The organism is Roseovarius ramblicola (assembly GCF_042430665.1).
GTDB lineage: Bacteria > Pseudomonadota > Alphaproteobacteria > Rhodobacterales > Rhodobacteraceae > Roseovarius > Roseovarius ramblicola.
In genome coordinates this window covers 57,462-113,577 of the sequence record NZ_JBHMEC010000012.1, presented here as the reverse complement: position 1 = coordinate 113,577, position 56,116 = coordinate 57,462, and the positions used below count along the sequence as shown (strand labels likewise).

Sequence of the window (56,116 nt, the reverse complement as noted above, 5' to 3'; positions counted from 1 at the left end):
CCTTGGCCCCCATCACCGCGATCTCGGCGGTCGGCCAGGCATAGTTGAAATCGCCACGCAGATGCTTGGAGGACATCACGTCATAGGCCCCGCCATAGGCCTTGCGGGTGATCACCGTCACCTTGGGCACCGTCGCCTCGCCATAGGCAAAGAGCAGCTTGGCCCCGTGCTTGATGACGCCGCCATATTCCTGCCCCGTGCCGGGCAGGAATCCGGGCACGTCGACCAGCGTCAGGATCGGAATCTCGAAGGCATCGCAGAACCGCACGAAGCGCGCCGCCTTGCGGCTGCTGTCGATATCGAGACAGCCCGCCAGCACCATCGGCTGGTTGGCCACGACACCCACCGTTTGCCCCTCCAGCCGGATGAAGCCGGTGATCATGTTCTTGGCGAATTCGGCCTGTATCTCGTAGAAATCCGCCTCGTCCGCGATCTTGTGGATCAGCTCCTTCATGTCGTAGGGCATGTTGGGATTGGCGGGGATCAGCGTGTCGAGGCTCGCCTCGACGCGGCCCGGTTCGTCGAAGAACGGGCGGACCGGGGCCTTGTCGCGGTTGTTGAGCGGCAGCAGGTCAACCAGCCGCCGTACCTCGGCGAGCGCCTCGACATCGTTGTCGAATGCCGCATCGGCGACGCTCGACTTGCGGGTATGGGTGAGCGCGCCGCCCAGCTCCTCTGCCGTCACCTGCTCGTTGGTCACGGTCTTGACCACGTCGGGACCGGTGACGAACATGTAGGAACTGTCCTTCACCATGAAGATGAAATCGGTCATCGCGGGCGAGTAGACCGCGCCGCCCGCGCAGGGGCCCATGATGACGCTGATCTGCGGGATCACGCCCGACGCCTCGATATTGCGCTGGAAGACCTCGCCATATCCCGCAAGGCTGTCCACGCCTTCCTGGATGCGCGCCCCGCCCGAGTCGTTGATGCCGATCACGGGCGCACCGTTCTGCATGGCCATGTCCATGATCTTGCAGATCTTCTGCGCGTGGGTGGCACTGACCGATCCGCCCAGAACGGTGAAATCCTGGCTGAAGACATAGACCTGACGGCCATTGATCGTGCCCCAGCCGGTCACCACGCCATCGCCGTAGGGGCGGTTCTTCTCCATGCCGAAATCGGTGCAGCGATGCGCCACGAACATGTCGAATTCCTCAAAGCTGCCCTCATCGAGAAGCAGCTCGATCCGCTCGCGCGCGGTGAGTTTGCCGCGCCCGTGCTGCGCGTCGATCCGCGGCTGCCCGCCGCCGAGCCTTGCCTCGGTGCGGCGGGATTCGAGTTCCTGAAGGATGTCTTGCATGGCGGTCCTCTTTCCTCCCTGGCCAACTTTGGCCTCGTGCTGGCCTCGTGCTGGCCTCGTGCTGGCGCGCAGCATACGCAGTCGGGGGCGTGGGACCAACCGGAATCCCGCAAATTTGCAAAGTAGTGCAAATATATTGATGCAAACTCGCAAATTGGCAAATCAAACCCGGCTTTGCGCGCAGCGCAAATGGACATCCCCGTCCCGTCCCTCTAGCGTGCGCCCATGCAGTCCGAGGTCAAGGTCCGGTTTCTGGATCGCACAACCCCACCACATATCGCAACGCTGATCCTGATGGCGGGATTGTCGGCGCTGGCGATGAACATCTTTCTGCCCTCCCTGCCGGGGATGGTGGCGCATTTCGACACCGAGTACCGGGTGATCCAGCTTTCGGTGGCGCTCTATCTCGCCGTAAACGCGGGGCTGCAACTGCTGATCGGCCCGATCTCGGACCGCTGGGGGCGGCGGCCGGTGGTCCTGACGGGGCTGGGGCTGTTCCTCGCCGCCACGCTCGGCTGTATCGCGGCGCCCAATGTCTATGTCTTTCTCACCTTCCGCATGGTGCAGGCCAGCATCGTGGTGGCGATGGTGCTCTCGCGCGCCATCGTGCGCGACATGGTGCCCCAGGACCGCGCCGCCTCGATGATCGGCTACGTGACGATGGGCATGGCGGTGGTGCCGATGATCGGCCCGGCCTTCGGCGGGCTGCTGGACGAGGCGTTCGGCTGGCGGGCCAATTTCTGGGCGCTGTTCGCGCTCGGTGCGGCGCTGTTCTGGCTGTGCCGGCGCGACCTGGGCGAGACCGCGCCGCTCTCGGGGCGCACGCTGGCACAGCAGTTCCGCCATTACCCGGTGCTGCTGACCTCCTACCGGTTCTGGGGCTACGCGGCGGCGGCGGGGCTCAGTTCGGGGTCGTTCTTTGCCTATCTGGGCGGCGCGCCCTTCGTGGGCGACCAGGTGTTCGGGCTGTCGCCGTCGCTGCTGGGGCTGCTGTTCGGGGCCCCGGCCATCGGTTATTTCCTGGGAAATTTCGCGTCGGGGCGGTTCTCCACGCGCGTGGGGGTCAACCGGATGGTGCTGTGGGGGACGCTGTTCAACGCCGGCGGCATCGGGCTCAATCTCGCGCTGTTTCACGCCGGGTTCGGCACGCCGCTCAGCTTCTTCGGGCTGATGACCTTCATGGGGCTGGGCAACGGCATGGTGATCCCCAACGCCACGGCGGGGGCGCTGTCGATCCGGCCCGACCTTGCGGGCACGGCAAGCGGGCTGTCGGGAGCGCTGATGATCGGGCTGGGGGCGGCGCTGTCGGCGCTGGCGGGGCTCTTGCTCACACCCGGGCGCGGGGCGTTTCCGCTGTTGTGGCTGATGTTCGCCACCGGGGTCGCGGGGGTCATCACCATCCGCCTCGTCATGCGCCGCGAGCGGCGGCTGGCGCTGGCGGGGTGAGGCTGGCCCAAGGCGGACACCGGGCCTCTTGCCCCCAACGCGAAATCAGGGCCGAAGACCGCCGCGCCGCTCACACCCGCTCACGTTCCCACCACCGCCTCTGGCCGGACCGCGCCGCCGCCCCCACCTCGTTGCCAAGGACACAGGCCACGAGGAGCCACGCCATGACCCGCCGCAAGACCGATCCGCGCCACCCCCGCCCGCCCTGGCACCGGCGGCCCGTGCCCTGGCGTTTCGACGACTGGACCGCGATCTGAGCGCAAAAGCCACGGGGCCGCGTTTTTTGCCGCATTCACCGGGTTTTGACTTAATCCCGCGGCGCCCAGCCCCATATGGACGGGCAACACGACCCGTGGAGGACATGCCATGATCGACCGCCGTTCCCTCATCGTCACCGGGCTCGCCACGCTGGCGGCTCCGGCGGTCCTGCCCGCGCGCGCCCACGCCGCACAGGCCGCACAGGCCGCCCACGCCGCACAGATCGACCCGAAATTCGTACCGCAGCAGGTGGGCTTCACAATGGCCTACCCGCCGGGGCGGCTGATCGTGCTGCCGCGGGCGCATTTCCTCTATCTCGTCACCGCCCCCGGCGAGGCGCGCCGCTACGGCGTGGGCGTCGGGCGCGCGGGGCTCGCGTTCACCGGCACCGCCACCATCGACGTCAAGAAGAAGTGGCCCACATGGCGGCCCACCGACGAGATGATCGCGCGCGAGCCCGAGGCCTACGAGAAATTCATCGGCAACGACTACGTACAGCCCGGAGGGCCCGAGAATCCGCTCGGCTCGCGGGCGCTCTACCTGTTCCAGAACGGGCGCGACACCTATTACCGCATCCATGGCACCAACCAGCCCGCCTCCGTCGGGCGGTCGGTGTCCAACGGCTGCATCCGCATGGTCAACGCACATGTGCAGGACCTGTACAAGCGCGTGCCCACGGGCACCGTGGTGACCGTGCTGTGATCTTTCGCACCCTGCACGATAGCCCTTGCGTTTCGCGGTGCCTCGCCCCATATTGCACTCGCTAACGTTACGCCTATCGACCACCTGCTCCTCTACGGCTCAGTCACTCGATCTTGCACGACGACGAGCCAGGCTGCCGCACTTCCGCGGGCAGCAAACAATCAGGAGTTCAGGGCATATGGCTACTGGCACAGTGAAATGGTTCAACACCACCAAGGGTTTCGGCTTCATCGCACCTGACGGCGGCGGCAAGGACGTTTTCGTCCACATCTCCGCGGTCGAGCGCGCTGGCCTGACCGGTCTCGCGGACAACCAGAAGGTGACCTTCGAGATCGAATCGGGCCGCGACGGGCGTCAGTCCGCCAGCGACATCGCCCTCGCCTGAGCGGCGCTTCCGCCCTTGGCGAGACGATTGGACCGGGCCCCCTTGCGGGGCCCGTTCTCATTTCGCGGCCTCGATCAGCGCGGCCAGGTGCGGCCCCAGCCCCTCGACGATCCGCACCACGCCCTCCGCGTTGGGATGGATGCCGTCGGGCTGAAAGTAGCGCTGCAACTCCGCCGGATCGCCCTCGCCCAGCCCGGCAAAGAAATCCGGCGCCAAGAGCGTGCCGTGCTTGTCGGCGAGATCGGGATAGATCGCATCGAAGGCGGCCTTGTAATCGGCGCCGTAATTGCCAGGCGCGCTCATCCCCACCAGCAATACCTCGACATCCCGCGCCGCCGCCTCTTCGAGGATGGTATCGAGATTGGCGCGGCTGACCTCCGGGTCGATGCCGCGCAACAGGTCGTTGCCGCCCAGCGCCACCATCATTGCGTCCACCTCCGGCGTCAGGCTCCAGCCCACGCGCGCGGCGCCGCCCGCCGTGGTGTCGCCCGACACGCCGCCGTTGACGATCCCGGCGGCGATGCCGCGCTCGTCCAGCCAGTGGCGAAGCTGCGGCACCAGCCCGTCCTCCGGCGGCAGCCCATAGCCCTGCGTCAGGCTGTCGCCCAGCGCCAGCACGGTTACCGGCGCAGCGTCATCTTCCGCGTGTGCGGGCACGGCCAGCCACAGAATGAGCGAGAGCGCCTTGCCGAGGTGACCGGCTACCCCATATGACACAAAACATCGGCGAAACAGGCGCATCCCCATGAGCACTCCCCTTCTTTCCCTGACCGGTGCCCGGCTTGCGCTCGACGGCAATGCCGGTCCCGTCGAGATACTTCACGGGATCACGCTGGATGTCCACAGCGGCGAGACGGTCGGGCTCGTGGGGCCCTCGGGGTCGGGCAAATCCTCGCTGCTGATGCTGATGGGCGGGCTGGAGCGCGCGACCGGCGGAACCGTGCGCGCCTTCGGCCATGACCTGGGCGACATGAACGAGGACGCGCTGGCGCGGCTCAGGCGCGCGCATGTCGGTGTGGTGTTCCAGTCCTTTCACCTCATCCCCACCATGACCGCGCTGGAAAACGTCGCCACCCCGCTCGAACTCGCCGGTCGTCGCGACGCGCGCGGGCGCGCGATGGAGGAACTGGCCGCCATGGGCCTTGCGGGCCGCGCGGGGCATTACCCATCGCAGCTTTCGGGGGGCGAGCAGCAGCGCGTGGCGCTGGCCCGCGCCGCCGCCCCGCGCCCCGCCCTGATTCTCGCCGACGAGCCGACCGGCAACCTCGACAGCACCACCGGCACCGCGATCGCCGACCTGCTCTTCGGCCTGCGCGACCGCGATGGCGCGACGCTGGTGCTCGTCACCCATGACCCGGACCTAGCCGCCCGCTGCGACCGCGTGATCAGCCTCGGCGACGGGCGCATCGCCCCGGCGGCGGCCGCATGAGCCTGCGCGTCGCGGCCCGGCTGGCGGGACGGGAATTGCGCGGGGGCTTGCGCGGCTTTCGCGTGTTCCTCGGCTGCGTGATCCTCGGGGTGGCGGCGATCGCCGCCGTCGGCACGCTGCGCGAGAGCGTGCAGGCCGGGCTGGCCACGCAAGGAGCCGCGCTTCTGGGGGGCGATGCCGAGATCGAGCTAACCTACAGGTTCGCGTCGCGAACCGCGAGGTTGTGGATGGACGAGGCCGCCACCCGCGTCTCGGAAATCGCCGATTTCCGCTCGATGGCGGTGGCCGGCGACGCCCGCGAACTCACCCAGGTCAAGGCAGTGGACGCGGCCTATCCGCTGGTGGGTGCGGTGGGTCTCGCCCCCGACATGCCGCTGTCGCGCGCGCTCGACGGCACCGACGACTTGCCCGGCGCGGTGATGGAACCGGTGCTGGCCACCCGGCTGGGGATCAAGGTGGGCGATGAATTTCGCCTTGGAGATCAAAGCTTTGCCCTGATGGCCAAGATCACGCGCGAGCCCGATCCGTCGCGCGCGGGCTTTGGCCTCGGGCCGCGCACCATCGTGGCGCGCGCGGCGCTCGACGGCTCGGGGTTGCTGGCGCCGGGCTCGCTCTTCACCTCGCGCTACCGGCTCGACCTGCCCCCGGGCGTCGATCTCGACGCGCTGGCCACCCGCGCCGAGCAGGACCTCGCGCAAAGCGGCGCCCGCTGGACCGACGCCCGCAACGCCAGCCCGAGGGTGGCCGAATTCGTCACCCGGCTGGGCGCGTTCCTGGTGCTGGTGGGGCTGTCGGGCCTCGCCGTGGGGGGCGTCGGCATCTCGGCAGCGCTCAGGGCCTATCTTGCGGGCAAGGTGCAGGTGATCGCCACGCTGCGCACGCTGGGAGCAGACCAGGGCACTGTTTTCCTGACCTATTTCCTCCAGGTGACAGCGCTGGCGATCCTTGGGATCGCGGGCGGCCTGCTGCTCGGGGTGGGGCTGCCGGTGGCGCTGGGGCCGGTGATCGCGGCGCGGCTGCCGGTTCCGGCGGTCTTTGCCGCCTACCCCGCGCCGATGATCGAGGCCACGCTCTATTCGGTGCTGAGCGTGCTCATATTCACCCTCTGGCCACTGGCACGGGCGCGCGACGTGCGCGCCGCCGCCCTCTACCGCGACGCGAGCGGCGGCGGCGCGCACTGGCCGGGCTGGCCCTGGGTGCTGCTCACCGCCGGGCTGTTCGCCGCGCTCGTGGTGGCGGCAGCGCTCTTTTCCGGCAACGCGCCGCTGACACTCTGGACCGCCGCCGGCATCATCGGGGCGCTGGCGCTCTTGTGGCTGGCGGCACAGGGCATCACCCGCGCGGCGCGCGCCCTCCGCCCGCGCCTGACCGGGCGGCCCATGCTCGGCTGGGCGCTGGGCGCGATCGGTGGCCCCGGCAACACGGCGGGGCCGGTGATGCTGGCGCTGGGGCTGGGGCTGTCGGTGCTGGCCGCGGTGGGGCAAATCGACGGCAACCTGCGCCGCGCCATCTCCGCCGACCTTCCCGACCGCGCGCCGTCGTTCTTCTTCGTCGATCTGCAGAAGGGTCAGATGGCCTGGTTCCTCGACCGGCTGGAGGGCGATCCGGGCGTTGCCCGCGTGGATCACGCGCCGATGCTGCGCGGCGTGATCAGCCGCATCAACGACCGCCCCGCGCGCGAGGTGGCGCCGGGGCACTGGGTGGTCGAGGGCGACCGCGCGGTGAGCTATGCCGAGGACCTGCCCGCGCGCACCACCCTCACCGCAGGCGAGTGGTGGGGCGCGGGCTATACCGGGCCGCCGCAACTGAGCTTCGCCGCCGAGGAGGCGGCGGAAATGGGCATCGGGCTGGGCGACGAGATCACCGTAAACATCCTCGGGCGCGACATCACGGCGCCGATCACGTCGCTGCGCGAAGTGGATTTCTCCAGCGTCGGCATGGGCTTCGTCATGCTTATGAACCCATCCGCATTGCAGGGCGCGCCGCACAGCTTCATCGCCACGGTCTATGCCGACAGCGCGGCGACCGAAGAGGCAATCCTGCGCGACGTGACCGACCGCCACCCCAACGTCACCGCGATCAACGTGCGCGACGCGCTGTTGCGGGTGACGGACCTGCTGGCAAGCCTCGCCTCGGCCACGTCATGGGGGGCGTCGGTGACGCTTCTGACCGGGGTCCTCGTGCTGGTCGGCGCGGCGGCCACGGATGCCCGCGCCCGTGCCCGCGAGGCGGCGATCCTCAAGGTGCTGGGGGCCACGCGCGCCCGCATCCTCGGCGGTCTGGCGCTGCGCGCGGCGATTCTCGGGGCGGCGGCTGGGCTCGTCGCGCTGGGCGCGGGGATCGCCGGCGGCTGGGCGGTGAGCCGCTTCGTGATGGACACGCCATTCGCCGTGATCTGGCCCTCGGCGCTGATCACCGTGGCCGGCGGCACGGCGATCACGCTGCTGGCCGGGCTCGGCTTCGCCCTCGGCCCGCTGCGCGCCCGTCCCGCAAGGGTGCTGCGCGCGCGCGAATAGCATCATCCGGCTTCTTCCTGGTCCAAATACTCAATCCGCACGCGAAAGCCAAAGCGTCGCGTTGAAACCGTGGCACCCGGCTGGCAATCAGGCCCGGCATCCACAGGGGAGAGACCATGACCGATTCGCTGCCCATCGCCCTCTCCGCGCCGCTCAGCCCCGCGCAGCAGACCGCGCTGGTCAACCTGGTGCGCCGCGCCGCGCGCACCGAGATCCTGCCCCGGTTCCGCGCGTCCACGCGCATCGCGGCAATGGCCAAGACCGGCCCCCGCGACCTCGTGACCGAGGCCGACCACGCCGCCGAGGCGATGATCGCGCGCGGGCTGCAGCGGCTGTTTCCCCACGCGTTGATCGTGGGCGAGGAGGCGGTCGCCGCCCGGTCCGAACTGCGCGACGAGGTCGGCGAGGCCGAGCTGGCGATCATCATCGACCCGGTGGACGGGACGTGGAATTTCGTCCACGGGCTGCCGCTCTTCGGCGTGATCATCGCGGTCACAAGATTCGGCCGCCCGGTGCTGGGGCTGCTCTACGATCCCATCGCCGACGACTGGCTCATCGCCGACGAGACCGCGCCCGCGCGCCTCGTCGCCGCGAACGGGACCGGGCGCGCGGCCACCACGGCGGTGGGCGGGGCGCTGGGCGATCTCCACGGCTATGTCCACGCCTCGCTAATGGATCAGCCGCGTCAGGAGGCGCTCTATCCCCGGCTTGCCGCGCTGGCGCAGGCCACGGCGCTGCGCTGCTCGTGCCACGAATACCGGCTGCTGGCGCAGGGCGCGGCGGATTTCGTGCTGTCGGACCGGCTCAACCCCTGGGATCACGCGGCAGGCGTGCTGATCTGTCAGCGCGCGGGCGGGGTGGCGCGAATGCTTGACGGGCAGGACTACGGCACGGCCCGGGAGACCGGCGTGCTGCTCTGCGCGGGCAGCGAAGCGACATGGACCGCGCTGCGCGATCACTTCGCCGATCTCGCCTGACACGGGGGCCGCGTGCCTTGAAAATGACACTCATGGTGTCAATACTGACGACGAGCGAGTGACTGGTTTCAGGGCCTTCGATGACATCACGGCAAAAAGACGGCCCCGGAGCGGCGGAAACGGGCCGCTGGACGGCGGCGACGCTGTCGGAGGCGGATCGCGACGAGACCATCGACCGGCTCTACGACGTGGCGCTCGATCCCGAGCGGTTCGAGGCGCTGCTCGACCATTGGGAGAGCACCGTCGCGCCGCTGCGCGCGCATGTCGATCTCAGCGCGCCGCGCCTGCTCGACGACCCGAAGATCGCCGCGCATTTCCGCCGCGCGACCAAATTGCTCGACCGGGTGGCGGCCGGCGAAACCGGGCCCGCCGGGGACGGGCTGGCGGCCATGCTCGCCCCGTTCGAGCGGGTGGCGGCGATGGTGCTCGATGGAAGCGGCGCGGTGCGCGCGGCGAATCCAGCGGCGCGGCAGGTGCTGGGGATCGGCACGCGGGCGGCTCTGGCCGACCTGCCGCTGCACGAGGATGATCGCCCGGCGCTTGCCGCTGCGCTGGCCATGCTGCTCACCGACCGGCGCAAGGATACGGCGATGCTGCGCCTGCGCGGCGACGGACCCGGGCATTTGATGGTGCTGCGGCTGCAACGCTGCACCGCACCGGACGGCACCGATCTGGTGCTCGCCGCGTCCAACGGGCTGCGCCTGCCCGAGGGGTTCTGCGATATCCTGCGGCAGGCGTTCGACCTGACCCGCGCGGAGGGCGACATCCTGTGCCGCCTCGTCGATTGCCGTTCGATCGCCGAGATCGCGGCGGAGCGCGGGCGCTCGCCCGACACGATCCGCGCGCAGATCAAGTCGATCCTCGCCAAGACCGAGACGCACTCACAGGTCGAGCTGGTGCGGCTGGCGCTGTCGATGATCGACATGACATCGGCCACCGTGACATCGGCCACCGCACGGCCCGCAGGACCCGCAGGGCCCGACAGGCAGCACGCCTCCGGGGCCCCGCCCTTCCGCAGCCTGATCGCGCCCGACGGGCGGCGGGTGGCGTGGCGGGTTCTGGGGGCCGAAACGGGCCGTCCGCTGCTCTACCTTCCGCTGGATTTCGGGCTGGTGCGCTGGCCCGCGCGCGCCGAGGCCGAGGCCCGCGCGCGCGGCCTTCGGGTGATCGTGCCGCTGCGCCCCGGCTATGGACCGTCGGACATGGTGGCGCGCAATGCCGACTACGACGCCACGATGCTTGCCGATACCGCGCGCATCCTCGACGCCGAGGGCGTGCCGCGCTGTCCGGTGCTGAGCATCGGCGGCGATCTCTATTACGCGATGCGTCTGGCCCGCCACGATCAGGCGCGCATCACCGGCATCCTCGCCTGCGCGGGGATGCTGCCGCTCACCCGCCGGGCACAGTTCGAGCGGATGGACAAGTGGCACCGCTTCATCCTCGCGGGCGCGAAGTTCACCCCGCATCTGTTGCCGTTCATGGTCAAGGCCGGGTTCATCCTCGCGCGGCGCATCGGCAAGAGCGGGTTCGTCCACGCGGTCTACGGCAAGTCCGGCGCCGATATTGCCACCTTCAGCGACCCCGAGGTGCGCGAGGCGATCGTGAGCGGCTCGGAGGTGGCGCTGTCGGCCACGCATTCGGCACATGAGGCCTTCGCGCGGCAGCTTGTCTGCGGGCAACTGGAGGACTGGACCGCCGATCTGGTGGCACTGAGGGGCGCGTTGCCGGTGATTCTGATGAACGGCGCGCAGGATCCGCAGGTGCCGCGCGCAACCTACGAAGAGTTTCGCCGCGATCACCCCTGGATCGAGTACCACCTGTTCGAGGACGCCGGGCAGCTCCTGTTTTTCAGGCACTGGCGCGCCGCGCTCGACCGGCTGGAGCCGCTTTTGACGGCGGCGGACGCGAAATAGCCCAATCAGGGTATGACAGACTCACCTTCTCGCGCTAATGTTAGATTTCGTGAGGGGTCGGTGAACCTTGTGAGTGGTGGCGCAGCCCCTTCCGATCTGGCCGGAGCCCAAGGGCTCCGGTTATTAAAAAGCAGGTGATTTCCATAACGGGAGGGGCGGCCGGTCTGGCCGTCCCGTTTCTTTTCGGCCCGCCCTATTCCGCGGCTTCGGCATAGTCCCCGAGCGGCGGGCAGGTGCAGACGAGGTGGCGGTCGCCATAGGCGTTGTCCACCCGGTTCACCGGCGGCCAGTACTTGTCCACCCGAAAGGCGCCGGGCGGGAAGCAGCCCTGTTCGCGCGTGTAGGGGCGATCCCAGTCGCGCACGAGATCCTCCATCGTGTGGGGCGCATTCTTGAGCGGGTTGTTGTCGCGGTCCATCCGCCCCTCCTCAATGTCGCGGATCTCCTCGCGGATGGCGAGCATCGCATCGCAGAAGCGGTCAAGTTCGGCGCGGGTCTCGCTCTCGGTGGGCTCGACCATCAGGGTTCCGGCCACCGGCCAGCTCATCGTCGGCGCGTGAAAGCCGCAATCCATCAGGCGCTTGGCGATGTCGTCCACGGTGACGCCCGCGCTGTCGGCGAACGGGCGCACGTCAAGGATGCATTCATGCGCCACGCGGTTGTTGCGGCCCTTGTAGAGCACGTCATAGGCCCCTTCGAGCCGCTTGGCGATATAGTTGGCGTTGAGGATCGCCACCCGTGTCGCCTGCGTCAGCCCCGCGCCGCCCATCATCAGGCAATAGGCCCAGGAGATCGGCAGCAGCGAGGGCGAACCGTAGGGCGCGGCGCTGACCGGTCCCTCGGTGCCCCCTGTCTCGGGATGCCCCGGCAGGTGCGGGACCAGATGCGCCTTGACCCCGATCGGCCCCATGCCCGGCCCGCCGCCACCGTGGGGAATGCAGAAGGTCTTGTGCAGGTTGAGGTGGCTTACGTCACCGCCCAGATCGCCGGGCCGCGACAGGCCCACCATCGCGTTGAGGTTGGCCCCGTCGATATAGACCTGCCCGCCGTGTCTGTGGGTGATCTCGCAGACTTCGCGCACGGTTTCCTCGAACACGCCATGCGTCGAGGGATAGGTGATCATGCAGCCGGCGAGGGTGTCCGAATGCTTTTCGGCCTTGGCGCGGAAATCCTCGACGTCGATATCGCCGTTTTCGGCGGATTTCACCACCACCACGTCCCAGCCCACCATATGCGCGCTCGCCGGGTTGGTGCCGTGCGCGCTCATCGGGATGAGACAGACGCGGCGATGCCCCTCACCTTGCGCGCGGTGCCACGCGGAAATGGTAAGAAGCCCCGCGTATTCACCCTGCGCGCCGGAATTGGGCTGCATGGAAATGGCGGCATAGCCGGTGATCTCGCACAGCTTGGCATTGAGATCGTCGATCATCTCCCGGTAGCCCTCGGCCTGATCGGCGGGGGCGAAGGGGTGCAGCAGAGAGAATTCGCGCCAGCTCACCGGCATCATCTCGGCGGCCGAATTGAGCTTCATCGTGCAGCTTCCCAGCGGGATCATCGCCCGGTCCAATGCCAGATCGCGGTCGGCCAGCCGCCGCATGTAGCGCATCATCTCGGTCTCGGCGCGGTTCATGTGAAAGATCGGGTGGGTGAGGTAATCGCTCTGCCGCGCAAGCGCCTCGGGCAGGCGATACTCGGGCGAGAAATCGCGATCCTCCATCACGATGCCGAAGGCGCGCCAGACCGCCTCGACCGTCGCCCGCCGGGTGCGCTCGTCCAGCGTGATGCCGATGCGCGTGTCGCCCACGCGGCGCAGGTTGACGCCCTCGCGCACCGCCGATTGCAGCACGCCGCGCTGCAACAGCCCGACATCGACGGTGATCGTGTCGAAGAAATCGCCCGGCTCGACATGAAAGCCCGCCGCCTCCAGCCCGCGAGCGAGCCGCACGGTCTTGCGGTGGATGCGCTGCGCGATGGCCTTGAGGCCCTTTGGCCCATGGAACACCGCGTACATCGACGCCATCACCGCCAGCAGCGCCTGCGCGGTGCAGACGTTCGACGTGGCCTTTTCGCGGCGGATATGCTGCTCGCGGGTCTGCAGGCTGAGGCGGTAGGCACGGTTGCCGTGGCTGTCCACGCTCACCCCCACGATGCGGCCCGGCAAAGCGCGTTTATAGGCGTCCCTGGTGGCGATATAGGCAGCATGCGGACCGCCATAGCCCACCGGCACGCCGAACCGCTGGGTCGAGCCCACGGCGATATCGGCCCCCATGGCCCCCGGCTCCTTCAGCAGGGTCAGCGCCAGCGGGTCGGCGATCACGATGCCGATTGCCTTGTGTTCGTGCAGCGCGGCGATCTCATTCGAGAAATCGCGCAGGTGGCCATGCGTGCCGGGATACTGAAAGATCGCGCCGAACACCTTGTCGGCCTGCATCTCCTCCGGCGCGCCGACGATCACCTCGATATCCAGCGGCGCGGCGCGCGTGCGCATCACCGCGATATTCTGCGGGTGGCAGTTCTCGTCCACGAAGAACGCCCGCGCTTTCGATTTCGCCACCCGCTGCGCCATGGTCATCGCCTCTGCCGCCGCCGTCGCCTCGTCCAGCAGCGAGGCATTGGCGATCTCGAGGCCCGTCAGGTCGCTCACCATGGTCTGGAAATTCAGCAGCGCCTCAAGTCGGCCCTGGCTGATCTCGGGCTGATAGGGGGTATAGGCCGTGTACCAGGCGGGATTTTCCAGGATGTTGCGCTGAATCGCCGGCGGCGTGACCGTGCCGTGATAGCCCTGCCCGATGAGCGAGGTGAGCACCTTGTTCCTGGAGGCGGTCCTGCGCATGTGGTGCAGCAATTCGCGCTCGGACTTGGGCTTGCCGAAATCGAGCGGTTTGTCCTGCCGGATGGATTTCGGCACCGTCTCGTCGATGAGCTGATTGAGATCGGCCACCCCCAGCACTTTGAGCATCCCCTCCATTTCCGAGGGCGAGGGGCCGATATGGCGGCGGTTGGCGAAATCGTAGGGCAGGTAGTCGGTCGGCGTGAAGGGCATCGCTTTGTCCTCGCTATACCGGGCGGCGGCGCGCGCGGCCCCGGTTTCTCCTTGGCAAAAATACTCCCGCCGGAGGCGTCCCCGACGGGGGAGGGGCTCAGCCGATGAAGGTGTTATAGGCCCCCTCGTCCATGTACTCGTCCATCTGGCCGGGCTCCGACGGTTTCATCCTGAAGAACCAGGCATCGCCCAGGGGGTCCTCGTTGACCTTGCCGGGCTCGTCCACCAGCGCCTCGTTGACCTCGACGATTTCGCCGTCGATAGGGGCGCGGATGTCGGAGGCGGCCTTGACGCTCTCGATCACCACCACCTCGTCGTCGCGTGCGACCGTCGTGCCCACTTCGGGCAGTTCGACGAACACCACGTCGCCCAGTTGCTCGGCGGCGTGGCCGGTGATGCCGACGGTGACGGTATCGCCCTCGGCCTGGAGCCATTCGTGTTCCTCGGTGAATTTCATCGCTTTTCTCTCCCTGTTGCTCAGCGTTTGAAATTGGCGGGTATGAAAGGCAGCGCGGTGACCGTGGCCGCCATCCGCCTGCCGCGCACCTCGCCCCAGACCGTCGTGCCCGTGTCGGCGAGGGCGCGCGGCACATAGCCCATCGACACCGGGGCCTGAACCGTCGGGCCGAAGGCGCCGGAGGTGACATGGCCCACCGGCTCGCCCGCCTCTTCGTCGGCAAAGATCGGCGTGCCCTCGCGCATCGGCGCGCGCCCCTCGGGGCGCAGGCCGACGCGGGCGCGGGGCGCGCCGTCTGTCAGTTCCCGCAGGATGCGCGCGGCGCCGGGAAAGCCGCCCGCCCGCGCGCCACTGGCGCGGCGCACCTTCTGGATGGCCCATGACAGGCGCGCCTCCACGGGGCTCGTCGTGGTGTCGATGTCGTGGCCGTAGAGGCACAGCCCCGCCTCCAGCCGCAGGCTGTCGCGCGCACCAAGGCCGATGGGCTCCACGTCCTCATGCGCCAGCAGCGCGCGGGCAAGCGGCTCGGCCTGATCCCCGGCCACGGAAATCTCGAACCCGTCCTCGCCGGTATAGCCCGAGCGCGAAATCCACAGCTCGCCATGATCCGATGGCAGGACGGCCACATCCATGAACCGCATCTGCGCCACCCCCGGCAGCATTGCCGCCAGCACGCCCTCGGCGGCGGGCCCTTGCAGCGCCAGCAGCGCACGGTCGGCGACCTCCTCGACCTCGACGCCGGGCAGGTTCGCGCGCATATGGGCGACGTCATCGGCCTTGCACGCGGCGTTGACCACGGCGAACATGTGATCATCGCGATTGGCCAGCATCAGGTCATCGAGGATGCCGCCATCCTCATTGGTGAAGACCCCGTAGCGCTGCCGCATCGCGCCGAGGCCCAGCAGATCGACCGGCACCAGCGCCTCCATCGCGGCGGCGACATGCGGGTAGCCGCCCGGCGCGCGCAGGATCACCTGCCCCATATGGCTCACGTCGAACAGCCCGGCGCGGGCGCGGCAGTGCAGATGTTCCTTCATCACGCCCAGCGGGTACTGCACCGGCATCTCGTAGCCCGCGAAGGGCACCATCCGGGCACCCAGATCGTGGTGCAGCGCGTTGAGCGGCGTGACGTTCAGATCGGACGCATCGGACACGGGCGGCCCTCCTTCGGTTAGCGGGCCGGGGGTGTGACGATCTCACCGGCACCGATACGGCACGCGGCCGCGCTCGGCCCGTGCCACGATGCCCCCTCTGTCCTTTCGCCTGAGATCGCTATCCCTTCGGCGCCCCGCGCGCGGGGTCTCTCCAGAGTGTGTCGGTCGCGCAGGTCCTTGCGCCTGAGAGTTTCCGGGGCGGTTGCTCCTTCGGCACCGGCATGGCCGGTTCTCCCTGTCGCGACTTGGGTGGACGCTAGTATACCGCGCACGCCCGATCAAGCCTGTTTCAGGCAGGTCGGCGTGCAAAAGATCGAGACCAGCGCGTCGTTGCCGCAGACAAGCTCGTCAAGCGTCACCTTGTCGAGCCGGAGGTAGAACGCCTCGACCGCCTCGACCAGCACATGACGAAGCCGACAGGCTTCGGTGAGCGGGCAGGTATTGTCCACATCGGCGAAGCATTCGGCGACCGGCACGTTCTCCTCAAGCTTGCGGAACACCTCGCCCACCGATATCTCGGACATGGGCCGGCCCAGCGTCACCCCCCCGGTGCGCCCGCGCTGCGTGCGCAGAAAGCCCAGTTGACCGAGCCGGTTGACGATCTGTGCAAGGTGGCTTTCAGAGGTGTTGCAGCGCTCGGCGATCTCGGCCTTGGTGACCAGCCGGTCGGGATTGACCGCGCAGAACATCAGCAGCCTGATGGCGATATTGGTGCGTTTCGTGATCCGCATGGGGCTGACCTTCGGTTGCAACTGCCCGAGTTTCGCCAGACTGTCGGCGCGGACCTTGATGCAAATCAAGCGGAGGGAAAAAACCTTGGTTCAACATGCATATTTCTTTGGTTACGGCAGCCTCGTGAACCGTGCGACCCATGGCTTCGACGGCGCGCGCCCCGCGCGCCTGTCGGGGTGGCGGCGGGTGTGGCGGCACACCACGCTGCGGCCGGTGGCCTATCTCACGGTGATGCCCGACGCGGGGGCCGAGATCGACGGGCTGATCGCGCCGGTGCCCGGCGCGGACTGGCCCGCGCTCGACGCGCGCGAGGCCGCCTATGCGCGCGCGCCCGCCGCCCGGCAGGTCCGCCACGACCTGCCCCACACCCCCGAGATCGCCGTCTACACCATCCCCGAGGGCCATCACGGCGCACCCGACGCGGCGCACCCGATCCTGCTGAGCTATATCGACGTGGTGGTGCAGGGATATCTCCGCGAATTCGGCGAGGACGGGGTGGCGCGGTTCTTCGACACCACGCAGGGCTGGGACGCGCCGGTGCTCGACGACCGCGCCGCGCCGCGCTATCCGCGCCACCGGGGGCTGAGCGGGGACGAGCGTGCCCTCACCGACGCGCATCTCGACCGGGTCGGGGTCAGGCGGCTCATTGGTGAGTGAGAGGAGAGTCTTGGCCTATACCTGCCATTCACCTCCCTGACCCCGGCGCGGAATCAAGGCCGAAGGCCGCCGCGCCATCGCATGTCCGCCCCGTCGCACCGAAGGTGCGCCGATACAGTCGGCACGTCTTTGGCGTGACGGACTGGCGATATGGCTCAGCCAGCGCGCCGATTGCATGTTTTGCGGGAATGTAGGGATAAAGCGCACTGAAGACCCGTCGACTCGCCTGCCCGCGGACATGCGATAGCGCGGCTCACTCGAACGCCCCTTCAGGCCATTCCCACCCGTCCGCCAAGCCCGCGCAGCGGCCCCGCGTCAGCCCCGCGCCCTGATCACCTGCAGGAGCGGCAGCACGCGGGCCATGTCGGGGCCGTGCGCCTGCCCGGTCAGCGCCTTGCGCAACGGCATGAACAGGCCCTTGCCCTTGCGCCCCGTGGCCGCCTTGACCTCGGCGGTCCAGGTGCCCCAGGTCCCGGTGTCATGCGGCCCCTCGGGCAGCAGCGCCAGCGCCTGCGCCACGAACTCCCGGTCCTCGTCGTCGATCACCGGCTCCGCGCCGTCGCGGAACATCGCCCACCACGCCTCCAGATCGGCCAGCGTGGTGATGTTCTCGCGCGTGACCTCCCAGAACTGTGGCCCGAGATCATCCGGCACGCCCAGCGCCGCGATCCTGTCGGCCACCTCCTCGTAGGGCTTCGCCGCGACGATCCGGGCGGTGAGCGGGAAAAGGTCGCGCTCGTCGAACTTGGTGGGTGCCGCGCCGAAACGCCCGATGTCGAACCCCTCGATCAGCTCGGCCATATCGCTGCGCAACTCCACCGGATCGGCAGAGCCGAGCCGCGCCATCAGGCTCAGCAGCGCCATCGGCTCCACCCCGCGCGCGCGCAGGTCGCGCAGGCTCAGCGTGCCGAGACGCTTGGACAGCGCCTCGCCCTGCGGTCCGGTCAGCAGCGAATGATGCGCGAATTGCGGGGCCGTGCCGCCAAGCGCCTCGATGATCTGGATCTGCGTCGCGGTGTTGGTCACATGGTCCGAGCCGCGCACCACATGGGTCACACCCATTTCCGTATCATCCACCACCGAGGCCAGCGTATAGAGCACCTGACCGTCGCCCCGAATGAGCACCGGGTCCGAGACCGAAGCGGCGTCGATGGACACCTCGCCGAGGATGCCGTCCTGCCAGATGATCCGCTCGTGATCGAGCCTGAAGCGCCAGACGCCGTTGCCGCGCTCCGCGCGCAGCGCCGCCTGTTCCGCCTCGGACAGGCTCAGCGCGGCGCGGTCATAGACCGGCGGGCGGCCCATGTTGAGCTGCTTCTTGCGCTTGAGGTCAAGCTCCGTGGGCGTCTCGAACGCCTCGTAGAACCGGCCCATTTCGCGCAGCCGCTCCGCCGCCTCGGCATAACGGTCGAGCCGCTTCGACTGCCGCTCCACCCGGTCCCAGTGCAGGCCCAGCCATTCGAGATCGTACTTGATCGCGTCGACATATTCCTCGCGCGAACGCTCCGGGTCGGTATCGTCGATGCGCAGGATGAACGTGCCCCCCGCCTTGGCGGCGATGAGGTAATTCATCAACGCGGTGCGCAGGTTGCCCACATGGATATATCCGGTGGGCGACGGGGCGAAACGGGTGGTGGTCATCGGCGTCTCCTGACTGTGCGGCGGCTTTGTCACAGGGGCGCGAGATTGTCCAGATTGCCGGGCACGCTCATCCGTGGGTGGGCCAGACGTGGTGCTCGTCGTCGATCACGAAGGGGTGCGCGTGCCTGCGCCCGCCATGGGCGCGCAGGTGCGGGTGATCGTCCGGCAGATCGGGATGCGTGTGCTCGGGCGCGTCCGGCAGGTTCGCGGGCCACAGCCGCGCCGCCGCGATCAGCCCCAGCCCGGCGACCGCCGCCAGCAGCATCAGCGCCGGGCCCATGCCCAGCGCCTCTCCCGCCCAGCCGGCCAGCGGATAGGTCCCCAGCCAGCAGGCGTGGCTGAGCGCGAATTGCGCGGCGAACACCGCCGGTCGGTCCTCGGCATGGGCCGAACGCCGCAACAGCCGCCCCGAGGGCGTGAGGACGCTGGAATAGAGAAAGCCGAAGATCGACCAGGTCAGCAGGAAGACGATCCAGCCCGGCAACCCATCCAGCCACAAGACCGCCCCCGCGCCCAGCGCCACCGCCGCGAGGCCCCGCGCGCCCGCCATCATCACCCGCCGGTCCGACAGGTGATCGAGCAGCCGCGGCAACACGAGCGCCGCCGCCATCGACCCCGCGCCAAACGCCGCCATCGCGATCGCGAGGTCGGTCTCGCCGCCGCCCAGACCGGCGCGCACCAGCACCACCGTGTTCACGAGCACGAAGGCCCCGACCGCCGCCGCCGCAAGGTTGAGCGACAGCAGACCCCGCAGCCGCGGCGTCGCGAGATAGATGCGCAGGCCCCGCGACAGCCGCTCGCGGAACGGGCGCGCGGCGGCGGCGCGCCCCAGCGCCGGGATCGCCGATAGCGCCACGAGAAGGGTGGAGACCACAAAGCCCGCAAATGTGCCGACAAACAGCCAGTGATAGCTCAGCACCGCCAGCAACAGCCCCGCCAGCGCCGGACTCAGCAGGTTCTCGAGGTCATAGGCCATGCGCGACAGCGACAGCGCGCGGGTATAGTCGCGCTCCTCTGGCAGAATGTCGGGCAGCACCGCCTGGTAGGCGGGGGTGAAGGTGGCCGAGGCCGCCTGCAGTACGAAAATCAGCACGTAGACCTGCCACAGGTCGGAGACGAACGGCAGGCACAGCGCCACGCCCCCGCGCAGGGCGTCCGCGCCGATCAGCACCGCCTTGCGCGGCAGGCGCTGCGCCCAGGCCTGCGCCAGCGGCGACAGGCCGACATAGGCCACCATCTTGATCGTGTAGGCGGTACCGAGGACCACGCCCGCGCGCGCCCCCGCGAGGTCATAGGCCAGAAGCCCCAGCCCCACGGTCAGAAGCCCGGTACCCAGCAGCGCCACCACCTGTGCGGCGAACAGGCGGGCATAGTTCCGGTTGGCAAGCAGGCTGATCATGGGTCTGACGCTACACCCCCCGCGCCGCGCGGAAAACCGCTCATTTCGAAGCAGGCCGCGCGCCCCGCCCCCTCAATTTTGCGTGAAAGCGATATGCGCTACATCCCGACACGTTACCGTGTCTCAGACTGAACCCGACAGGAGGATACCATGTCCCGCTCGCACAGCTTCTCGCGCCGCTCCATCCTTGCATCCGCCGCCGCCCTTCCGCTCGCGGCCGCCACCGCCCCGGTCGCGCGTGCCGCGGCACCGATGATGGGCGCGGGCACAACGCGGTTCAACCGCGTGACGCTCGGAGATTTCGAGGTCACGACGCTTCTCGCCGCGACCATGCCGCGCCCCGATCCGCATTCCATCTTCGGACTCAACGTCGACAAGGCAACCTTTGACGAGGTGTCCGCCGCGGCCAACATCCCCACAGATCAGGCGCAGTTCTTCTTTACCCCCACGGTGGTCAATACCGGCAGCGAACTGGTCCTCTTCGATACCGGGCTCAACCCCGAGGGCATCACCGGCGCGCTGGCGGCGGCGGGCTACAGCCCCGATCAGGTGGATGTGGTCGTCATCACCCACATGCACGGCGACCATATCGGCGGGCTTATGGGTGAGGGCGGCGCGACCTTCCCCAATGCCCGCTACGTAACGTCGGGCACCGAGTTCGACGCCTGGGCAGCGATGGACAACGCCACCTTCGAGGCGAAAATGCGCCCGCTGGCCGACCGGACCGGGATGATCGGCGACGGTGCGCGCGTCGCCTCAGGCATCACCGCGATGGCCGCGCATGGCCACACGCCCGGCCATACCGCCTTCATGATCGAGAGCGGCGGGCGGCAGGTGCTGCTGGCGGCGGATTTCGCCAACCACTATGTCTGGTCGCTGGGCTATCCCGACTGGGAGGTCAAATTCGACATGGACAAGGCCAGGGCCGCCGAGACCCGCCGCCGCCTGCTCGGGATGCTGGCCGCCGACGGGATACCCTTCGTGGGCTATCACATGCCCTGGCCCGGCATCGGCTATGTCTCGGCCCGGGGCGACGGCTTTGTCTACGAGCCCACGAGCTACCAGTTGATGCTGTAACGTCCGCGCACAGCAGCGGGGCGCGGGGGATATTTACAATCGCCGCGCCCTGCCCGATAGCACGGGCATGGATCGCTCGCCCGCTTCCCTTGACGCCTTCGAACGGCTGGCCCGACAGGCCGTCGATGCGCTGCCGCCGGCGTTCCGGGCCCCGGCGTCAGAGGTGGTGCTGCTGGTCGTGGACTGGCCCCCCGCCCATATTCTCGACGAGATGGGGATCGACGACCCGCGCGACCTCACCGGGCTCTACGAGGGCGTGCCGATGACCGAAAAATCGCAGTTCGACCAGCCGCTCGGCCCCGACACGGTGTGGATCTTCCGCGAGCCGATTCTCGCGGAGTGGCGCGACCGCGGCGACGTGGCGCTGCCCGACCTCGTGGCGCATGTGGTGGTGCACGAGTTTGCCCACCATTTCGGCTGGTCCGACGACGACATCGCCGCCATCGACCGCTGGTGGGAGTGAGTGAGCGGGCGCGCGGGCGTGGCGCGCTACATCCGCCCCGCCGCGCGCAGCCGGTCCAGCCCGGCGCGGATATAGGACGTGCGCAGCGAATGGCCGCCGGGATGCAGGCAGAAATCGAGGATGTCGCCGCCCGCGTTGCGCCAGCCCTCGCAGGTCATGCCGTCGATCCGCGCGGGCTCGGCGGCGCGAAAGCGCCCGAGCCGGCGATACATTTCCAGCGTCTCGTGCACGTCGCCCTGCCACGTCTCGCGGATGGCGCGGCCCGTCAGCGGCACGGTGGGATCGCTCTCGCCGTGGATATGCACGACGCTCGTCGCCGGAGTGGCGCAATGCCCGGGCGGATCCTGCCAGAAGGTGCCGGCCACGGCAACGATCCCCGCGAAGCGATCGGGCATCTCGCAGGCGACGTTCCACATCAGCATGGACCCCGACGAGAACCCCGCTCCCGTCACCCGGCCCCGGTCCAGCGCGAAGCGCCGGGCCACGTCGTCCAGAACCGCCGCGACATAGGCGAATTCCCCGGTCCCGTCGGAACCCGCGTGGCCCGGCGCGTGCGGGATCGACCAGTCCTGATCGCCCGCATCGAGCGCGACCAGCGCGAGCCCCTCCGCCTCGGCCATGCGCCGCAGCGAGCGGTTGCGCATCACCCCCGCCGCCGAGCCGCGATACCCGTGCGCAAAGACAATCGCGCCGACCGGTGCGCGGGCGTCATCGGGCCACTGGATGCGGTACTGCCGGTCGCCGATCCGGCAGTCGCTGTCCGGGCCGCAGGCGGCGGCGCCCTGCGCGGCGACAAGCGCAAGAATCACCTGAAAGAAAAACACAAACCGCATATCGGCCCCCTATTGCTGTCTCGCGATGCTGCACGGCCTGCCATGGCGCGGGCAAGTCACAAACAGGGGGGGTCCGGCCCCGCCTCGCGCAAAGGTGATTGCGAAAACGGCGGACGGAAAGGATTTGCTAACCCTGCGCACGCAAGCTGCGGGCGATTCAGCACAAAGGGCGATCCTCGCATGACACGCTCGGCACTCTGCGCGCTTGTGATTCTCGGCCTGCTCTGCGGGACCGGGGCCGGGGCGCAGTCCCTCAACGAGCTGCGCACGCGGCTTCAGGCAACGCTGCAGCGCAGCCTCGGCCGCTCGATGCTGGGCGGCGCGCTGCCCCATGTCGATCTGCGGACGGGCGATGTCACCCGCTACTACCCGACCGAAAATCACGAGATCATCCTCCAACTGGGCGAGGTTTACGTCATGTGCGCCACCCTCGTCACCGAGGACGGGCGCGAGGCGCCGGTCGATTATTACATCACCCAGGCCGACGGCCGCTTTGGCGTCATCCGGATGGAGATCGACAACCGTGCACCGCTGCAAGCGCTGAGGGACGCGGGCCGCGCGACGCGGCTGGAATGAGCGCGGCCGCCAGGACCGATACCGCCGATCCGCGCAGGCCGACGCTCGGGTTGTACCTGCGGCTCACCGCCGTGATGGTGCCCACCTTCCTCGTCTTTGCCGGGGCCGGGCTGTGGTGGTTGAGCGAGAAGACCCTGCTGCGCAGCGAGGAGGCGATGTCGATGCGCATCGGCAACGCCACCGCGCGCGTGGGCGGCGCGCTGGAACGGTTCAGCGACCAGCCGGGCGGCGACACTGACTGGCGCTCGCCCTACGTCGCCGACCTCATGCAGACATTGCTGGGCGACCCGGCGATCCGCTGCGTCGAGCTGCTCGATCCCGGCAGCGGGCGGCAGCTTGCCGTGGTGCCCCGGGGGCTGGGCTGCCAGGGGGCCGACGGCGCGCTCACCCTGCCCTACGAGGTCTATTCCTGGCCCATCACCGAACTGGTGACGCATTTCGACGAGCGCGAGATCGCCACCGTCAAGCGTTATCAACGCGATTTCCTGCTGCTGCTGCTGGCAGGCGGCATCCTCGTCGCCGCCATCGCCAACTGGGTGTCGTTCCGGGTGATCGTCGGGCGCCCCTTGCGCGCGCTCCTCTCGCGGCTGGACCGCGCCCGCGCCGAGGCGGTTGCCGCCAACGCCGCCAAATCCGATTTCCTCGCCCGGATGAGCCACGAGATCCGCACGCCCATGAACGGTATTCTCGGCATGACCGACCTGCTGTCGGAAACCCCGCTCTCGCCCGAGCAGGAAACCTATGTCACCACCGTGGTGCGCTCGGGCGACGCGCTGCTGACGATCATCAACGACATCCTCGATGTCTCCAGGATCGAGGCGGGCAAGCTCACCCTGGCGCAGGAGCCCTACCGCCTGTGCGAAATCGTCGAGGACGTGGCGCAACTGCTCGCGCCGCTGGCCGCGCGCAAGGGGATCGAGCTTTATGCCCATGTCGCCCCGGACCTGCCCGAGGTGATGATCGGCGATGCCGGGCGGCTGCGGCAGGTGCTCATCAACATCGCCGGCAACGCCGTCAAGTTCACGCTGGAGGGCCATGTCGCCCTCACCGTGGCGCGCGGGCAAGAGGGCAGGATATCGATCTGCGTCCGCGATACCGGCACCGGCATCCCCGAGGATCGGCAGGACCGGGTCTTCGAGGCATTCGAGCAGGCGGGCGGCGGCGGCGCGCATCCCGGCGGCACCGGTCTCGGCCTCGCGGTGAGCCGGCAGCTCGTGCACCTCATGGGCGGCGGCATCGCGCTCTCCTCGCGGCCCGGGGCCGGCTCGTGCTTTGCCATCACCCTGCCGCTGGTGCCCGGCGGCGACGCGGGCGGTGCCGGGCGGCGCGACACGCTCGCCGCGCCGGGGCACGCCGCACCGCTGGTCTGGCTGCTCGATCCATTGCCCGGGCGGCGCGCGGGCATCGCGGCGCTGCTCGCCCGCCACGGCGCGCGGGTGGCCTGCGGCACGGGGCCCGGCGACATCGCCGCCGATGCGCCCCCCGACCTCGTGGTCATGGACGACCACACCGAGGCCGCCGCCCCGGGCGCGGAAACCCCCTGTATCGTGATGTGCGGCGTGGCGCGCGCGGCCCCCTACGGCGGCACGGTCCTGCGCAAGCCGTTGCGCGAGCGGCTGTTTCTCGACACCGTCGCGCGCCTGCTGGGGGCCGGGGCAGCGCCGCGGCCCGCCGCGTGCGGCCGCGCCGCCAACGGTGGCACACCGGACGGCCCCGCCCCGTGGGCCGAGGGGCTGCGCGTGCTCGCCGTCGATGACAACGCCACCAACCGGCTCCTGCTCGAGCGGTACTTCGCACGCTCCGGCGCGGATCTGCGGCTCGCCGCCAGCGGGGCCGAGGCGGTCGCGCTCTACACCGAACGGCCCGCCGATCTGGTGCTGATGGATGTGCTGATGCCCGGCATGGACGGCTACCAGGCCACCGGCCGCATCCGCACCCACGAGGCCGCGCATGGCCTCGCGCCCGCCCATGTCGTCGCGGTGACGGCCAATATCCTCGACCAGCACCGCGAGGCGGCGCGAATGGCCGGGATGGACGCCTTTCTCGGCAAGCCGCTGCGCAAGGCCGACCTCGTCGCCCATGTCACGCGGTTGCGCGCGCGGGCCGGGGACGCCGCCCCCGGCATCGGCCACGCCGCCGAATGAGCCGCCTCAGCTCTCCTCCGCCCCCCCGCCGGGGCGGTCGCGCCAGCGGTTGACGATCGGGTAGCGGCGATCCAGCCAGAAGGCCCGATCCGACAGCCGTGTGCCCGGCGCCGCCTGGAAACGTTTGTATTCGCTGATGTAAAGCAGATGCTCGACCCGCCGCGCGTCGGCCGCATCATGGCCCGCCGCGACGCAATCGGCGATCGAGCCGTCCTGATCGACGAGGATATGCAGGATCGCATCGAGCACCGGGTAATCGGGCAGCGAATCGCTGTCCTTCTGATCGGCGCGCAGCTCGGCGCTGGGCGGCTTGTCGATCACCTGCTCCGGGATCACCCCGCCCTCCGGTCCCCGCATCCACGACCGGTGATGGGCGTTGCGCCAGCGGCAGATGTCAAAAACCCGCGTCTTGTAGAGGTCCTTGATCGGGTTGTAGCCGCCCGCCATGTCGCCGTAGATCGTGGCATAGCCCACCGCCACCTCGGACTTGTTGCCGGTGGTCAGAAGCATCTCGCCGAACTTGTTCGACAGCGCCATCAGCAAGAGGCCGCGCAGCCGCGACTGGATGTTCTCCTCGGTGATGTCCGGTGCCAGCCCCTCGAACAGCGGCGCGAGCGTGTCGGTGATCGCCGCGCGCCCCGCCGAGATCGGCACGGTATCATAGCGGCAGCCGAGGTTTTCGGCCACCGCCCGCGCATCCCCGAGCGACGCCTCCGACGTGTATTCCGAGGGCAGCATCACGCAGCGCACGTTCCCGGCACCCAGCGCATCGACGGCAATCGTGGCGACGATGGCGCTGTCCACCCCGCCCGACAGGCCCAGCAGCACCCGCCCGAACCCGGCCTTGCGCAGGTAGTCGCGCAGGGCCAGCACCATCGCGTTGTAATCCTGCTCCAGATCGTCGGGCAGATGCGCCAGCGCGCCGGGCACGGCGTGCCAGCCTGCCTCGCCGCGCTCGAAATCGACCTGCGCCACCGCCTCCTCGAACATCGGCAGTTGCAGCGCCAGCGCGCCGCCGGGGTTGAGCACGAACGAGCCGCCGTCGAACACCTGATCGTCCTGCCCGCCCACCATGTTGACATAGGCCAGCGGCAGCCCGGTCTCGACCACCCGCGCCACCATGTGGTTCTGCCGCAGCGCCATCTTCTCGCGGTAATGCGGCGAGCCGTTGGGCACCAGCAGCATCTCGGCCCCGGTCTCGGCCAGCGTCTCGGCCACGTCGGGGTGCCAGCCATCCTCGCAGACCGGCGAGCCGATGCGCACCCCGCCCACCGAATAGGGCCCGTTGACCTGCCCGCTCGCGAACAGGCGCTGTTCGTCGAACACGGTCTCGTTGGGCAGGTGATGCTTGAGCACGCGCGCGGTGATCCGCCCGCCCTGCAACACGTAATAGGCGTTGTAGAGCCCCACGCCGTCGAGCGCCGGGCCGCCGATCGCCAGCGCCGGGCCGTCGGCGCAGTCCCGCGCCAGCGCCCCGATGGCGGCGATCGCGGCCTGGTGAAAGGCGGGCTTCATCACCAGATCCTGCGGGTTGTAGCCGGTGATGAACATCTCCGGCAGCGCCACGAGATCGGCCCCCGCCGCGCGCCCCTCGTCCCATGCCGCGCGCGCACGGGCCGCGTTTCCCGGCAGGTCGCCCACCGTCGGGTTGAGCTGTGCCAGCGTCAGGCGAAACCTCTCGGCCATGCGCGTCCCCTCGCAACTGTTGACCCCGATCTAGCAGATCGCGGCGCGAGGAAAAGCCGATTTGGCCGAATCCCGTTGTCACGCGCCAGCGGCTCCTCTAGATTTGCCGGGCCTGCCGCCATGTCTGGCGGGCGAGAGGCATCGGGGCAGAGATGACACGCAATGTGACGCGAACGACGATCCTGACCGCCGCGCTGGTCGCGGGCCAGGCGGGGCTTGCGCAGGACGCCGAGGTGCGGACCAAGCAATACGACGATGGCGGCATCTACGAGGGGACGTTCAAGGACGGGCTGCAACACGGCACCGGCACCTACACCCTGCCCAACGGCTATGAATATTCCGGCGAATGGGTCGAGGGCGAGATCCGCGGCGAGGGCGTGGCACGCTTTCCCAACGGCTCGGTCTACGAGGGCGAGTTCGCCCGCGGCAAGCCGCACGGCCTCGGCAAGATCGTTTTCGCCGATGGCGGCACCTACGAGGGCGAGTGGGAAGAGGGCGAGATCACCGGCCAGGGCGTCGCGGTCTACGCCAACGGCGTGCGCTACGAGGGCGGCTTTCTCGACGCCATGCACCACGGCACCGGCCGCATGGAGAGCCCGGGCGGCTACCGCTACGCGGGCGACTGGGTGCGCGGCGTCAAGGAGGGCCGCGCCACCATCACCTATCCCGACGGCGCGGTCTACGAGGGCGAGGTAACGCGCGGCGCGCGCGAGGGCGAGGGCAAGCTCACCATGCCCGACGGGCTGATCTACGAGGGCACCTGGAAGGACGGCCAGATCGACGGTGCCGGCAAGCTCATCCAGCCCAACGGCGATGTCTACGAGGGCGATGTCGTGGCCGGTCAGCGCGAGGGCCAGGGTCGCGTTACCTACGCCAACGGCGATGTCTACGAAGGCGCGTTCAGGAACGACCTGCGCCATGGCCAGGGCGTGTTCACCGGCACCGACGGCTACCGCTACGAGGGCGAGTGGCAGAACGGCAAGATTTCCGGCCAGGGCCGCGTGACCTATCCCGACGGATCGGTCTACGAGGGCCAGTTCCGCGACGATCTGGCCAACGGGCAGGGCAAGATCACCTATCCCGACGGCTCAACCTACGAAGGCGAGTGGGTCGGCGGCGTGATCGAGGGCACGGGCCGCGCCACCTATCCCAGCGGACTGGTCTATGAGGGCGGGTTCAAGGACGCGCGCAATCACGGCCATGGCGTGATGACCTACCCTGACGGCTATCGCTACGAGGGCGAATGGCGGGACGGCCAGCGTCACGGGCAGGGCACCGCCACCTATCCCGACGGCACCGTCTACGAGGGTGAATTCGTCGATGGCCAGCGCCACGGCCAGGGCCGGATCACCATCCCCGACAACCCCGACACGCCCGAGAACGACCGCTTCGTCTACGAGGGCGAGTGGCGCGAGGGCGAGATTTCGGGCCGCGGCGTGGCGACCTATGCCAATGGCGATGTCTACGAGGGCATGTTTCTCGCGGGCAAGCGGCAGGGCGAGGGCAGGATGCGCTATGCCGGCGGCGAGGAGGCAAGCGGCACCTGGGAGGACGGCGTGCTTGCCGACAACGTCACCCGCACGGAGTGATCAGACCGCCTCGGCCGCGTCGAGCCGCGACAGAACCGCCGCCGCACCCGCGCGCACGGCCTCGCGACGGTCGGCATCCATCCTGTCCCATGTGCGATAAACGGGGCCCATCCGCGGGTTGCGCCCGAACCGGTCGCGGTGACGAATGAGGAAATCCCAGTAAAGCAGGTTGAACGGGCAGGCGTTTTCGCCGGTCCTGTCCTTGACCGAATAGGCGCAGGACCCGCAGTAATCCGACATCTTCGCGATGTAATTGCCTGATGAAACATAGGGTTTCGACGCCACGATACCGCCGTCGGCGACCTGGCTCATGCCGATCACGTTGGGGGCCTCGACCCATTCGAACGCATCGGCATAGACGGCGAGATACCAGTCGTGCACCGCGCCCGGGTCAATCCCCGCGAGAAGCGCGAAATTGCCCGTCACCATCAACCGCTGGATATGATGGGCGTACGCCTCTTCCCTCGTTTGCTCAACGGCTTGGGCGACACAGTTCATGTGCGTGGCGCCGCCCCAATACATCGCCGGCAGCGCACGGTCGTGGCCCAGTGCGTTGCGCCGGACATACTCCGGCCCCTCGCGGAAATAGATCCCGCGCATGTATTCGCGCCAGCCGATGACCTGCCGGACATAACCCTCGGCGGCGTTGAGCGGCACGCGCCCGGCTTTACATTCTTCAACTACACGGGTGCAGATTTCCACAGGATCAAGCAATCCGATATTCAAATATGGCGACAGCACCGAGTGATGCAGGAACCGGTCGCCCGCCAGCATCGCATCCTGATAATCGCCGAACCCAGCCAGCAACGCCGTTGCGAAATGGTCCAGCGCGCGCCGCGCGTCGGCCCGCGTCACCGCGAACCGGAACGGGCGCAGATCGCCGAAGTGATCGCCGAACCGGTCCTCGACAAGGGTGAGCACCTCCTCGGTGATCGCGTCCGGCTCAAACCGCATCGGTCGCGCGCGCAGGATGTCGTCCCGCGCGGGCTTGCGGTTGTCGTGGTCGTAGTTCCACTTGCCGCCCGCAGGTTTGCCATCCTCCATGAGAAACCCGGTCTTGCGCCGCATCTCGCGATAGAAATACTCCATCCGCAATTCCTTGCGGCCCTCGGCCCATCGGTCGAATTCCTCCGGCGAGCAGATGAACCGGTCGTCGGGCAGTTGGCTGACGGTCAGCGGCGCGTCCTCGAGCGCCTCGATCAGCCGCCATTCGCCGGGCTGCGTGGCGATCACCTCCGCCGTGCCATGCGCCTGCCCCCGGCGCATCAGCTCGCCGACGATCGAGCGGCTCGCATCCGGGTCGTCAAGCCGCGTATAGGCCACCCGCCAGCCGTCGGCGCGCAGTTCTTCGGCGAAATGGCGCATGGCCGACAGCACGAGCGCGATCTTTTTCGGGTGGTGGGGCACGTAGGTCCCCTCCTCCATCACCTCGGCCATCACCACGACATCGCGGGCCTTGTCAGCCGCCTTCAGCGCCGACAGGTCATGGCTCAATTGATCGCCAAGCACGAGGACGAGACGGCTCACCACGGCACCCGTCTGCCTTGCCAGTCGAAGAATTGCCCGCTCTCGGCAGGTGCCAGGTCATCGATCACGGCGAGCAGGTTCTGCGCCGCCTCTTGCGGCGTCACCGAGCGGTGGCGCCCGAGATATTTCTCGGTGAACGCCGTGGCCACGGTGCCGGGATGCAGCGCCACGCAGATCGCCTCGCGGTGGCTGCGCGACAACTCGATCGCGCCGGTATGGATCATCTGGTTGAGCGCCGCCTTGGCCGTGCGGTAGCTGTACCAGCCGCCGAAGCCGTTATCGCCGATCGACCCCACCCGCGCCGACAGCGCGGCAAACACGCAGCGCCGGTCGCGCGGCAGGAGGCGCACGGCATGCTTGAGCACCAGCGACGGGCCGATGCAATTGAGCGCGAACTGATCCGTCATCGCCTGCGCCGTCACCTGCCTGAGCGCCTTTTCGGGCCGCGCGCCGCCGATTTCCAGTGCCCCCGTGGCCACGAGGATCAGGTCGTAGGGCCCGTCGAGCCGCGCCAATGCCGCCCGCACGCTGTCCTCGTCGGTGACGTCGAGCCGGTCGCCGCTGCGCGACAGCCCCGTGACCGCCACGCCCCGCACGGCGAGCGCCTGTGACAGGGCCGAGCCGATGCCGCCCGACGCGCCGATGATCAATGCCGTGTCCATGCCTTCAGAATTAGCCGCGCGCGTCCCCGCTTCAAGCGACAAGCCCGCCCAAATTCGCGCTTTTCAAGCGCGGCGGGCGCTCTTATAGTGGCCGCCATGATGACGCAGGCCCATATCGCCACGCCGCAGTGCGCCCCCGCGCGCGGCACAGGTCTGCGCGCGCTTTCCGGCCTTCTCCTGCTTAGCCGCCTCTGAGCGTGCCCCGCGGCGCGAGCGCTCAGAGGATGTGCACCCCCGCGCCGACAGGCCCACAATCATCATAGACAAAAGAGACCCGAGATGACGGATACACACAAGGATCGTGTTTCGCCGGAGGCGAACAAGGACAGGGTTTCGCCGGAGGCGAACAAGGACAGAGTGGTGATTTTCGACACCACACTGCGCGACGGCGAGCAGAGCCCCGGCGCGACCATGACCCATGCCGAAAAGCTCGAGATCGCCGGACTGCTCGACGAGATGGGCGTCGATATCATCGAGGCGGGCTTTCCCGTCGCCTCGGAGGGCGATTTCCGCGCCGTGAGCGAGATCGCGCAGCAATCGAAGACCGCGACCATCTGCGGCCTCGCCCGCGCCAACCTCAAGGATATCGACCGCTGCTGGGACGCGGTGAAACACGCGCGCAGCCCGCGCATCCATACCTTCATCGGCACCTCGCCGCTGCACCGCGCGATCCCCAACCTGGACATGGACCAGATGGCCGAGCGGATTCACGAGACGGTGACCCATGCGCGCAACCTCTGCGACAACGTGCAATGGTCGCCGATGGATGCCACGCGGACCGAGTGGGACTATCTCAAGCGCGTCGTGGAGATCGCGATCAAGGCGGGGGCCACCACCATCAACATCCCCGACACCGTGGGCTATACCGCCCCGGTCGAGAGCACGGACCTCATCCGCCGCCTGATCGCGGAGGTGCCGGGTGCCGACGAGGTGGTGTTCGCCACCCATTGCCACAACGATCTCGGGATGGCCACGGCCAACGCGCTGGCCGCCGTGGCGGGCGGCGCGCGGCAGATCGAGTGCACGATCAACGGCCTGGGCGAACGCGCCGGCAATACCGCGCTGGAAGAGGTGGTGATGGCACTGCGCGTGCGCGGCGACATCATGCCCTATGACACAGGCATCGACACCCGCAAGATCATGCACATCTCGCGCCGCGTCGCCGCCGTCTCGGGCTTTTCGGTGCAGCCCAACAAGGCCATCGTCGGCAAGAACGCCTTCGCCCACGAATCGGGCATCCACCAGGACGGGATGCTCAAGAACGCCGAGACGTTCGAGATCATGCGCCCCGAGGATGTGGGCCTCGCCGCCACCAACATCGTCATGGGCAAGCATTCGGGCCGCGCGGCGCTGCGCGCCAAGCTGCACGATCTGGGCTATGACCTCGCCGACAACCAGTTGGGCGACATTTTCGTGCGGTTCAAGGAACTGGCCGACCGCAAGAAGGAGGTCTATGATGAGGACCTGATCGCGCTGGTGAACGCCGGGCTCGACGACGAGAGCGACCGCCTTCAGATCAAGCACCTGCAGGTGATCTGCGGCACCGACGGGCCGCAGAAGGCGACGCTCACCATGGTGATCGACGGGCGCGAGGTCTCGACCGAGGCCACCGGCGACGGGCCGGTGGACGCCACGTTCAACGCGGTCAAGGCGCTGTTTCCGCATGACGCGCGGCTGCAACTCTACCAGGTGGCCGCCGTGACCGAGGGCACCGACGCGCAGGCCACCGTGAGCGTGCGGATGGAGGAAGAGGGCCGCATCGTCACCGGCCAGTCGGCGGATACCGACACGGTCGTGGCCTCGGCCAAGGCCTATGTCCACGCGCTCAACCGGCTGCTGGTGCGGCGCGAGAAAACCGGCGGCGACACCCCCGAGGTGAGCTACAAGGACGTATCCTGATCCGGGCGCGTCGCGCCCTCCCCCGCACCATGTCGGGGGAGGGCGCACCGTTCAGGTCAACAGCGCGGTACCCACCATGAAGGCACCCGCAGCGAGGCCCGAAGCCAGCGTGCGCAGGTGATTGAACCGTGTCCACCGCCGCGCGTATTGCCGCCAGTAGACCAGCGTTTCCGGCGCGTCGGTCGCCATCGCATCCAGCCGCTTGTTCATCGGTACGTTGCCCAGCATTGTCACCAGCACGGTACCGATCACGTAGAGCGCAGCCCCCGCGATGAACCACGGTGCCGCGCTCCCCTCGGCCCGCATGACCGCGTAGAGCCCGAGCGCCACCGCCACCGGGGCCAGCCCCAGCAGCGCCACGAGGAAGGCAGAGCCATAGACCTCGCGATTGATCGCCTGCATCGCTTCGACCCCGGCCAGCCCCCGCGCCAACCCGAGCGCGCGCATCACGAAATCGGAAAAGGCGAGGAAGACACCGGCCACGAGCGCCATGCCGAGCGCGGTGCCGCCAAAGACGATCAGTTCCATGAGATTTGTCATTTTTTCTTGTCTCCTGTTCAGAAAATCGGCGCTCAGGCCGCGCTATGGCCCATCTCGCGCGCGCGTTCGATCCAGCGGGCGCGCTTGGCCGCGTCCGACAGCTTGACCGAGCCGAACTGCACCACCTTGCGCGGCTTGACCCCGCAGAACTTGAGCACCTGATTGCGGATCACCCGGCGCGGCGGCTTCAGATAGAGCAGCGTGTCGATCAGCGTCGGCGTGTCCGAGGTGAGAATCGCATCCGCCGTGCGGCCCGTCAGCAACTTGTCCCAGCCCATGCCGCGCTTGTGATACTTGAATCCGAAGCCGGAGGTGAGCGCGCGGTCGAGCACCGCCTTGGCCCGCGCCGGCATCGCCCCCCACCAGTAGGGATGCACGATCAGCAGGTGATCGGCCCAGGCGATGTTCTCCTGCCATGCCAGCAAGTCGGGCTCCAGCGCGGGGGCCGGGCTGCCATAGCCCTCGAAATACGCATCGAAGCGCATGGCGTGCAGGTCCATCCGCCGGATCTCGGCCCCGCCCTCCCTGGCCCCCGCCTGATAGGCGTCGGCCAGGGCCGAGCAAAGGGACGAGGCGGCGGGATGGGCCGACCAGATGAATATTTTACGGGCCATGATGATTTCTCCATTGACTTTACACAGTGTCTATTTACACGCTGTCAATTAAGGAGAGATTTACACCATGTCAAGTGACAATCCGACAACCCGCACACGAATCCTGCAAGCCACGCGCGACCTGCTCGATTCCAACCCGGGCACCGCCGCGCGGATGTCCGATATCGCAAAAAGGGCGGGCGTCAGCCGGCAGGCGCTCTACCTGCATTTTCCGAACAGAACTGAGCTGTTCATCGCCGCGACCAGGCATCAGGACGCGGTGCACGGACTGAACGCGGCACTGGATGTCGGGATTTGCAGCGGCAGCGGCGCGGATCGGCTCTCGGCCCTCGTGGCGGCCTGGGGCGGCTATATCCCGCACATCTTCGGCATGGCCAAGACGCTGATGGTTCTCAAGGAAACCGACGAAGAGGCCGCCCGCGCCTGGAACGAGCGAATGGCCGATTTCCGCGACGCCTGCGCCGCCGTGGTGGCGGCGCTGGCGCGCGACGGGGATCTCGTCATGGACGAGACCGAGGCGACCGACCTCTTGTGGACGCTGCTGTCGATCCCGACATGGGAGCACCTCACGCGCCTCTGCGGCTGGCCGCAGGCGCGCTACCTCGACGAGATCACGCGCCTTTCGCGTCAGGCGTTGACCGAGGCGTGACCGGCCGTGCCGCGCCGTGTTCATGCCGGGCGGGGGCGGGCCTTTGGGCGGCGGGCGCGTGAGTCGCCGCGCGCACGATCTCCGCGGTCGCAACGGCAGGCCGCGACGTCTCCTGCTCCTCCGGCAGGTCGAAGTCAGACGGGGGGTGACGCCACCACGCCTCTGCCGGATCGACCTCCCAGACAAGGCGCAGTGCCTCGGACAGCGAGAACCGCCCGTGATGCAGCGCGCGCCCGATCACCGCGCCGGAAATGGTCTCGAGATATTTCAGCGTGGCGAGATGGTCGAGCGTCTTGACCACGCCGCTCACGATCACCGGCGTCGTCAGATGCCGCGCCATCCCGGTCACGAGCGCAAAGCTCGCATCGGGCAGGTCGATGTCGTAATCTATATCGGTGACGATGATCCCGCCAAGGTCGAGCCGGTCGAAGCGGCAAGCGAAATCGAGCGGCGTCATCGCGGTGGGGCGGGTCCAGCCGTTGACCATCACCCGGCCCTGCCACACATCCACCGCCAGCAGGATGCGGAACGGATAACGTTCGCAGGCCTTGCGCACCATGCCGGGCCCGAGGCAGGCAGCCGAGCCGATCACCACGCAATCCGCGCCGCGATCCATCCACCAATCAACCTGATCGAGCTTGCGGATGCCGCCACCCACCTGCACCGGCACCGGCACGGCATTGATGAGCGACACGATGAGATCGCTGTTGAACGCGCCGCGTCCGCGCCCGCGCACCGCGTCGAGATCGACCACGTTGAGCCATTCCGCCCCCTGTTCCACAAATTCCAGCGCCTTGGCGACCGGATCGTGGGCATAGATTTCGGGCTGCGTCATCTGGCCCTTGCGCAGGGTCACGCAGCGCCCGTTCTGAATGCCGATATCGGGATAGATGATCATTGGCGGTTCCTCCCCTTGTCCTGTCGGATGATGCGGCGCGATGACGCCCGTGCAGGAGCCAACGCTAGCGGCGCGGGGCGGCGCGCACATTTACCTATGATGTATCGGCGCAAAAACATTTCACTTGTCACGGGCATGTGAAAGCGCCTTGATAAGGTGATGAAAAGCATCACCGACTGCACCGCCTGCCCGTTGCGAAAGAGCGAGGTCTTCCGCAGTCTCGACGCGCGCGAGCTTGGTTTCGTCGCCTCCATGAAGAGCGGCGAAATGCGGGTCGCGCCGCGCACCCGCGTGCTCGACGAAGGGGTGAACAGCCCGCATGTCTTTACAGTGCTGTCGGGCTGGGGCCTGCGCGAGAAGAGCCTGGCCGACGGGCGGCGGCAAATCCTGAATTTCGTCCTGCCGGGCGATCTGGTGGGTCTTCAGGCGGCGATGTTCGACGCGATGGATCACTCGGTCGAGGCGCTGACCGACATGACGCTCTGCGTGTTCCCGCGCCGTGAGATTCAGCGGCTGTTCCACGATCGGCCCAGCCTCGGCTTTACCGTGGTCTGGCATGCGGCGCGCAACGAGCGGCTGCTCGACGCGACGCTGATGAGCGTCGGGCGCTGCACGGCGCGCGAGCGGATCGCGCGCGCCCTGCTCACGATCTATGGCAAGGCGCGCCGCATCGGGCTTTCGGAGGCCGACGGCACGCTCAGCGCGCCGATCACGCAGCAGCACCTCGCCGACGCGCTCGGCCTGTCGCTGGTGCATACCAACCGCACGCTCAAGGGCATGGTGGCGGACGGTCTCCTGAAATGGCGCGCCAGTCGCCTTCAGCTTTGCGACGAGGACCGAATGCGCGATATCGCGCAGATGGAGGCGACCGCGCCCACCGCCCTGCCGCTCATCTGAGCGCCGCGTTCACTCCGCCCAGTCCCAGGGCCGAACGAACTGGCCGAGGACGTGGCCGATGGCCTCTTCATCCGCGTCGCCGGTGCGGCTGACCTGTGCGACCAGACCGCGTTTCTTGTCATCCACCACCGAGGTCACCTGGGCGGCAATGCCCGCCTCTTCCAGCGCCGCGTTATAGACGCGGGTGATCGCGCGCTTGCGCAGGTCCGGCTTGAACACCTTGCCGACGGCGGTCTTGGGCAATTCGTCCAGCACCTCGACATGTTTGGGGATGGCCGCGCGCTCGTGGACATGGACCTTGCAATAGTCGCGCAGCTCCTCGCCCGTGGCGGTGCCGCCCTCGACCAGTTCGACATAGGCGCAGGGCATCTCGCCGGCATGGGCGTCGGGCTGCCCGATCGCACCAGCGACCGCCACGTCGTGATGCGCCGTCAGCGCCTCCTCGATATCGGCGGGGTCGATATTGTGGCCGCCGCGGATGATGAGGTCCTTGGCGCGGCCCGTGATCCACAGGTAGCCGTCGGGATCGAGCCGCCCCAGATCGCCGGTGCGCAGATATTTGCCGTGGTGATAGAGCTTGGCGTTCTTGGCGACCTCGGTATAGGTGTTGCCGGGATAGATGCCGGGGTTGGAGACGCAAATCTCGCCCACCTCGTCCACCTCGCAATCGACGGGGCCATCCGGGGTCTCCCTGATGATCCGCACATCGGTATAGGGAAACGGCACCCCGACCGAGCCCACCTTCTTCGCGCCGCCCGGCGGGTTGGTCGAGACCAGACAGGTCGCCTCGGTCAGGCCGTAGGCCTCGATAATGGTCATCCCCGTCGCGGCCTCGAACCTGTTGAACAGCTCCAGCGGCATCGGGGCCGACCCGGAAATCGCATTCCTGACGGTGGAAATATCGGCATCCACCTTGCGTTGCATCAGCACGGCGGCGGCGGTCGGCACGGTGACGACAAAGGTGGTCCTGTAGCGTTCGCACAGCTTCCAGAAATTGTCGAACACCCCCTCGCCGCGATATCCGGCGGGCGTCGGGAACACCACATGCGCGCCGGACTTGATCATCGACATCAGCACCGCCTGACACGCCATCACATGAAACAGGGGCAGCGGGCACATCACGCTGTCGGTTTCGCCGAACAGGACGGTATCGCCCAGCCAGCCGTTATAGATCATGCCGGAATACTTGTGCTGCGCCACCTTGGGCATACCCGTGGTGCCGCCGGTGTGAAAATACGCCGCCACCCGGTCGCCCTTGCTGTCGGGAAAGGTCAGGCTCGGGGACTGCTTCGCCAGCGCCTTGTGGAAATCCATCAGGTCGGCATGGTGGCCGGTCGGCGTCCCGGGCCGCACCAGCGGCACGATCCAGCTTTTCGGCGGGGTCAGGTAGCGGTTGAGGTCGATCTCGAAAACCGTGTGCACATCGGGCGCGTGGCGCACCGCCTCGGCGGTCTTCTGCGCAATGTCGGTCTTGGGGAAGGACCTGAGCGTCACCACCACCCTGGCCCCGGTCTCGCGCAGGATGGCGGCGATCTGTTCGGGCTCCAGCAGCGGGTTGATCGGGTTGACGATTCCGGCGATCGCGCCGCCGATGGTGGCCACCGCCGTCTCGATGCAGTTGGGCAGCACCAGTGCCACCACGTCCTCTTCGCCGATCTTGAGGTCGCGGAACAGGTTGGCCGCCCGGCAGCACTGTTCGTGGAACTGCCGCCATGTCAGCGTCACCGCCTTGTCGGCGGGCCCGGACAGGAGCTGATAGCTCAGCGCCGGGCGATCGGGAAAGGCCCGTGCCGTGGCACCCAGCATCTCGTGCAGCGTGGTCGGCACGTCGCGCGCCTCCCAGGGCATCTCTTCCTGAATCGCGAGCGTGTCCTGCCGCGAGCTGAGCGTCATGGCGGTCTCCTCCGTGTTCCCGCACCTCGGGCGGCGCGGCTCTCTCCGGAGCACAGGATGTGCGGGAATGCGGCGCGGCGCAAGTTTTACGCGGCGTTTCCGCGCGCCGTCATTCCCGCGCGCTCCGTCATCCCCGGGCGTGACCCGGGGATCTCTCGGTGCATGGTCATCCCCGGGTCGGCCGGGGGATCTCGTGCAGGGATAGTCGCCGGTCAGACCGGAGGATACCATGCGCCGGCGATCAGCCTCCCAGACACTCCGCCAGCGCCTCCGCCATGTCCCCCAGCAGCGCCGGGTAGAGCGCGGCACCGGGCGCATGACGGCTGCCCAGCGGGTCGAGCACACCATGCCCGACCGAGCCGCCAAAGATCGCCGCGATGCGATCGCCATTGAATTGCGGCTCGCCAAAGACGCAGACGACCCCCGCCTCCCGTGCCGCGTCGCGCAGCGCGGCGATGCGCGCGGGCCCCGGATCGGCGGCGTCGCCCAGAGCCAGCGCGCCCTCGGGCGCAAGCCCGAACCGCGCCTCGAAATACTGGTAGGCGTCGTGATAGACGAGATAGGGCGTGTCTCTCAGCGGTGCGAGCCGGGCCGAAATCTCCGCCTCCAGCGTGACCAGGTCCTCGCGCGCCGCCGCCGCGTTGGCCCGATAGCGTGCGGCGTTGGCGGGATCGTGCTCGGCCAGTTCCGCCGCGATCACGCCCAGCCAGGCCCGCGCGTTCGCCGGGTCGAGCCAGGCATGCGGATCGGTGCCGTCGTGGGCATGGTCATCGTGGGCATGGTCATCGTGGCCGTGGCCATCCTCGTCATGGCCATCCTCGTCGTGGCCATCGTGGCCAGACCCGTCATGCCCGTCCTGTTCCCTCGCAGCGAATGTCACACCTTCGCGGAAGGCCATCACCACCGAATCGCCTGCCCCCAGCAGCCCGACCACATGCGCGTCCCCCGCCAGCGTTGCGACCGGGCCCGCCAGCCACGGTGTCAGCCCCTCGCCCATCCAGAACACCACCCCGGCGCGGTCGAGCGCCGCCGCCTCGGAGGGGCGCATGGAATAGCCATGCGGCGACGCGCCCGGCGGGACGATCAGGGCGGGCTCCCCCACCCCGTCCATCACCCGCGCCACCAGCGCATGCACCGGCGCGATATCGGTGGCCACCTGCGGCGCGGCGAGGCCGGGCGCGGCGCATCCCAGCGCCAGACCGAGGGAGACGAGAAAGCGGGTCGGCATTGCATCCTCCATATGTTACTATATTACATATCCAGCCCGGTTGATAATCGTTACGCTGTAACATATCAAGCCGCAATCGACCGCAGGAGGCCACAATGCACGCACTCGGATTCGAGCATCACGACCACCAGGGCTGCAAGCGCGCCGCGCTCGCCGCGGCCGAGACGCATTGCGCGCGCCATAGGCTCAATTTCACGCCCCAGCGCCGCCGCGTGCTCGAGATCCTGCTCGAAGGGCACCGCGCGATGGGGGCCTATGAAATCCTCGACACCCTGCGCGAGGAGGGGCTCGGCGCGCAGCCGCCGGTGGCCTACCGGGCGCTCGATTTTCTGGTGACCAACGGCTTTGCCCACAAGATCGAGCGGCTCAACGCCTTCATCGCCTGCACCCATCCCGACGCCGCGCACACCCCCGCCTTCCTGATCTGCCGCTCCTGCGACGCGGTGGCCGAGACCCACGCCGAACCGGCGCGCGGGATGCTCGGGGCCGCCGCCAAGGCCGCCGGGTTCGAGATCGAGCAGGCGGTCGTCGAGGCGGTGGGCCGCTGCCCGCGCTGCCGCGACGGGGCCGCGCCATGCCGCTGATCGCCGCCACCGGCCTTGCCGTGCGCCTCGGCCGCGCCGAGGTTCTGCACGACGTCTCGCTCAGCCTCGAACCGGGCGAGATCGTCACCATCGTCGGTCCCAACGGGTCGGGCAAGTCCACGCTGCTGCGCGCGCTGATCGGTGCCGCTCCGCTCAGCCGCGGCCACCTGCACCGCGCGCCGGGGCTGCGCATCGGCTACGTGCCGCAGCGGCTCCATATCGACCCGACCCTGCCGATGACGGTGATGCGGTTCCTCGCCCTGCCCCGCCGCCGGACGGCCGGCGAATTGCGCGCCGCGCTCGACCGGGCGGGCCTGCCCGACCTGCGCCACCGGCAGATGGCCGACCTTTCGGGCGGGCAGTTTCAGCGCGTCCTGCTGGCACGCGCGCTGATGGACACCCCCGATCTGCTGATTCTCGACGAGGCGACGCAGGGCCTCGATCAGCCCGGCTCGGCGGCGTTCTACCGCCGCATCGAGGAGGTGCGCCAGGACATGGGCTGCGCGGTGCTGATGGTCAGCCACGAGTTGCACGTCGTCATGAGCGCGTCCGACCGGGTGATCTGCCTCAACGGCCATGTCTGCTGCGAGGGCCGCCCCGAGATCGTGGCGCAGGCCGAGGAGTACCGCGCCCTCTTCGGCACCGGCACCCACGGCGCGCTGGCCCTCTACCGTCACGAGCACGGCCACTCGCACGACCACGACCACGACCACGATCACAGCCACGAGGCCGCCGAATGATCCTCGACGATTTTCTCATGCGTGCCGCCCTCGCGGGCCTCGGCGTGGCGCTGGCCGCCGCGCCGCTGGGCAGCTTCGTGGTCTGGCGGCGCATGGCCTATTTCGGCGATGCCACCGCCCATGCCGCGATCCTCGGCGTGGCGCTGGCGCTGGCCTTCGACACCTCGATCTTCGCCGGCGCGCTGGTCATGTCGCTGGCGATGGCGAGCGCGGTATCCTCTCTCTCGGGGCGCGGCTTCGCGATGGACACGCTGCTCGGCGTGATGGCGCATTCGGCGCTCGCCTTCGGGCTGGTCGGGGTATCGTTCCTGTCGGGCGTGCGGATCGACCTGATGGCCTATCTCTTCGGCGACATCCTCGCCGTCAGCCGCGGCGACCTCGCGGTGATCTGGGGCGGCGCGGCAGGGGTCGTGGCGCTGCTGGTCTGGCGCTGGCAGGCGCTTCTGACGGCAACGCTCAGCCCCGATCTGGCGTGGTCCGAGGGGATCGACCCGCGGCGCGAGCAGATGGTGCTGACGCTGGCGCTGGCGCTGGTGGTGGCGGTGGCGATCAAGGTGGTGGGCGTGCTCCTGATCGCCGCGCTGCTGATCGTACCCGCCGCCGCCGCCCGCCCGTTCTCGGCCACGCCCGAGCGCATGGCCATGATCGCGACGGCGATCGCCGCGGCGGCAGCGCTGGGCGGGCTGGCGGCGTCGTTCCAGCTCGACACCCCCACCGGTCCCACCATCGTCTGCGTGGCGGCGCTGATGTTCGCGGTCTCATCTGTCGGCCATGGTCTCTTCGCGCGGCACCATGCCTGAATGCCTGAATGCCTGAATGCCTGAGACCGTGCCGCAACACGACTGACAGGCAACAGCGCCGCAGACCGCACCGAAGACATGGAAAAAGGCGCGCGCTCGATCCGAGCGGCGCCTTTCCCCGATCCCTGAACGTGGTCAGCCCCGGTCTTCAGAACCGGTAGGCAAGACCCGCCTTGATCTCGTGCGTCTCGGTCTCGACCTCGAACCTGTGCGGGGTCTGTTGTTGCACAGAGGTAAAGTTGAACGAATCGTCCCCGAAATCGGAATAGCGGTAATCGATCCGGCCAACCCAGTTCTGACCGAACGCATACTCGATCCCGCCGCCGACGGTCCAGCCCCAGCGGCCTTCGCTGTAGCCGAACGGGCTTCCACCACCCTGGGAGCGGCCATCCACGTTGATATCGGCATAGGCAAGACCGCCTGCCACGTAGAACAGCGTCCGGTCGGCGGCAAAGCCGATGCGCGCCCGCAGGGCACCTGTGCTGTCGATTTCGCTCGAAACACCGCCCCGCAGGAACCCGAAGCTCGGCCCGGGAACACCGTTGCCGCTCTCATCCGCGTCACTGAAGTTGAATTCGGCCTCCAGACCATAGACGAGGTTGCCCGGACGGTGCCAGTTGTAGCCACCATACACACCACCGACGAAACCCGAGGCGTCGATGTCCGAGCTGGACATGGTGTTCTGGTTATTGAGATTGACGCCGGTCAGTTCCATATCGCTGTCCAGATAGCCCGCCTGGACACCGGCATAGGCACCCTGCCAGCTAAAAGCCACCGGAGCGGCAACCACCGGCTCCGGTGCTACAACCTCGGGCGACCCGGCGAGGGCGCTCGTTCCAAGCGCCGCAACCGAGGCCGCAATAAGACATTTCCTGATCATGATCCGCATCCTTATTTGCCATAACACATTCAGCTTCATAGATGAATCAGGTATATGCGATCCGGTCGGACTGCCATCGATAACATCTGCACGCGACACATCGGAATCGCGCTGTGGCAGATACGCAACGCCACCATCATGGCTCACGACCCATCCAGGTATCGCCGTTCGCGACAGGTCGACCGGAAAAATCCCAAGGGAAATCATCAGAAATTGCAATTGACTCAATCTATCGGATTTGACAGTAATTTCCGAGCGAAACACTCGGAACAAGCAAGAGGAGTCTCCGATGAACCCGATCAAGGCCGCGCTCTCCACCACCGCGCTGATCGCCCTCACCGCACCCGCCTTCGCGCAGGAGGTCAACCTCTATTCCAGCCGTCACTACGACAGCGACGATGCGCTCTATGCCGCCTTTACCGAAAAAACCGGTATCACCATCAACCGCATCGAGGCCAAGGCCGACGAGCTGATGGCCCGGATGGAGGCCGAGGGTGCCAACAGCCCCGCCGACGTGTTCATGACCGTCGATGTGGGCCGCATCTCGCGCGCCGAAGAGCGCGGCCTGCTCCAGCCCTTCGCATCGGACGTGATCGAGACCAGCGTGCCCGCACACCTGCGCGACGACGAAAATCTCTGGACCGGCCTGTCGCAGCGCGCGCGCATCATCTTCTATTCGAAAGACCGGGTCGAAAACCCGCCGCGCACCTACGAGGACCTGGCCGATCCCGCCTATGAGGGCCAGGTCTGCATCCGCTCGTCTTCGAACATCTACAACCAGTCGCTGATGGCCTCGATCATCGAGACCCACGGCGAGGATCTGGCCCGCGACTGGGCCGAGGGCATCGTCGCCAACATGGCGCGCCCCCCCCAGGGCGGCGACACCGATCAGCTTCGCGGCATCGTTTCGGGCGAGTGCGACATCGCCGTGGCCAACACCTACTACTACGCCCGCGGTCTCGCGCGCCATGTCGACGGGCTGACCGATGACATCGACAGCATCGGCTGGGCCTGGCCCAACCAGAGCGGACGCGGCGCGCATGTCAACCTCGCCGCTGCCGGCATCGCCACCAACGCACCCAACAGGGACGCGGCCACGGCACTCCTGGAATATCTGGTCAGCCAGGAGGCACAGGCGCAGTTCGCCAACGCCAACAACGAATACCCCGTCGTTTCGGGCGTGCCGATCGGCGAGCATGTCGCCACGATGGGGCTGTTCATCCCCGATAACGACACACCCACCGCCTCGTTCAAGACGCACGCGACCACGGCGCAGACCATCTTCAACGAGGTCGGCTGGGACTGATCCGCGCATCGCGCGTCAATGCCCTGACGTGTCGTCACTCCGAAGCGGCAAGTCTCTCGACGCCATCTGAAAATGCGCCGGAGCGGTTCCCGTTCCGGCGCCCCGCGAACCTGCGGCATCGGGTCGTTGGAGTGTGTCGTCGCGTGACCGCGAACAAACGCGGGTACGCTCCATCCACTCGGGCGCCGGCCCGCGGGATGGCGGCTCACCGGCTGATCTGCGGCGCCTTATTTCCGGGATTTCCGATTGAAAACGGACCTTTGCGCCAACACCAGCCGATCGCGCGGCGGCGAGCAAGCGCGCCTTGTTCGGCGCGATGCGGGGACGAACGCCCGCGTCAGCCCCCTGCCCGTCGCCAATCGTCGGCCCGGCTCAGATCCCGCCCGCGCCGGGCCCGGTCGGCTTGAACCACACGGCAAAGGTCCCGCCGTATTCGTCATCCTCGACATGCACCACCTGCCGCGGAATGTGGACCTGCGCGCGGCGCGCGTCGTCGCCCGGCTGCCACGGCCGCTGCGTCACCGCGCAATGCGCCTGCTGCCCGCCGTAACCGGCCATCGGCGGCACCTCGGCCAGGAAACGCAGCCCCCGCAGGATCGTCTCGCCGCCGAGCGCGACCGAACCGGTATCGAGCACGCCCTTCGTCTTGTGCTTGGTCAGGATGGATTGATGCACGCTCTCGGCCCAGACGCCGCAGACCATCGTGCGCCCGTCGCGCTCGCGCAGATCGACGGCCACGGTGATGCCGCCGCCGCTGTCATAGCTGCCGCCCGCCAGCACCGGATCTGCCCCCAGCCGGGCCACGGCCTGCGGCTGCGTGGTCATGCTCGCGGTCGCGCAGGCCGCCAGCAGGCCGACCGTGGCAAGCGTCATCGCGGATCGGATCATCGGAACCTCCTTCGTCATCCCCGTGTCCCCCGGACATGGGGATCGTGCGCCGGAATGGCAAATCCGGCTGTTACGCCGCGCCGGCGAATTCGGCGGTCTCTTCCAGCATCTCGGGATACCATTTCTCCAGCACCGGCAGGAAACCCTCGCGGATGCGGCCGACCTGCGCCGGGGTCAGGTCGTCGCGCCACACCCCGGCCTGCCCGCGCGCAAAGAAAGATTGCATGTGCGGCGGCCGCTCGCGGAACCCTTCCTCGCTCTCCTGTTTCTTGAGCTGGTCAAAGCTGGTCTGGCGCAGCGCGTAGTCAAGCTGCGCCTTGTCCAGCTTCACCCGCAGGAATGTCTCCAGCAGGCGGGTCATCTCGCGCTCGCTCTGGTGCAGCATGTCCTCGTAGCGGATCACGTGGCGCGGCAGCCCCGGCGCGGTCGTCCATGTGGTGACGTGCTCGTCCCACCGCCCCAGCGCCTCGAAGATACCGGTCTCGGTGCCGCTGCTCATGTCCGGGTCCATCATCCGGGTGATCGCGGTGTCGAGATCGCAATCCTGATGCCGCGCGAACGATGGCGCAAGGTCGAACGGGTTGCGCAGCATGTAGATCGCCGCCGCCGTCACCTCGGCGGGGATCACGTCGCGGCCCAGGATGCGGACCGGCTGGCAATGGGTCTTGACGAAATGGTGGGTGGGCTTGGACGCCGCGATCATCCGCAGCGCGGTGGGCCGCACCGCCATCCACTCCTCGTAGGTGCTGCCGCGAAACGGCCGCCCCGCCGCCCGGTCAAAGAAATCCTGCCGGATGTCACCGGTGGTGAACTGGCTGAGATGGTTGATGTCCGGCGCCTGCCCCTTGGGCATGAAGTAATGCGCCAGCAGCGACCGCATCCAGGTGTTGCCGGATTTCGGATAGCTCGCCAGCCAGATGATTCGCCGCAGATCGGTCATTCCAGATACCCGAATTGTTTCATCACCTTGCGATGCGCGTGCTTCATCTTCTTTACCAGCCGCGCGGGCAGGTCGGTCTTCCACTGATCCTTCTGCCCCTTGGCAAAGAACCGCTCGGTGTGCTCCGATTTTTCGACGAAACCCTGCTTTTTCTCCTGCTCCGACAGCTCCTCGAAGCTGGAAAACAGGATCGCCCGGTCGAGCCGCTCCATATCGAGCGGCATGCCCAGATGCTGCACCACCCGCGCAAAGGCGGTGCGCGGGTCGGCCAGCATGTCCTCGTAGCGCAGCACCAGCACCGGATATTCCGACTTGCCGGTCCAGCTTCGCACATGCTCGGACCAGGTGTTCATGAACTGCGCCACCGTCACCTCGTCGGGCGGGTTGGCGTTGTCGGGGTGGCAGACGGTCTCGACCGCCTTTTCCAGCGTCATCCCGTAATGCCGCGCATAAGACAGCACCATGTCGAGCGGGTTGCGCATGATGTAGATGGCCGAGCGCGTGACGTTCTCGGGGATCAGTTGCACGCCCCGCGCCACCACCCGGGCGTTATGCGTCTTGACCAGGTTGATATCGGCGTTGTTGGCCACGATCCCGCGCAGCACACGCGGGCGCAGCCGCAGGGTCCGGTCGATATCGCTCACGTCGAGCGCGCCGCCCGCCACCATCCGGTACATCTTGGTGACCGAATCGCCGAGCGCCACGCGGTGCGCCTGATTGATCGGCACCGGTTCGCGCGCGTTGGCAAGATAGTTGGCGAGGAAAATCCGCGTCCATGTATTGCCCGATTTCGGGTAGGACGCCATCCAGACGATGCTATTCTTCATTCTTCGGACCGTCCGTTTTCCGGGCTGCGCAAATTTCCCCCGGACAAATAAAAGCGGCGGGGGGCAATGTCACCCCCCGCCGCCGGTCTTTTCAGATCACCCGGATCAGAAGCTCAGGTTGACCGCGGTCCCGAAGAGGTCGCCCTCGATCTCGGTGCCAGCAGAGTTCTGGGTTTCCTGATGAACATAGTAGATGTCCCAGGACACACCGGTCCCAAGGCTGCGCCGCGCGCCGACCTGATAGGCCTTGTACTCGTTGTCCCGACCGGCGGTCTCTTCTTCACCGTGGTACATGGTGGCCCCGACCGACCAAGGACCGGCCAGATCGTAGCTAGCACCAAAGCTGTAGCCCTTCTGGTCGTTGATGTCGCCGGCCCGGTCATCGTTGTTCTCGGCATAGGTCGCACCGAAGGTGAAGCCGCTGACACCGATGGTGCCGCCGACGGCCCAAGTGGTGGGATCGCCACCGGCGTCGGCTGTCGTGCCTTCTTCCAGCGTAATATCGCCACTGGAACAGTCGCCATCAGACGCAAGGTAGACATGTGCCGTGCTGCTCGGAGTGCCTTCAAGGCAGGTGGCCGCCGAGGCAGCAGTCGCATTCCGGTCGCCCGTGCCCCAGCGCGCCGCCAAGCCGATATCGACGCCGTTGAACGACTGGCTGTACTTGGCGCCGATGTCGAAGATGTCGACAACGTCGCCACCCGCGTCACGGTCCACGCCAAAGTTGTTGCTGGCGTTGCCCTTGTCGGTCGCCGCGTAGGACACACCGAGGGTCAGGCCGTTGAAGGACGGCGTGAAGTAGGTGATGCGCTGCACGTCGTTGTTGCCAGCGACTTCGGTCAGCGACGACAGGCCGGCCTGACGGAAGCCGGTCGAGCCGGTCACCGGGATGAAGGCCGAGGTCGAGCGCGAGTTGATCGCCATCGAGGACGGGTGCGGCGTGTAGACCGAGCCCATCAGGGCGTAACCGGCCGAGTTCTCGGAACCGAGAACCACCTTGCCGAGCGTGTCGCTCGAAATGGTCATGTACGATTCGTCGATGCTGAAGCCGTTCATCGCTTCCATCTGAACGCTGTAGCCGAAGGTCATGCCATTATCGAGCGTCACCGACGGCGAAAAGATGATTTCAGCGTTGGTGTAGACATCGACGCCGTCCCAATCGGACGTGGACGTGTCGTCGTCAATGCTGACGGCGCCAACGTGGACGTTGGCGAAGCCGCCCCAGCTCACGTCCCATTCGGCGGCCGATGCGGGTGCAGCCATGGCGACGCCAAGTGCGATCGCGCTGGTGCTCAGAAGATGCTTTTTCAAGGGTGTCCCTCCTATCAAGCAGGTTTTCATTTCCGCCGCACCAGTCATTGACACGGCTTGAGGATGGAATGCGCCAATCCCCCCCCGGGTGTCAACGAAGCCCCCGGGCCCCCGCACGCATCCCGTCGCGATTGTGGCGCAGATACCACACACCTTTCGGACAGGATGGGCGAGTCGCGCGGCGCAACCGGAAAAATACCGGCATCTCAGCTATCTTACGCGAAAATCCGCGCATGATCCGCCATCCGCGCGGCGGCCTCCATGAGTCGGTCATCCTCCACCGTCAGCGCCACCCGCACCCATGATTCGAGCGTCTGGCCAAAGGCCGCGCCGGGCATCACCGCCACGCCGGTCCGCTCCAGCAGATCGTCCGCCCACCCGGCCCCGCTCATCCCCGTGGCCGACACCTCGACCATGGCGAACATCCCCGCCTCGGGGCGGTGCACGCGCAGGCCGCTGTCGGCCTCCAGCACCCGCTTGAGCGCGCGGGCGCGCGCGTCGAACCGCGCCCGCATCCCCGGTGCCACCTCCGATCCGCGCCGGATCGCCGCCTCGGTGGCGTCGGCGATGAACGGCTGATTGCCGAACAGCATCACCTCGGCCAGCGGCAGCAGCGCCTCGATGAACGCCCGCGGCCCGACGCACCAGCCGCTGCGCAGCCCCGGCGCCGCATGGCTCTTGGAGATCGACGACACCGCGATCACCCGGTCGGCCAGCGCCGGATCGGCCAGCGGCGAGGCGAACGCGACGCCGTCGAACACCAGCTCTTCATAGACCTCGTCCACCACGATCCAAAGGTCATGCGCGCGCGCCACCGCGCCGATGCCCGCGATGTCCTCTCGCCTGAGCACCGCGCCGGTCGGGTTGTGCGGGGTGTTGAGCAGGATCACCCGGCTGCGCGGGGTGATGCGCGCGGCGAGATCGCCCGCATCCATCCGAAATCCGCGTTCGGGGCGCAGCGGTACCGGCACCATGTCCGCCCCCGTGGCGCGGATCACGCCCTCGTAGGTGGCATACATCGGGTCGCCCGTCAGCACCTCGTCGCCTGCCTCGACCAGCGCCGCCATCACGGCAAAGAGCGCGGTCTGCGTGCCCGGCAGGCAAATCACCTGATCGGGGGTGAACTCGCGGCCCCGCCGCGCGGTGTACTGTGCCGCCAGCGCCGCGCGCAGCCCCGCCTCGCCCCGCCCGCTCGAATAGGCCGTGCGCCCCGCCGCCAGCGCCGCGGCGGTGTCCTCGATGAGCGCGGGCGGCGCGGCGGTGTCCGGCTCGCCGATGGTCAGCCGGATGACGTCGCGCCCGTCGCGCGCCATGTCACCGGCGCGCTCGTGCACCCGCCATTTCGCGCCGCCGAGGCCCGTCAGCCGCTCCGTTACCGTCGAGAATGCCATCGCCGCCTCCCATGCGTCAGGTGCTCCGCGCCGATCCATGCCGCGCCCCGCGCGGACCCGCAAGGTGAAAGCCCGGCCCTGCGCGCGCGCCGGAGACTCGCGCGCCGGAGACTCAGGCGTCGCCGGATCGTGAGTATGAGGAAAACGGCTGCCGTGTTACCCTTGCCCGGCGGACCGACGCAATACCGACGCAATACCGACGTTGTGCAGACAAGTGGAGGACACCATGACGCGAACCATCGGAAACCCGCTCAGTTGGGCCGCCGAAGCCACCTTCGGGGCGGGGAGAACCGCCGCCGAGGCGACCGAGGCCCTGCGCGGCCACACCGACGCCCCGCCCGAGGTGCGCCGCCTGACCAATGCGGACCTGCGCACCGCGCTGCGCCGCGGCATCGAGGATTTCGGCGCCCTGCGCAGCGACGTCATCTTTCTCATCCTGATCTACCCTATCATCGGCATCGTGCTGGCGCTCACCGCCTTCCACATGGCGCGCCTGCCGATGTTTTTCCCTTTGGCAGCAGGGTTTACGCTACTCGGGCCGGTGGTGGCCACCGGCCTCTACGAGATGAGCCGCCAGCGCGAGGCCACCGGCAAGGCGGGCTGGGGCGCGGCGTTTTCGGTGATCCGCGCACCGGTTATCGTGCCGGTGATCGTGCTCGGCGCGGTGCTGATGGGGCTGTTCCTGGCGTGGATGTTCGCCGCCAGCGTGATCTACAACGTCACCCTCGGGCCGCAGCCGCCCGCCTCCATCGGCGGCTTCCTGTCGGACGTGCTGACCACCGGCCCGGGCTGGGTAATGACCGTGCTGGGCCTGGGCGTCGGCGCGGTCTTCGCCGCGCTGACCCTCGCCCTCAGCCTCACCGCCTTTCCCATGCTGATCGACCGCCGTGCGGGCGTCATGGTAGCGGTGCTTACCTCGCTCCGGGTGGTCCGGGAAAACCCAAGGGTTTCCGCCACCTGGGGGCTGATCGTGGCGGTCGCGATGCTCTTGGGCACGCTGCCGCTGTTCCTCGGTCTGGTGATCGTGCTGCCGGTCCTCGGCCACGCCACCTGGCACCTCTACCGCGCCGCGGTGCCGGGCGAAACGGACTGAACGGCGGACCTGGCGGCTCGCCCAGGGCCGGCCCGGTTTCACACCCCCCAGGCCGCGCATTTGCGGTCCACCGTCTTGCGCGCCACGCCAAGCCGCCGCGCGGCTTCGGCGCGGTTGCCGCCGCAGGCGTCCAGCACCGCCAGGATGTGGCGCTGCTCGACCATCTCCAGCGTCTCGATGGCCTGCACGCCGCTCACCCGGCCCTGCCCCTCGAATTCCGCCGGAAACTGCCCGAGGATCACCGACCGCTCGATAAGATTGCGCAATTCCCGCACGTTGCCGGGCCAGTCATAGCGGCTGAGCTTCAGGAGCACCTCGTCGTTGAGCTCCAGCGCGGGCATCCCCAGCGTGGTGACGAATTCACTCATGAACAGCGCGGCCAGCTCCGCGATGTCCTCCTTGCGGTCGCGCAGGCAGGGCATCGCCACATTGACGATGTTGATCCGATGGTAAAGGTCATCACGGAACCGCCCCGCCGTCACCTCGGCTTCCAGATCGGCATTGGTGGCAAACAGGAACCGCAGATCGAGCGGCACCTCGCGTTCCGAGCCTATGGACCTGACGCGCCGGTCCTCCAGCACCCGCAGCAACGCCGCCTGCACCGGTGCCGGAAGCTGCGCCACCTCGTCGAGCAGCAGCGTACCGCCCTCGGCATGGAACAGCAGTCCGTCCTTGCGCCGCGTGCCATCCTCGATCACGCCGAACAGTTCCTCGGCGATATGCGTCTCGGAAAACGTCGCGCAGTTGATTGCGACAAACGGCTTGTCGGCGCGCTCCGACAAAGCGTGGAGCGTGCGCGCCGCCACCTCCTTGCCGGTGCCGCTCGGTCCGGTGAACAGCACCGGTGTGGGCATCGGTGCCAACCGTGCCAGCAGATCCCGCACCGCGCGGATCGCCTGTGAATTGCCCAGAAGCCGCCCGCGCGCGGTGCCGCCCCCGCCCGACAGCTCATGGCGCAACAGATAGTTGTCGCGCGCCAGATACTTGCGGTCGAGCGCATGCGCGACCGAATTGAGAATCTGGTTGGCACAGAACGGTTTGAGTACGAAATCGCTGACACCGGCGCGCAGCGCCTTGATCGCGGTGTCGAGATCGGCACTGGCCGTGATCAGGATGGTCTCGGCGAACAGCCCCACCCGGCGCTGTTCCTCCAGCCAGTCGAGCCCGGTCTTGTCGGGCATCGCATTGTCGAGGATCACGAGGTCGAAATGCACCTGGTCGAGGATGTCCCCCGCCTCGGAACAGGAGCGCGCAAGCTCGAAATGGCGGCAGCGGGGGCCGAGCGTCCTGGTCAGGAAATTGCGCATCCCCGGCTCGTCATCGACCACGAGGATCGCCGCCCGCGCGAGGCTCTCGCCATAATCGTCGCGGGGGGGCTCGGTGCGGGCGGCGGCGCGCGGGTTCATTCGGTCGTGTCGCCGAGCCTGACATTGTCGCCGGCGCGTGTCGCCTCGACGGTATAGCCCAGTTCCCTGAGCACCATGGGTGCTGCGGCGGCGATCACCCCGCAGGCCACGAAGGCGGCTAGCATCGCTTTCATCGGATCGCTTCTCCTCTCATCGGGTGGCGCGGCGCAGGTAATCGACAAGGTCGTCGCGGTCCTGCGCGGCGGTGATGCGCTGCATCGGCATCTTGCTGCCGGGAATATAGTGGTCGGGGCCGAGGTCGAACAGTGCGTCGATGGTCTCTTCCGTCCAGACGATATCCGATCCGGACAGGACAGGCGAGTAGGGATAGCCCGGCACGCTGCCCGCGGGCCTGCCGAACAGACCGTGAAGGCTCGGCCCCGCCTTGCGCGAGGGCGGCGGTGTCAGCGCGTGGCAAATCGAGCATTTGCGCATGAACTGGCGCTCGCCGTTCTCCATCTCCTCGGGCGCGCGCAAGAAGCTGTGCCCGGTCCCGCCCGCCGGGTCGAACGTGTCGAGCATGGTCACCGGCCAGCCATAGACCACCTCCGAGAGCCCCCCGGCATAGAGCGTGCCCCCGTCCGGCGAAAACGACAGCGCCCAGACCGGGCCGCGCGCCATTGCCTTGAAATCGCGGGCGATGGACCAGTCGCGCGTGTCGATCACCATGATATGGCCCTGCCCGTCCCCGACGGCGATCTGGCCGCTCTCCGCATGATGCGCGAGCGCCAGCACGGGCCGCCGGTCGAGGGTGAAATCGGCGATCTCGCGGCCCGTGTCGGGCGCGATCACCCGCGTCGCGCCGTCCACCGCGCCATAGGCGATCCACCCCGCCTCCGGCCCCACCACCAGCTTGTTGATGCCAAAGCCCTGATCCAGCATCACCCGCGGCGGCGCGCCCGCGTCCTGCCAGTCCCAGACGCGCAGCGTGCCGTCGGCGGAGGCGGAATAGAGCCGCGCGCCATCGGGGCCAAAAGCCACGTCTGTCACCGGCCCGTCATGCCCCCTGAGAACCTGCGCCGCCCCCGCCGCCACGGGCCAGAGCCCGATGGTGCCATCCCAGCTTGCCGAGGCGATCCACGCTCCGTCGGGCGTTACCGCGAGCCCCGCCACCTTGCCCTTGTGGCCATCGAGGCGACGGTGCTCGCCCGTCTCCCTGTCCCAGACGATCACGTCGAAATCGTCGCCGCCCGACGCAATCCGCCCGTCGCCCAGTGGCGTCACCGCGATCACCGCCGCGTCATGCCCTTCCAGCCAGCGGGGCGTGCGCCCCTCCCACAGCCCCACCGAGTTGTCGAAACTGGCCGAGGCCACCGCGCCATCGGGCAAAACGGTCAGCCCCATAACAGGCCCGCCATGCCCCTTGAGCGTGGTGAATTCCTGCGCCGCCGCGGGCACCGCGGCCATCAGCCACAATCCGGCGATCAGCGTCCGCATGGGCCTACTCGGCCGGGCGGGTGGCCTTGTCGGGCGCGGGCGCGTGGCCCTTTTCCTGCAACTCCTCGAGCCACAACCCGTGATGCTCGCGCGCCCATTGCTCCTCGACCTCGCCCGTGCCCATGGCGTCGAACGCGCCCTCCATGCCGAGCGAGCCGATATAGATATGCGCGAGGATGATGGCGATCAGCAGGAAGGCCACGATCGTGTGCCACAGCGTTGCAAGCTGCATCTCCTCGTGCGGGGCCAGCATTTCGGGCAGGACACCATAGCCCACCGCCTGCGGCAGCCCGGTCTCGTTGAGAATCTGGAATGTCTTGGCGAACATCGGCAGCTCGAACGGGAACAGTAGCGACAGCCCCGAAGCCGAGATCGACGCGCCCAGCACGATCACCGCCCAGAAGATGAGCTTTTGCCCCGCGTTGAACTTTTTCGCAGGTGGGTGCACCCCCTTGCTGAAGATTCCGCCGCCCACGGCGAGCCATTTGAGATCGGTGCGGTTGGGCAGGTTGTGGAGCACCCACATGACGAACACCATCACCAGCCCCAGCATGAAGGCCCAGGAAATGTTGTTATGCCCCCATTTGGAGCCAACCGCGATGGTCGAGAACGCCTCGTGCCCCAGCAGCGGGATGATGACCATGCGGCCGAACAGCACCAGCAGCCCGGTGATCGCCAGCACCACGAACGACCCCGCCATCAGCCAGTGACCGAAGCGTTCGACAGCCTGAAAGCGGGTGACGGTGCGCCCGGTCTTCTCGCCATCGATGCGGATCCTGCCACGAATGAGGAAAAAGACCGCCAGCAGCGCCAGCGTGCCCCCGAGTAGCCAGGCCCCGTAGGTGGCGAGCGGTCCCTTGCGAAACGCCAGCCAGGACATGCCCCCGTCTTGAATGAGCACGCGGGCCTCCGGTCCGCCCGAGGACACCTTGACGTCATCAAGCCCATAGCGCAGCGCGCGCCAGACCTCGGCGTCAGAGGCACCGCCAAGCGTCCCCAACTGGCCGGCCATGCCCGCCGCATCGTCGCCGCCTGTGGCATTGCGACGAAACGAGTCGTCGACGATTTCGCCGCGCTGCCGGGCCAGAATGTCTTCGAGCGTCTGCGCCCCGCCGGTTGCGGCGCGATCGGAGCCCGACGGCTCGGGCGTGGTCTGCGCCACGGCGGGCAGGGCGAGCAGGAAACACAGAGCCATGCTGAGAAATGCGCGCATGATATCCTCGATCATTTTATGAGATGCCGATTTCCTCAAAGGAAATCGGATCGGAAACTTTGAAAGTTTCCGATACCGGACGTCTCCGCGACATCCGGCATCGGAGACCGACCGGGCCATGGCCCGGTCGGTCTGTGACGGCGTTCAGCCGCCTTGCTGGCCGTAGGCGCTGCCCCAGCCCCAGGCACCCGAGCCGAAGCCGCGCGCCACAACGCGTTCGCGGTAGATGCTCGAGACGACATCGCCGTCGCCCGCCAGAAGCGCCTTGGTCGAGCACATCTCGGCGCAGATGGGCAGCTTGCCCTCGGCGATCCGGTTGCGCCCGTACTTCTGGAACTCGGCCTGGCTGTGGTTCTCTTCCGGTCCGCCCTTGCAGAAGGTGCACTTGTCCATCTTGCCGCGGGACCCGAAATTGCCCGCCTGCGGGAATTGCGGCGCACCGAACGGGCACGCGTAGAAGCAATAGCCGCAGCCAATGCACAGGTCCTTGGAGTGGAGCACCACGCCTTCCTCGTCCTGGTAGAAGCAGTCCACCGGACAGACGGCCATGCACGGCGCGTCGGAACAGTGCATGCAGGCCACCGAGATCGAGCGTTCGCCCGGTGTGCCGTCGTTGATCGTCACCACCTTGCGGCGGTTGATCCCCCACGGCACCTCGTGCTCGTTCTTGCAGGCCGTGACGCAGGCGTTGCATTCGATGCAGCGTTCGGCGTCGCACAGAAACTTTGCTCTTGCCATGTCTCTATCTCCTTACGCTGGCATGATCTTGCAGAGAGTCGCCTTGGTCTCCTGCATCTGGGTCACGCTGTCATACCCATAGGTCTGGGCGGTGTTGCTGGCCTCGCCCAGCACGTAAGGGTCGGCCCCGTCGGGATAGTTCTCCCGCAGGTCGCGCCCCTCGAAATGGCCGCCGAAGTGGAACGGCATGAAGGCCACGCCCGCGCCCACCCGTTCGGTGACCATCGCCATGACCTTGACCTTGGCACCCTCGGCACCCTCGACCCAGACCTGTTCGCCGTCGCGAATGCCGAGATCGTTGGCATCGCGCGGATTGACCTCGACGAACATGTCCTGCTGCAACTCGGCGAGCCACGGGTTGGAGCGCGTCTCGTCGCCGCCGCCCTCGTACTCGACCAGCCGGCCGGAGGTGAGGATGATCGGATAGTCCTTCGAGAAGTCGTTCTTCTGGATCGAGGCATAAAGGGTGGGCAGCCGGTAGGCGTGCCGGTCCTCGTAGGTCGGGTAATCCGCCACCAGGTCGCGCCGCGGGGTATAGAGCGGCTCGCGGTGCAGCGGCACCGGGTCGGGGAAGGTCCAGACCACCGCGCGCGCCTTGGCATTGCCGAAGGGTGCGCATTCATGGGCGATGGCCACCCGCTGGATACCGCCCGAAAGGTCGGTCTTCCAGTTGGTGCCCGCCCCCGCGACGGCGTCGATGGCGGCGCGCTCGTCATCGGTGAGCTCGCCGTCCCAGCCCAGATCCATGAGCATCTGCATGGTGAATTCCGGATACCCGTCCTGGATATCGGAGCCCACCGAATAAACGCCCTCGGCCAGGAGGTTGTCACCGTCCCGCTCGACGCCAAAGCGCGCGCGGAAGGTCAGACCACCCTCGCTCACCGGCTTGGACATGTCATAGAGCACATGGGTGCCGGGATGCTTCATCTCCGGCGTGCCCCAGCACGGCCAGGGCAGGCCGTAGGTCTCGCCATCGGCGGGTCCGCCGACTGCCCGCAAGGTGGTGCGGTCGAAGGTGTGCTGATTGGCCATGTGCATCCGCAGGCGCTCGGGCGACTGTCCGGTATAGCCGATCGTCCAGGTGCCGCGGTTGATCTCGCGCAGCGTGTCCTCGATATTCGGGGTCACGCCGTCATCCTCGATGGCGATGTTGCGGAAGAACCGGTCGTGGAAGCCGAACTTTTGGGCGAACATCCCGATGATTTCGTGATCGGGCTTCGACTCGAAGAGCGGATCGACCACCTTCTCGCGCCATTGCAGCGAGCGGTTGGACGCGGTGACCGAGCCGTAGGTCTCGAACTGCGTGCACGCGGGCAGCAGGTAGACGCCGTCGGTGCGGTCATGCATCACCGCCGAGACCGTCGGGTAAGGATCGACC

General features: G+C 67.9%; 50 protein-coding genes and 1 riboswitch (2 of these 51 only partly in view). Of the genes, 21 read left to right on the top strand and 29 right to left on the bottom strand.

What is annotated here, in order from left to right:
* Positions 1-1,300, bottom strand: partial view of an acyl-CoA carboxylase subunit beta gene (locus ACFFU4_RS08300; protein WP_377068964.1) — the 5' portion only. The gene continues 233 nt to the left of window position 1, outside the view; only the first 1,300 of its 1,533 coding nucleotides appear in the window; it begins with the start codon at positions 1,298-1,300; its stop codon lies beyond the left edge, outside the window.
* A 225-nt stretch (positions 1,301-1,525) separates the two neighbouring features.
* Here ACFFU4_RS08300 and ACFFU4_RS08295 point away from each other — a divergent pair, with 225 nt between their 5' ends.
* From ACFFU4_RS08295 to ACFFU4_RS08285, 3 genes are all read left to right on the top strand, one after another.
* Positions 1,526-2,746: a multidrug effflux MFS transporter gene (locus tag ACFFU4_RS08295; protein ID WP_377068962.1), complete on the top strand. Its 1,221-nt coding sequence runs from the start codon at positions 1,526-1,528 to the stop codon at positions 2,744-2,746.
* Positions 2,747-3,112: 366 nt separating this feature from the next.
* Positions 3,113-3,706 (top strand): L,D-transpeptidase, encoded by a 594-nt coding sequence (locus tag ACFFU4_RS08290; protein WP_377068960.1) that lies wholly within the window; start codon positions 3,113-3,115, stop codon positions 3,704-3,706.
* 178 nt (positions 3,707-3,884) lie between these two features.
* A complete protein-coding gene (locus tag ACFFU4_RS08285) occupies positions 3,885-4,091 on the top strand; it encodes a cold-shock protein (RefSeq protein ID WP_104016983.1) in 207 nt (68 codons plus the stop codon).
* 57 nt (positions 4,092-4,148) lie between these two features.
* Here the strand turns inward: ACFFU4_RS08285 and ACFFU4_RS08280 are convergent, their stop codons facing one another.
* The gene (locus tag ACFFU4_RS08280) at positions 4,149-4,838 is read right to left on the bottom strand and encodes an arylesterase (protein WP_377068957.1); all 690 of its coding nucleotides are present in this window, start codon (positions 4,836-4,838) and stop codon (positions 4,149-4,151) included.
* Here ACFFU4_RS08280 and ACFFU4_RS08275 point away from each other — a divergent pair.
* The 4 genes from ACFFU4_RS08275 (at position 4,837) to ACFFU4_RS08260 (ending at position 10,926) form a co-directional block, all read left to right on the top strand.
* Positions 4,837-5,520, top strand: a complete 684-nt coding sequence (locus ACFFU4_RS08275) for an ABC transporter ATP-binding protein (protein ID WP_377068955.1) — start codon at positions 4,837-4,839, stop codon at positions 5,518-5,520. The two genes, ACFFU4_RS08280 and ACFFU4_RS08275, sit on opposite strands and share 2 nt — an antisense overlap.
* The gene (locus ACFFU4_RS08270; RefSeq protein WP_377068953.1) at positions 5,517-8,036 is read left to right on the top strand and encodes an ABC transporter permease; all 2,520 of its coding nucleotides are present in this window, start codon (positions 5,517-5,519) and stop codon (positions 8,034-8,036) included. Before ACFFU4_RS08275 ends, ACFFU4_RS08270 begins: the two co-directional genes overlap by 4 nt.
* 116 nt (positions 8,037-8,152) lie before the next feature.
* Complete coding sequence (locus tag ACFFU4_RS08265; RefSeq protein ID WP_377068951.1) at positions 8,153-9,013, top strand: inositol monophosphatase family protein; 861 nt, start codon at positions 8,153-8,155, stop codon at positions 9,011-9,013.
* An 80-nt stretch (positions 9,014-9,093) separates the two neighbouring features.
* The gene (locus ACFFU4_RS08260; RefSeq protein WP_377068949.1) at positions 9,094-10,926 is read left to right on the top strand and encodes a helix-turn-helix transcriptional regulator; all 1,833 of its coding nucleotides are present in this window, start codon (positions 9,094-9,096) and stop codon (positions 10,924-10,926) included.
* Between the two features lie 193 nt (positions 10,927-11,119).
* Here ACFFU4_RS08260 and gcvP read toward each other — a convergent pair whose 3' ends face one another.
* The 4 genes from gcvP to ACFFU4_RS08240 form a co-directional block, all read right to left on the bottom strand.
* Positions 11,120-13,969, bottom strand: coding sequence for an aminomethyl-transferring glycine dehydrogenase (gene gcvP / locus ACFFU4_RS08255; protein ID WP_377068947.1), 2,850 nt, complete (start codon positions 13,967-13,969; stop codon positions 11,120-11,122).
* 97 nt (positions 13,970-14,066) lie between these two features.
* On the bottom strand, positions 14,067-14,426 hold the full coding sequence (gene gcvH, locus ACFFU4_RS08250) for a glycine cleavage system protein GcvH (RefSeq protein WP_377068945.1): 360 nt from the start codon (positions 14,424-14,426) through the stop codon (positions 14,067-14,069).
* A 20-nt stretch (positions 14,427-14,446) separates the two neighbouring features.
* Positions 14,447-15,580, bottom strand: coding sequence for a glycine cleavage system aminomethyltransferase GcvT (gene gcvT / locus ACFFU4_RS08245; protein WP_377068943.1), 1,134 nt, complete (start codon positions 15,578-15,580; stop codon positions 14,447-14,449).
* A 162-nt stretch (positions 15,581-15,742) separates the two neighbouring features.
* Positions 15,743-15,827: riboswitch (glycine riboswitch) on the bottom strand.
* Between the two features lie 31 nt (positions 15,828-15,858).
* A complete protein-coding gene (locus ACFFU4_RS08240) occupies positions 15,859-16,311 on the bottom strand; it encodes an RrF2 family transcriptional regulator (RefSeq protein WP_377068941.1) in 453 nt (150 codons plus the stop codon).
* Between the two features lie 58 nt (positions 16,312-16,369).
* Between ACFFU4_RS08240 and ACFFU4_RS08235 the strand changes: the two genes are divergently transcribed.
* Positions 16,370-16,969: a gamma-glutamylcyclotransferase family protein gene (locus ACFFU4_RS08235; protein ID WP_377069002.1), complete on the top strand. Its 600-nt coding sequence runs from the start codon at positions 16,370-16,372 to the stop codon at positions 16,967-16,969.
* Between the two features lie 315 nt (positions 16,970-17,284).
* Here ACFFU4_RS08235 and gltX read toward each other — a convergent pair whose 3' ends face one another.
* Together gltX and ACFFU4_RS08225 are read right to left on the bottom strand one after the other, a co-directional pair.
* Positions 17,285-18,610, bottom strand: a complete 1,326-nt coding sequence (gltX, locus tag ACFFU4_RS08230) for a glutamate--tRNA ligase (protein WP_377068939.1) — start codon at positions 18,608-18,610, stop codon at positions 17,285-17,287.
* A 67-nt stretch (positions 18,611-18,677) separates the two neighbouring features.
* Positions 18,678-20,009, bottom strand: a complete 1,332-nt coding sequence (locus tag ACFFU4_RS08225) for an MFS transporter (RefSeq protein WP_377068937.1) — start codon at positions 20,007-20,009, stop codon at positions 18,678-18,680.
* A gap of 150 nt (positions 20,010-20,159) precedes the next feature.
* On the opposite strand from ACFFU4_RS08225, the gene ACFFU4_RS08220 reads away from it, so the two are divergent.
* Positions 20,160-21,086, top strand: coding sequence for an MBL fold metallo-hydrolase (locus ACFFU4_RS08220; protein ID WP_377068935.1), 927 nt, complete (start codon positions 20,160-20,162; stop codon positions 21,084-21,086).
* A 67-nt stretch (positions 21,087-21,153) separates the two neighbouring features.
* Positions 21,154-21,549 carry a metallopeptidase family protein gene (locus tag ACFFU4_RS08215; protein WP_377068933.1) on the top strand — a complete coding sequence of 132 codons (396 nt, stop codon included), beginning with the start codon at positions 21,154-21,156 and terminating at the stop codon, positions 21,547-21,549.
* 26 nt (positions 21,550-21,575) lie between these two features.
* On the opposite strand, the gene ACFFU4_RS08210 is transcribed toward ACFFU4_RS08215, so the two are convergent.
* Positions 21,576-22,382, bottom strand: coding sequence for a CE1 family esterase (locus tag ACFFU4_RS08210; RefSeq protein WP_377068931.1), 807 nt, complete (start codon positions 22,380-22,382; stop codon positions 21,576-21,578).
* A 180-nt stretch (positions 22,383-22,562) separates the two neighbouring features.
* Between ACFFU4_RS08210 and ACFFU4_RS08205 the strand changes: the two genes are divergently transcribed.
* Both ACFFU4_RS08205 and ACFFU4_RS08200 read left to right on the top strand, forming a co-directional pair.
* On the top strand, positions 22,563-22,958 hold the full coding sequence (locus ACFFU4_RS08205) for a hypothetical protein (protein WP_377068929.1): 396 nt from the start codon (positions 22,563-22,565) through the stop codon (positions 22,956-22,958).
* Positions 22,955-25,102 carry an ATP-binding protein gene (locus tag ACFFU4_RS08200; RefSeq protein WP_377068927.1) on the top strand — a complete coding sequence of 716 codons (2,148 nt, stop codon included), beginning with the start codon at positions 22,955-22,957 and terminating at the stop codon, positions 25,100-25,102. The genes ACFFU4_RS08205 and ACFFU4_RS08200 overlap by 4 nt, the downstream gene beginning before the upstream one ends.
* Positions 25,103-25,108: 6 nt before the next feature.
* Here ACFFU4_RS08200 and ACFFU4_RS08195 read toward each other — a convergent pair whose 3' ends face one another.
* Positions 25,109-26,788 carry an NAD+ synthase gene (locus ACFFU4_RS08195; protein ID WP_377068925.1) on the bottom strand — a complete coding sequence of 560 codons (1,680 nt, stop codon included), beginning with the start codon at positions 26,786-26,788 and terminating at the stop codon, positions 25,109-25,111.
* Between the two features lie 152 nt (positions 26,789-26,940).
* Here ACFFU4_RS08195 and ACFFU4_RS08190 point away from each other — a divergent pair, with 152 nt between their 5' ends.
* Positions 26,941-28,377: a 2-isopropylmalate synthase gene (locus ACFFU4_RS08190; protein ID WP_377068923.1), complete on the top strand. Its 1,437-nt coding sequence runs from the start codon at positions 26,941-26,943 to the stop codon at positions 28,375-28,377.
* On the opposite strand, the gene ACFFU4_RS08185 is transcribed toward ACFFU4_RS08190, so the two are convergent.
* Both ACFFU4_RS08185 and ACFFU4_RS08180 read right to left on the bottom strand, forming a co-directional pair.
* Positions 28,378-29,907 carry a cryptochrome/photolyase family protein gene (locus ACFFU4_RS08185; RefSeq protein WP_377068921.1) on the bottom strand — a complete coding sequence of 510 codons (1,530 nt, stop codon included), beginning with the start codon at positions 29,905-29,907 and terminating at the stop codon, positions 28,378-28,380. It lies immediately after the preceding gene.
* Positions 29,901-30,566, bottom strand: a complete 666-nt coding sequence (locus ACFFU4_RS08180) for an SDR family NAD(P)-dependent oxidoreductase (RefSeq protein ID WP_377068919.1) — start codon at positions 30,564-30,566, stop codon at positions 29,901-29,903. The genes ACFFU4_RS08185 and ACFFU4_RS08180 overlap by 7 nt, the downstream gene beginning before the upstream one ends.
* A 279-nt stretch (positions 30,567-30,845) precedes the next feature.
* Between ACFFU4_RS08180 and ACFFU4_RS08175 the strand changes: the two genes are divergently transcribed.
* Positions 30,846-32,465 carry a 2-isopropylmalate synthase gene (locus ACFFU4_RS08175; RefSeq protein ID WP_377068917.1) on the top strand — a complete coding sequence of 540 codons (1,620 nt, stop codon included), beginning with the start codon at positions 30,846-30,848 and terminating at the stop codon, positions 32,463-32,465.
* A 51-nt stretch (positions 32,466-32,516) separates the two neighbouring features.
* Here ACFFU4_RS08175 and ACFFU4_RS08170 read toward each other — a convergent pair whose 3' ends face one another.
* Both ACFFU4_RS08170 and ACFFU4_RS08165 read right to left on the bottom strand, forming a co-directional pair.
* Positions 32,517-33,005 (bottom strand): anthrone oxygenase family protein, encoded by a 489-nt coding sequence (locus tag ACFFU4_RS08170; protein ID WP_377068915.1) that lies wholly within the window; start codon positions 33,003-33,005, stop codon positions 32,517-32,519.
* A 32-nt stretch (positions 33,006-33,037) separates the two neighbouring features.
* Positions 33,038-33,619, bottom strand: a complete 582-nt coding sequence (locus tag ACFFU4_RS08165) for an NAD(P)H-dependent oxidoreductase (protein WP_377068913.1) — start codon at positions 33,617-33,619, stop codon at positions 33,038-33,040.
* Positions 33,620-33,686: 67 nt separating this feature from the next.
* On the opposite strand from ACFFU4_RS08165, the gene ACFFU4_RS08160 reads away from it, so the two are divergent.
* A complete protein-coding gene (locus ACFFU4_RS08160) occupies positions 33,687-34,268 on the top strand; it encodes a TetR/AcrR family transcriptional regulator (protein WP_377068911.1) in 582 nt (193 codons plus the stop codon).
* On the opposite strand, the gene ACFFU4_RS08155 is transcribed toward ACFFU4_RS08160, so the two are convergent.
* Positions 34,231-35,166, bottom strand: coding sequence for a 1-(5-phosphoribosyl)-5-[(5-phosphoribosylamino)methylideneamino] imidazole-4-carboxamide isomerase (locus ACFFU4_RS08155; protein ID WP_377068909.1), 936 nt, complete (start codon positions 35,164-35,166; stop codon positions 34,231-34,233). The two genes, ACFFU4_RS08160 and ACFFU4_RS08155, sit on opposite strands and share 38 nt — an antisense overlap.
* Positions 35,167-35,325: 159 nt before the next feature.
* Between ACFFU4_RS08155 and ACFFU4_RS08150 the strand changes: the two genes are divergently transcribed.
* Entirely contained in the window at positions 35,326-36,063 is a 738-nt protein-coding gene (locus tag ACFFU4_RS08150) for a Crp/Fnr family transcriptional regulator (protein WP_377068907.1), read from the top strand.
* Positions 36,064-36,072: 9 nt separating this feature from the next.
* On the opposite strand, the gene ACFFU4_RS08145 is transcribed toward ACFFU4_RS08150, so the two are convergent.
* Together ACFFU4_RS08145 and ACFFU4_RS08140 are read right to left on the bottom strand one after the other, a co-directional pair.
* The gene (locus tag ACFFU4_RS08145; protein ID WP_377068905.1) at positions 36,073-37,956 is read right to left on the bottom strand and encodes an acyl-CoA synthetase; all 1,884 of its coding nucleotides are present in this window, start codon (positions 37,954-37,956) and stop codon (positions 36,073-36,075) included.
* Positions 37,957-38,197: 241 nt separating this feature from the next.
* Complete coding sequence (locus tag ACFFU4_RS08140; protein ID WP_377068903.1) at positions 38,198-39,196, bottom strand: zinc ABC transporter substrate-binding protein; 999 nt, start codon at positions 39,194-39,196, stop codon at positions 38,198-38,200.
* An 83-nt stretch (positions 39,197-39,279) separates the two neighbouring features.
* Here ACFFU4_RS08140 and ACFFU4_RS08135 point away from each other — a divergent pair, with 83 nt between their 5' ends.
* Genes ACFFU4_RS08135 through ACFFU4_RS08125 form a run of 3 tightly spaced genes read left to right on the top strand, consistent with a single transcriptional unit; the run spans position 39,280 to position 41,308 of the window.
* Complete coding sequence (locus ACFFU4_RS08135; protein ID WP_377068901.1) at positions 39,280-39,768, top strand: transcriptional repressor; 489 nt, start codon at positions 39,280-39,282, stop codon at positions 39,766-39,768.
* On the top strand, positions 39,759-40,508 hold the full coding sequence (locus tag ACFFU4_RS08130) for a metal ABC transporter ATP-binding protein (RefSeq protein ID WP_377068899.1): 750 nt from the start codon (positions 39,759-39,761) through the stop codon (positions 40,506-40,508). Before ACFFU4_RS08135 ends, ACFFU4_RS08130 begins: the two co-directional genes overlap by 10 nt.
* Positions 40,505-41,308 (top strand): metal ABC transporter permease, encoded by an 804-nt coding sequence (locus ACFFU4_RS08125; RefSeq protein ID WP_377068897.1) that lies wholly within the window; start codon positions 40,505-40,507, stop codon positions 41,306-41,308. The genes ACFFU4_RS08130 and ACFFU4_RS08125 overlap by 4 nt, the downstream gene beginning before the upstream one ends.
* A gap of 148 nt (positions 41,309-41,456) precedes the next feature.
* Here ACFFU4_RS08125 and ACFFU4_RS08120 read toward each other — a convergent pair whose 3' ends face one another.
* The gene (locus tag ACFFU4_RS08120; RefSeq protein ID WP_377068895.1) at positions 41,457-42,188 is read right to left on the bottom strand and encodes an outer membrane protein; all 732 of its coding nucleotides are present in this window, start codon (positions 42,186-42,188) and stop codon (positions 41,457-41,459) included.
* 289 nt (positions 42,189-42,477) lie between these two features.
* Between ACFFU4_RS08120 and ACFFU4_RS08115 the strand changes: the two genes are divergently transcribed.
* Entirely contained in the window at positions 42,478-43,494 is a 1,017-nt protein-coding gene (locus ACFFU4_RS08115; protein WP_377068893.1) for an extracellular solute-binding protein, read from the top strand.
* A gap of 372 nt (positions 43,495-43,866) precedes the next feature.
* On the opposite strand, the gene ACFFU4_RS08110 is transcribed toward ACFFU4_RS08115, so the two are convergent.
* The 5 genes from ACFFU4_RS08110 to ACFFU4_RS08090 form a co-directional block, all read right to left on the bottom strand.
* Positions 43,867-44,382 carry a hypothetical protein gene (locus ACFFU4_RS08110; protein ID WP_377068891.1) on the bottom strand — a complete coding sequence of 172 codons (516 nt, stop codon included), beginning with the start codon at positions 44,380-44,382 and terminating at the stop codon, positions 43,867-43,869.
* A 70-nt stretch (positions 44,383-44,452) separates the two neighbouring features.
* Positions 44,453-45,322 carry a sulfotransferase domain-containing protein gene (locus ACFFU4_RS08105; RefSeq protein ID WP_377068889.1) on the bottom strand — a complete coding sequence of 290 codons (870 nt, stop codon included), beginning with the start codon at positions 45,320-45,322 and terminating at the stop codon, positions 44,453-44,455.
* On the bottom strand, positions 45,319-46,149 hold the full coding sequence (locus ACFFU4_RS08100) for a sulfotransferase domain-containing protein (protein ID WP_377068887.1): 831 nt from the start codon (positions 46,147-46,149) through the stop codon (positions 45,319-45,321). Before ACFFU4_RS08100 ends, ACFFU4_RS08105 begins: the two co-directional genes overlap by 4 nt.
* 105 nt (positions 46,150-46,254) lie before the next feature.
* Positions 46,255-47,460, bottom strand: a complete 1,206-nt coding sequence (locus ACFFU4_RS08095; RefSeq protein WP_377068885.1) for a porin — start codon at positions 47,458-47,460, stop codon at positions 46,255-46,257.
* A 215-nt stretch (positions 47,461-47,675) separates the two neighbouring features.
* Positions 47,676-48,851 carry a pyridoxal phosphate-dependent aminotransferase gene (locus ACFFU4_RS08090; RefSeq protein ID WP_377068883.1) on the bottom strand — a complete coding sequence of 392 codons (1,176 nt, stop codon included), beginning with the start codon at positions 48,849-48,851 and terminating at the stop codon, positions 47,676-47,678.
* A gap of 226 nt (positions 48,852-49,077) precedes the next feature.
* Between ACFFU4_RS08090 and ACFFU4_RS08085 the strand changes: the two genes are divergently transcribed.
* Entirely contained in the window at positions 49,078-49,944 is an 867-nt protein-coding gene (locus tag ACFFU4_RS08085) for a DUF2189 domain-containing protein (protein ID WP_377068881.1), read from the top strand.
* Between the two features lie 38 nt (positions 49,945-49,982).
* On the opposite strand, the gene ACFFU4_RS08080 is transcribed toward ACFFU4_RS08085, so the two are convergent.
* The 6 genes from ACFFU4_RS08080 to ACFFU4_RS08055 form a co-directional block, all read right to left on the bottom strand.
* Positions 49,983-51,350 (bottom strand): sigma-54-dependent transcriptional regulator, encoded by a 1,368-nt coding sequence (locus tag ACFFU4_RS08080; RefSeq protein ID WP_377068879.1) that lies wholly within the window; start codon positions 51,348-51,350, stop codon positions 49,983-49,985.
* A complete protein-coding gene (locus ACFFU4_RS08075) occupies positions 51,347-51,484 on the bottom strand; it encodes a hypothetical protein (protein ID WP_377068877.1) in 138 nt (45 codons plus the stop codon). The genes ACFFU4_RS08080 and ACFFU4_RS08075 overlap by 4 nt, the downstream gene beginning before the upstream one ends.
* Positions 51,485-51,500: 16 nt before the next feature.
* Entirely contained in the window at positions 51,501-52,787 is a 1,287-nt protein-coding gene (locus ACFFU4_RS08070) for a c-type cytochrome (RefSeq protein ID WP_377068875.1), read from the bottom strand.
* Between the two features lie 4 nt (positions 52,788-52,791).
* On the bottom strand, positions 52,792-54,000 hold the full coding sequence (locus tag ACFFU4_RS08065; protein WP_377069000.1) for a formate dehydrogenase subunit gamma: 1,209 nt from the start codon (positions 53,998-54,000) through the stop codon (positions 52,792-52,794).
* A 144-nt stretch (positions 54,001-54,144) separates the two neighbouring features.
* Positions 54,145-54,738 carry a formate dehydrogenase FDH3 subunit beta gene (gene fdh3B, locus ACFFU4_RS08060; RefSeq protein WP_377068873.1) on the bottom strand — a complete coding sequence of 198 codons (594 nt, stop codon included), beginning with the start codon at positions 54,736-54,738 and terminating at the stop codon, positions 54,145-54,147.
* A gap of 12 nt (positions 54,739-54,750) precedes the next feature.
* Positions 54,751-56,116 carry the 3' end of a formate dehydrogenase subunit alpha gene (locus ACFFU4_RS08055; protein WP_377068871.1) on the bottom strand. 1,532 nt of this gene lie beyond the right edge of the window, so 1,366 of the gene's 2,898 nt are visible here — the last part of the coding sequence; its start codon lies beyond the right edge, outside the window; the stop codon is at positions 54,751-54,753.

Coding starts and splice junctions, on each gene's coding strand:
- ACFFU4_RS08120 (WP_377068895.1), bottom strand. CDS start 42,188: ATGATCAGGAAATGTCTTATTGCGGCCTCGGTTGCGGCGCTTGGAACG.
- ACFFU4_RS08155 (WP_377068909.1), bottom strand. CDS start 35,166: ATGATCATCTATCCCGATATCGGCATTCAGAACGGGCGCTGCGTGACC.
- ACFFU4_RS08190 (WP_377068923.1), top strand. CDS start 26,941: ATGACACGCAATGTGACGCGAACGACGATCCTGACCGCCGCGCTGGTC.
- gcvP (WP_377068947.1), bottom strand. CDS start 13,969: ATGCCCTTCACGCCGACCGACTACCTGCCCTACGATTTCGCCAACCGC.
- ACFFU4_RS08240 (WP_377068941.1), bottom strand. CDS start 16,311: ATGCGGATCACGAAACGCACCAATATCGCCATCAGGCTGCTGATGTTC.
- gltX (WP_377068939.1), bottom strand. CDS start 18,610: ATGACCACCACCCGTTTCGCCCCGTCGCCCACCGGATATATCCATGTG.
- ACFFU4_RS08160 (WP_377068911.1), top strand. CDS start 33,687: ATGTCAAGTGACAATCCGACAACCCGCACACGAATCCTGCAAGCCACG.
- ACFFU4_RS08180 (WP_377068919.1), bottom strand. CDS start 30,566: ATGGACACGGCATTGATCATCGGCGCGTCGGGCGGCATCGGCTCGGCC.
- ACFFU4_RS08100 (WP_377068887.1), bottom strand. CDS start 46,149: ATGAAGAATAGCATCGTCTGGATGGCGTCCTACCCGAAATCGGGCAAT.
- ACFFU4_RS08165 (WP_377068913.1), bottom strand. CDS start 33,619: ATGGCCCGTAAAATATTCATCTGGTCGGCCCATCCCGCCGCCTCGTCC.
- ACFFU4_RS08115 (WP_377068893.1), top strand. CDS start 42,478: ATGAACCCGATCAAGGCCGCGCTCTCCACCACCGCGCTGATCGCCCTC.
- ACFFU4_RS08105 (WP_377068889.1), bottom strand. CDS start 45,322: ATGACCGATCTGCGGCGAATCATCTGGCTGGCGAGCTATCCGAAATCC.
- ACFFU4_RS08075 (WP_377068877.1), bottom strand. CDS start 51,484: ATGAAAGCGATGCTAGCCGCCTTCGTGGCCTGCGGGGTGATCGCCGCC.
- ACFFU4_RS08135 (WP_377068901.1), top strand. CDS start 39,280: ATGCACGCACTCGGATTCGAGCATCACGACCACCAGGGCTGCAAGCGC.
- ACFFU4_RS08065 (WP_377069000.1), bottom strand. CDS start 54,000: ATGCGCGCATTTCTCAGCATGGCTCTGTGTTTCCTGCTCGCCCTGCCC.
- ACFFU4_RS08215 (WP_377068933.1), top strand. CDS start 21,154: ATGGATCGCTCGCCCGCTTCCCTTGACGCCTTCGAACGGCTGGCCCGA.
- ACFFU4_RS08070 (WP_377068875.1), bottom strand. CDS start 52,787: ATGCGGACGCTGATCGCCGGATTGTGGCTGATGGCCGCGGTGCCCGCG.
- ACFFU4_RS08090 (WP_377068883.1), bottom strand. CDS start 48,851: ATGGCATTCTCGACGGTAACGGAGCGGCTGACGGGCCTCGGCGGCGCG.
- ACFFU4_RS08125 (WP_377068897.1), top strand. CDS start 40,505: ATGATCCTCGACGATTTTCTCATGCGTGCCGCCCTCGCGGGCCTCGGC.
- ACFFU4_RS08270 (WP_377068953.1), top strand. CDS start 5,517: ATGAGCCTGCGCGTCGCGGCCCGGCTGGCGGGACGGGAATTGCGCGGG.
- ACFFU4_RS08290 (WP_377068960.1), top strand. CDS start 3,113: ATGATCGACCGCCGTTCCCTCATCGTCACCGGGCTCGCCACGCTGGCG.
- ACFFU4_RS08175 (WP_377068917.1), top strand. CDS start 30,846: ATGACGGATACACACAAGGATCGTGTTTCGCCGGAGGCGAACAAGGAC.
- gcvH (WP_377068945.1), bottom strand. CDS start 14,426: ATGAAATTCACCGAGGAACACGAATGGCTCCAGGCCGAGGGCGATACC.
- ACFFU4_RS08110 (WP_377068891.1), bottom strand. CDS start 44,382: ATGATCCGATCCGCGATGACGCTTGCCACGGTCGGCCTGCTGGCGGCC.
- ACFFU4_RS08265 (WP_377068951.1), top strand. CDS start 8,153: ATGACCGATTCGCTGCCCATCGCCCTCTCCGCGCCGCTCAGCCCCGCG.
- ACFFU4_RS08170 (WP_377068915.1), bottom strand. CDS start 33,005: ATGACAAATCTCATGGAACTGATCGTCTTTGGCGGCACCGCGCTCGGC.
- ACFFU4_RS08235 (WP_377069002.1), top strand. CDS start 16,370: ATGCAAATCAAGCGGAGGGAAAAAACCTTGGTTCAACATGCATATTTC.
- ACFFU4_RS08200 (WP_377068927.1), top strand. CDS start 22,955: ATGAGCGCGGCCGCCAGGACCGATACCGCCGATCCGCGCAGGCCGACG.
- ACFFU4_RS08275 (WP_377068955.1), top strand. CDS start 4,837: ATGAGCACTCCCCTTCTTTCCCTGACCGGTGCCCGGCTTGCGCTCGAC.
- ACFFU4_RS08260 (WP_377068949.1), top strand. CDS start 9,094: ATGACATCACGGCAAAAAGACGGCCCCGGAGCGGCGGAAACGGGCCGC.
- ACFFU4_RS08280 (WP_377068957.1), bottom strand. CDS start 4,838: ATGGGGATGCGCCTGTTTCGCCGATGTTTTGTGTCATATGGGGTAGCC.
- ACFFU4_RS08220 (WP_377068935.1), top strand. CDS start 20,160: ATGTCCCGCTCGCACAGCTTCTCGCGCCGCTCCATCCTTGCATCCGCC.
- ACFFU4_RS08205 (WP_377068929.1), top strand. CDS start 22,563: ATGACACGCTCGGCACTCTGCGCGCTTGTGATTCTCGGCCTGCTCTGC.
- ACFFU4_RS08195 (WP_377068925.1), bottom strand. CDS start 26,788: ATGGCCGAGAGGTTTCGCCTGACGCTGGCACAGCTCAACCCGACGGTG.
- ACFFU4_RS08295 (WP_377068962.1), top strand. CDS start 1,526: ATGCAGTCCGAGGTCAAGGTCCGGTTTCTGGATCGCACAACCCCACCA.
- fdh3B (WP_377068873.1), bottom strand. CDS start 54,738: ATGGCAAGAGCAAAGTTTCTGTGCGACGCCGAACGCTGCATCGAATGC.
- ACFFU4_RS08085 (WP_377068881.1), top strand. CDS start 49,078: ATGACGCGAACCATCGGAAACCCGCTCAGTTGGGCCGCCGAAGCCACC.
- ACFFU4_RS08210 (WP_377068931.1), bottom strand. CDS start 22,382: ATGCGGTTTGTGTTTTTCTTTCAGGTGATTCTTGCGCTTGTCGCCGCG.
- ACFFU4_RS08130 (WP_377068899.1), top strand. CDS start 39,759: ATGCCGCTGATCGCCGCCACCGGCCTTGCCGTGCGCCTCGGCCGCGCC.
- ACFFU4_RS08150 (WP_377068907.1), top strand. CDS start 35,326: ATGAAAAGCATCACCGACTGCACCGCCTGCCCGTTGCGAAAGAGCGAG.
- ACFFU4_RS08140 (WP_377068903.1), bottom strand. CDS start 39,196: ATGGAGGATGCAATGCCGACCCGCTTTCTCGTCTCCCTCGGTCTGGCG.
- ACFFU4_RS08225 (WP_377068937.1), bottom strand. CDS start 20,009: ATGATCAGCCTGCTTGCCAACCGGAACTATGCCCGCCTGTTCGCCGCA.
- ACFFU4_RS08080 (WP_377068879.1), bottom strand. CDS start 51,350: ATGAACCCGCGCGCCGCCGCCCGCACCGAGCCCCCCCGCGACGATTAT.
- ACFFU4_RS08145 (WP_377068905.1), bottom strand. CDS start 37,956: ATGACGCTCAGCTCGCGGCAGGACACGCTCGCGATTCAGGAAGAGATG.
- ACFFU4_RS08285 (WP_104016983.1), top strand. CDS start 3,885: ATGGCTACTGGCACAGTGAAATGGTTCAACACCACCAAGGGTTTCGGC.